The 42681-nt window shown below is 48.5% G+C and carries 40 protein-coding genes and 3 pseudogenes; 18 read left to right on the top strand and 25 right to left on the bottom strand.

All coding sequences use genetic code 11. The annotated features are described in order from the left end of the window. Nucleotides 1–135: 135 nt before the first annotated feature. Nucleotides 136–228, bottom strand: coding sequence for a DUF596 domain-containing protein (locus H0248_RS10495; protein ID WP_240346056.1), 93 nt, complete (start codon nt 226–228; stop codon nt 136–138). A gap of 171 nt (nt 229–399) precedes the next feature. Here H0248_RS10495 and H0248_RS10490 point away from each other — a divergent pair, with 171 nt between their 5' ends. After that, entirely contained in the window at nt 400–867 is a 468-nt protein-coding gene (locus H0248_RS10490) for a hypothetical protein (protein WP_257981548.1), read from the top strand. A 70-nt stretch (nt 868–937) separates the two neighbouring features. On the opposite strand, the gene H0248_RS10485 is transcribed toward H0248_RS10490, so the two are convergent. Next, nucleotides 938–1378: a type II toxin-antitoxin system VapC family toxin gene (locus tag H0248_RS10485; protein WP_180785883.1), complete on the bottom strand. Its 441-nt coding sequence runs from the start codon at nt 1376–1378 to the stop codon at nt 938–940. Next, nucleotides 1378–1617: a type II toxin-antitoxin system Phd/YefM family antitoxin gene (locus H0248_RS10480; protein WP_102117042.1), complete on the bottom strand. Its 240-nt coding sequence runs from the start codon at nt 1615–1617 to the stop codon at nt 1378–1380. Before H0248_RS10480 ends, H0248_RS10485 begins: the two co-directional genes overlap by 1 nt. A gap of 746 nt (nt 1618–2363) precedes the next feature. Between H0248_RS10480 and dcm the strand changes: the two genes are divergently transcribed. From dcm to H0248_RS10450, 5 genes are all read left to right on the top strand, one after another. Continuing rightward, nucleotides 2364–3668 (top strand): DNA (cytosine-5-)-methyltransferase, encoded by a 1305-nt coding sequence (gene dcm / locus H0248_RS10475; protein WP_180785882.1) that lies wholly within the window; start codon nt 2364–2366, stop codon nt 3666–3668. Nucleotides 3669–3674: 6 nt separating this feature from the next. Continuing rightward, the gene (locus H0248_RS10470; RefSeq protein ID WP_180785881.1) at nt 3675–5456 is read left to right on the top strand and encodes an McrB family protein; all 1782 of its coding nucleotides are present in this window, start codon (nt 3675–3677) and stop codon (nt 5454–5456) included. Nucleotides 5457–5474: 18 nt separating this feature from the next. Continuing rightward, nucleotides 5475–7964, top strand: a complete 2490-nt coding sequence (locus tag H0248_RS10465) for a restriction endonuclease-like protein (protein WP_180785880.1) — start codon at nt 5475–5477, stop codon at nt 7962–7964. 455 nt (nt 7965–8419) lie between these two features. Then, nucleotides 8420–9439 (top strand): YecA family protein, encoded by a 1020-nt coding sequence (locus H0248_RS10455; protein WP_180785879.1) that lies wholly within the window; start codon nt 8420–8422, stop codon nt 9437–9439. Then, entirely contained in the window at nt 9436–10443 is a 1008-nt protein-coding gene (locus tag H0248_RS10450) for a hypothetical protein (protein ID WP_180785878.1), read from the top strand. The genes H0248_RS10455 and H0248_RS10450 overlap by 4 nt, the downstream gene beginning before the upstream one ends. 369 nt (nt 10444–10812) lie before the next feature. Here H0248_RS10450 and dinD read toward each other — a convergent pair. Further along, a pseudogene (gene dinD / locus H0248_RS10445) lies at nt 10813–11633 on the bottom strand (DNA damage-inducible protein D). Nucleotides 11634–11857: 224 nt separating this feature from the next. Between dinD and H0248_RS10440 the strand changes: the two are divergent. Continuing rightward, nucleotides 11858–12055, top strand: a complete 198-nt coding sequence (locus tag H0248_RS10440; RefSeq protein ID WP_308415661.1) for a helix-turn-helix transcriptional regulator — start codon at nt 11858–11860, stop codon at nt 12053–12055. Between the two features lie 37 nt (nt 12056–12092). Here the strand turns inward: H0248_RS10440 and H0248_RS10435 are convergent, their stop codons facing one another. From H0248_RS10435 to H0248_RS22145, 3 genes are all read right to left on the bottom strand, one after another. Next, nucleotides 12093–13007 carry a nucleotidyl transferase AbiEii/AbiGii toxin family protein gene (locus H0248_RS10435; RefSeq protein ID WP_180785877.1) on the bottom strand — a complete coding sequence of 305 codons (915 nt, stop codon included), beginning with the start codon at nt 13005–13007 and terminating at the stop codon, nt 12093–12095. 4 nt (nt 13008–13011) lie between these two features. Next, a complete protein-coding gene (locus tag H0248_RS10430) occupies nt 13012–13785 on the bottom strand; it encodes a type IV toxin-antitoxin system AbiEi family antitoxin (protein WP_180785876.1) in 774 nt (257 codons plus the stop codon). 111 nt (nt 13786–13896) lie between these two features. After that, nucleotides 13897–14121 carry a hypothetical protein gene (locus tag H0248_RS22145; RefSeq protein ID WP_240346054.1) on the bottom strand — a complete coding sequence of 75 codons (225 nt, stop codon included), beginning with the start codon at nt 14119–14121 and terminating at the stop codon, nt 13897–13899. 490 nt (nt 14122–14611) lie between these two features. Here H0248_RS22145 and H0248_RS10420 point away from each other — a divergent pair, with 490 nt between their 5' ends. The 3 genes and pseudogenes from H0248_RS10420 to H0248_RS10410 all read left to right on the top strand — a co-directional run. Further along, on the top strand, nt 14612–14902 hold the full coding sequence (locus tag H0248_RS10420; RefSeq protein ID WP_180785889.1) for a helix-turn-helix domain-containing protein: 291 nt from the start codon (nt 14612–14614) through the stop codon (nt 14900–14902). Further along, nucleotides 14892–16247: a type II toxin-antitoxin system HipA family toxin gene (locus tag H0248_RS10415; protein ID WP_180785875.1), complete on the top strand. Its 1356-nt coding sequence runs from the start codon at nt 14892–14894 to the stop codon at nt 16245–16247. Before H0248_RS10420 ends, H0248_RS10415 begins: the two co-directional genes overlap by 11 nt. A 52-nt stretch (nt 16248–16299) precedes the next feature. After that, nucleotides 16300–16554 (top strand): annotated as a pseudogene (locus tag H0248_RS10410) (IS1-like element transposase); the annotation flags it as partial. A 255-nt stretch (nt 16555–16809) separates the two neighbouring features. Here H0248_RS10410 and H0248_RS10405 read toward each other — a convergent pair. The 10 genes from H0248_RS10405 to ycjG all read right to left on the bottom strand — a co-directional run bounded on the left by H0248_RS10405 (nt 16810) and on the right by ycjG (nt 28190). Next, nucleotides 16810–17673: a YicC/YloC family endoribonuclease gene (locus tag H0248_RS10405; protein ID WP_010300687.1), complete on the bottom strand. Its 864-nt coding sequence runs from the start codon at nt 17671–17673 to the stop codon at nt 16810–16812. Between the two features lie 98 nt (nt 17674–17771). Next, a complete protein-coding gene (locus H0248_RS10400; protein WP_180785874.1) occupies nt 17772–18680 on the bottom strand; it encodes a LysR family transcriptional regulator in 909 nt (302 codons plus the stop codon). Nucleotides 18681–18892: 212 nt separating this feature from the next. Beyond that, on the bottom strand, nt 18893–19840 hold the full coding sequence (locus tag H0248_RS10395; protein ID WP_180785873.1) for an isoaspartyl peptidase/L-asparaginase family protein: 948 nt from the start codon (nt 19838–19840) through the stop codon (nt 18893–18895). 59 nt (nt 19841–19899) lie between these two features. Then, nucleotides 19900–20721 (bottom strand): M55 family metallopeptidase, encoded by an 822-nt coding sequence (locus H0248_RS10390; protein ID WP_180785888.1) that lies wholly within the window; start codon nt 20719–20721, stop codon nt 19900–19902. 2 nt (nt 20722–20723) lie between these two features. Continuing rightward, nucleotides 20724–21824 carry a DmpA family aminopeptidase gene (locus H0248_RS10385; protein ID WP_374705268.1) on the bottom strand — a complete coding sequence of 367 codons (1101 nt, stop codon included), beginning with the start codon at nt 21822–21824 and terminating at the stop codon, nt 20724–20726. 8 nt (nt 21825–21832) lie between these two features. Next, on the bottom strand, nt 21833–22732 hold the full coding sequence (locus tag H0248_RS10380; RefSeq protein ID WP_180785872.1) for an ABC transporter permease subunit: 900 nt from the start codon (nt 22730–22732) through the stop codon (nt 21833–21835). An 8-nt stretch (nt 22733–22740) separates the two neighbouring features. Continuing rightward, nucleotides 22741–23661, bottom strand: a complete 921-nt coding sequence (locus H0248_RS10375; RefSeq protein ID WP_014913740.1) for an ABC transporter permease — start codon at nt 23659–23661, stop codon at nt 22741–22743. A gap of 18 nt (nt 23662–23679) precedes the next feature. Continuing rightward, a complete protein-coding gene (locus H0248_RS10370) occupies nt 23680–25221 on the bottom strand; it encodes a glutathione ABC transporter substrate-binding protein (protein ID WP_180785871.1) in 1542 nt (513 codons plus the stop codon). A gap of 88 nt (nt 25222–25309) precedes the next feature. Beyond that, nucleotides 25310–27181 carry an ABC transporter ATP-binding protein gene (locus tag H0248_RS10365; RefSeq protein WP_029368282.1) on the bottom strand — a complete coding sequence of 624 codons (1872 nt, stop codon included), beginning with the start codon at nt 27179–27181 and terminating at the stop codon, nt 25310–25312. Between the two features lie 43 nt (nt 27182–27224). After that, nucleotides 27225–28190: an L-Ala-D/L-Glu epimerase gene (gene ycjG, locus H0248_RS10360; protein WP_180785886.1), complete on the bottom strand. Its 966-nt coding sequence runs from the start codon at nt 28188–28190 to the stop codon at nt 27225–27227. A gap of 204 nt (nt 28191–28394) precedes the next feature. Between ycjG and rph the strand changes: the two genes are divergently transcribed. Both rph and pyrE read left to right on the top strand, forming a co-directional pair. Beyond that, complete coding sequence (gene rph / locus H0248_RS10355) at nt 28395–29111, top strand: ribonuclease PH (RefSeq protein WP_014913743.1); 717 nt, start codon at nt 28395–28397, stop codon at nt 29109–29111. A gap of 104 nt (nt 29112–29215) precedes the next feature. Then, nucleotides 29216–29857 (top strand): orotate phosphoribosyltransferase, encoded by a 642-nt coding sequence (gene pyrE / locus H0248_RS10350; RefSeq protein WP_039364082.1) that lies wholly within the window; start codon nt 29216–29218, stop codon nt 29855–29857. A gap of 226 nt (nt 29858–30083) precedes the next feature. On the opposite strand, the gene slmA is transcribed toward pyrE, so the two are convergent. The 3 genes from slmA to coaBC form a co-directional block, all read right to left on the bottom strand. Further along, nucleotides 30084–30680, bottom strand: coding sequence for a nucleoid occlusion factor SlmA (slmA, locus tag H0248_RS10345; RefSeq protein WP_005967978.1), 597 nt, complete (start codon nt 30678–30680; stop codon nt 30084–30086). A gap of 124 nt (nt 30681–30804) precedes the next feature. Then, nucleotides 30805–31263, bottom strand: a complete 459-nt coding sequence (gene dut, locus H0248_RS10340) for a dUTP diphosphatase (protein WP_010285710.1) — start codon at nt 31261–31263, stop codon at nt 30805–30807. Then, nucleotides 31241–32518, bottom strand: coding sequence for a bifunctional phosphopantothenoylcysteine decarboxylase/phosphopantothenate--cysteine ligase CoaBC (gene coaBC / locus H0248_RS10335; RefSeq protein WP_374705267.1), 1278 nt, complete (start codon nt 32516–32518; stop codon nt 31241–31243). Before coaBC ends, dut begins: the two co-directional genes overlap by 23 nt. A 153-nt stretch (nt 32519–32671) precedes the next feature. Here coaBC and radC point away from each other — a divergent pair, with 153 nt between their 5' ends. The 6 genes from radC to H0248_RS10305 all read left to right on the top strand — a co-directional run bounded on the left by radC (nt 32672) and on the right by H0248_RS10305 (nt 37384). Then, nucleotides 32672–33337 carry a RadC family protein gene (gene radC, locus H0248_RS10330; RefSeq protein ID WP_180785870.1) on the top strand — a complete coding sequence of 222 codons (666 nt, stop codon included), beginning with the start codon at nt 32672–32674 and terminating at the stop codon, nt 33335–33337. A 237-nt stretch (nt 33338–33574) separates the two neighbouring features. Then, nucleotides 33575–33811, top strand: coding sequence for a 50S ribosomal protein L28 (gene rpmB, locus H0248_RS10325; protein ID WP_005967968.1), 237 nt, complete (start codon nt 33575–33577; stop codon nt 33809–33811). 11 nt (nt 33812–33822) lie between these two features. Beyond that, nucleotides 33823–33990 (top strand): 50S ribosomal protein L33, encoded by a 168-nt coding sequence (gene rpmG / locus H0248_RS10320; RefSeq protein WP_002208990.1) that lies wholly within the window; start codon nt 33823–33825, stop codon nt 33988–33990. Nucleotides 33991–34127: 137 nt separating this feature from the next. Next, nucleotides 34128–35501, top strand: a complete 1374-nt coding sequence (locus H0248_RS10315) for a DUF6880 family protein (RefSeq protein ID WP_180785869.1) — start codon at nt 34128–34130, stop codon at nt 35499–35501. A gap of 27 nt (nt 35502–35528) precedes the next feature. Next, a complete protein-coding gene (gene mutM / locus H0248_RS10310) occupies nt 35529–36338 on the top strand; it encodes a bifunctional DNA-formamidopyrimidine glycosylase/DNA-(apurinic or apyrimidinic site) lyase (RefSeq protein ID WP_180785868.1) in 810 nt (269 codons plus the stop codon). 56 nt (nt 36339–36394) lie between these two features. Next, nucleotides 36395–37384, top strand: a complete 990-nt coding sequence (locus H0248_RS10305; protein ID WP_180785867.1) for a glycosyltransferase — start codon at nt 36395–36397, stop codon at nt 37382–37384. 5 nt (nt 37385–37389) lie between these two features. Here H0248_RS10305 and coaD read toward each other — a convergent pair whose 3' ends face one another. The 5 genes and pseudogenes from coaD to H0248_RS10280 all read right to left on the bottom strand — a co-directional run bounded on the left by coaD (nt 37390) and on the right by H0248_RS10280 (nt 42475). Continuing rightward, nucleotides 37390–37878: a pantetheine-phosphate adenylyltransferase gene (coaD, locus tag H0248_RS10300; RefSeq protein ID WP_180785884.1), complete on the bottom strand. Its 489-nt coding sequence runs from the start codon at nt 37876–37878 to the stop codon at nt 37390–37392. Nucleotides 37879–37917: 39 nt separating this feature from the next. Next, nucleotides 37918–39195, bottom strand: coding sequence for a lipid IV(A) 3-deoxy-D-manno-octulosonic acid transferase (gene waaA, locus H0248_RS10295; RefSeq protein WP_180785866.1), 1278 nt, complete (start codon nt 39193–39195; stop codon nt 37918–37920). A 297-nt stretch (nt 39196–39492) separates the two neighbouring features. Further along, a complete protein-coding gene (locus tag H0248_RS10290; RefSeq protein ID WP_110163106.1) occupies nt 39493–40419 on the bottom strand; it encodes a WavQ in 927 nt (308 codons plus the stop codon). A 53-nt stretch (nt 40420–40472) separates the two neighbouring features. Further along, a pseudogene (locus H0248_RS10285) lies at nt 40473–41392 on the bottom strand (transposase). A 99-nt stretch (nt 41393–41491) separates the two neighbouring features. Beyond that, nucleotides 41492–42475 carry a hypothetical protein gene (locus H0248_RS10280; RefSeq protein ID WP_110163105.1) on the bottom strand — a complete coding sequence of 328 codons (984 nt, stop codon included), beginning with the start codon at nt 42473–42475 and terminating at the stop codon, nt 41492–41494. Between the last annotated feature and the right edge of the window lie 206 nt (nt 42476–42681).

The following is a 42681-nucleotide window of genomic DNA, read 5'->3' as shown; positions in this document are numbered from 1 at the left end:
GACAACTACCTTGACACTTACCGTTTATCTCACGCTGGCGTTTTTGACACCCTGGCACCGTATTATTCCGCCATCTTATGGGCGGTATGGAAATCTACGGTATCAACGGTTTTGTGATTGGCCCGCTGATTCCTTTTACGTCCAACTCTCTTGCCTCTCGGGCGTAATCCACACGACGCCTGCGGGCGCTTTGGCGAAGAACCACAGGCCAAATTCGTCTTTCAGCAAGCGTCAGGGGCTCAGACTTCATCGCGTGGGATCATGCGCCTTTGCCTCGTTTATCATTAGTGTTTAAGGTGAGGTAATGCTTTAAGGTGAGGTAATACAGGATAAATTTTCGAATAAAAAACGACGTAAAATAATCAGGATGTTCTGATTTTATAAAGGTAAGAGATGGTTATGTTCGGGAAAATGCTTCTGATTGGAATGGGCGCGGTATTACTTAGCGGATGCTCGGTCGCAACCTATAGTCATAAACTGGATGATTATCAGGGTGCTGAGCGCGTGGGTATGACGTTCGATAACCGCAACCTTGACTATGTTCGCGTTTATCCGACGACCGACAGATGTATTAATATTGATGCACCAGAAAATGGCTATACCAATAATGCGTTTGGGTTCCAAACTAAACTCAATAATAAAGAACTCGGCTTTCCCGCTATTCCAGAAACGCCAACGATGATTCGTGAATTTTGGGTCAGCGCGCAGCACAATATTGCAGTCAGAATGATTGCTGCCAATGGTGGATTTAGTACCGTCACGTTTAAACCTGTGGTCGGGAATTACTATTATGTTACTGGTAAATTTGTTGATGCTTATTCGCCACGTCGCATCGTGGCGTATTTATCGAAGGTGGTAACCGCCTGACAGCCGGTCAGGACAAGAAGGATGAAGGGGAGGACGAGGTAACGCATGTCGGTTGTTTTTCCTTGGAATGCTAACAACATTTGATCACGCTGATATAGCCTGAGCAATACTTAATAATATTGCCATCGTTTGTTATCAGTGCCAGACCTTCTATTTTCGCTTGAGAGACTAATATTCGGTCAAACGGGTCTTGGTGCATTTCGGGTAATCTTGTGAGGTTATAGGCGTGAGTTGCCTGCATAGGAAGCTCAAGATAACCCGCTGATAATAAACCTTTCGTTATAGCCTTAGCATCAATACTAAAGCTGGGCTTGTTTAGTGCCGTTTTGATTGCTATCTCTTGTATGCTGACGGAAGAGAAGTAAAAACGGTTATTGTCATCGGAAAGAATGGCGATTGTGTCGCTGCTAAGGTTTTCCGGCTCACCTGCTAACCAAATCAACGCGTGCGTATCTAACAAGTAGCTAGTAGAGCGCTGCTTTGGGGCATCGTCCTTGTTGATTGTCATCATTATTTCCCATTAAACATGTCGATAATTTCTTCTTTATTCAAATCATTAAAATTCTCTGGTGCTGAAACTTGGCCCTTCATGAAACCAATGCGTGGCGTTTTTTCGGTAAGGGTAAGAGGAACGATCTTCGCTACGGGTTTACCGTTGCGGGCGATGACATAGGATTCTCCCGTTTCAGATACATGGTTGATAATTTTAGAGAAATTGGTCTTTGCCTCGTAGAGATTGATTTTTTGCACAGGTCCTCCGAAGAGTTGGTCAAATTCTTAAAAAAAGTTGGTCTACATGAATGAGTCTACTGGTCATTTAAGAGTTGGTCAATCTGTGACCGATTAAAGCGTGGATAGATTTTTTGTGTCGATTTCATCGACCGAGAAAAGAGGACTGTATTCCCATTTTTGGCAATATTATGGGAATATAGTCCCTATTTGATTGTTTTTTGCTCATCAATAGAGGCTGGAAGTTATCATCTGCCTTTGAGGTGATCGATTTTTTCCGCTTAAGCCGCGAGGACGCAACCCGTATCTATGACGAGGTACTTGGCGCCGTAAAAGGCTGGCAAGCGGCCGCAAACCGATTGGGCATTAGCCGCAATGAGCAACTTGCCAAACAAGAGGCGTTTAATGTGTAGGGCTGGCCGATTTTATTGGCGTGTATTTATAAGGACAGAATAGCGGTAAGTGTCTCTATATTTAGGCGGAATAAGGACAAAAACGCCAGTCAATAAGGACAGTTTGTAGGAAAGTTGTCCTTATTGGGCTCTGATAGGGACAATTTAGGCTAGGTTGGTGCTGGCTACTTAGCTCTTGGTGGCATAAAGCCGCAGTATAAAGCAGACAACTCGACAACACTAAGCTTCATCTATATTCCATTAAAAACAATAATTTGTATTTATTTTAACAATTATTTTCAGTCATGCGGTTGACGTCTTATCATTTGCTGATAACATGTGACGTGTTTATTTATCCAGTATAGAGGCTTTTTCGTGACAATTCCTGAGGTGAGTGCCAGCAGTTGTACTATTGGTATTAAAGGTCAAAGTAAAAGCGTTACAACTCAAGTAGATGTTTGGTTTGACTCCTTGAAGTCAATTGCATCGGTTTTGTCTGATGATAATCAAAAGTTATTAAAGATTATTGCGGATAAAAAACCTGAAACAATTACAGAACTATCTGAATTGACAGGTCGTGCTATAAGTAATTTGTCACGGACTATTAAAACTCTAGAGAAACATGGGCTTGTTGAATTAGAAAATTTTGGTAAAAGCGTCAGACCAAAAATAAAGTACAATGAATTTCATATTCTTTGTGACTTAAATTCAGAAAGAAGAGAGAACGTTTTGCTAAATACTAATTTTAGTCTTGTATCAATGTTTACAGGTGTGGGTGGACTAGATATGGGATTCAAAGGAGGCTTTCATTATAAAGATGAATTTTTTGATAGTCAGCCGTTTTCAACATTAGCTGCATATGAAAAAGATGAGAAGTGTGTAGAGACAATAAAAAGAAATCTCGATATTCCAATACAGCAACTTGAGCTTTCCGAAGATCTTGCTGAAACATTTCCTAGTGCAGATGTTTTAATTGGTGGTTTCCCTTGTCAAGATTTTAGCTCATGTGGCCCTAAAAAAGGGCTGGATTCTGATAGGGGGCAGTTATATAAAGTTTTAGTACGATACATGCAATTTCATAAACCGAAAGTAGTTTGTGCAGAGAATGTACCTAACTTGGCTCGTATGCAAAATGGGTCTGTACTAGAAACTATCGTCAACGATTTTGAGGCGCAAGGCTATAAAGTCCAAGTTTGGGATCTTTTTGCTCCAGACTATGGCGTACCTCAAAGTAGAAGAAGACTATTTTTTATATGTACGCGAAATGATTTAATCGGCGAACCTGTTAAACCTGCGCCTAAATTTATCGGGAATCACCGAGGAACAAAGTGGGCAATAGGTGATCTTGAGAAAATTACAGATGAAGCTTTTCCAAATCAAAGCCAGTATTTTAAAGCCTCAAAAGCTAAGAAGGGAAATGGGCAAGGCGATGAACACTGCAAAGCAAATGAGCCTTCATACACAATAAGAGCAAATGCTAAATCGCGCGTTCAGTTTCACTATGAATTGGAGAGGAGGCTAACTATTAGAGAATGTGCTCGCTTACAAACGTTCCCTGATTCATTTGTTTTTCCTCATTCTGCAACTTCAAATGTGATGCAGATAGGTAATGCTGTACCTCCTATGCTCTCATATGTTGTAGCATCCTCAATTAGAGATTTCCTAAGAGAACAAGGTTAATAAAGTATGAAAAACAATAGGGATGAAGTTTTTTCTTATATTTTCTCTAAAGCAGATGAAGTAGGTTACATGGGGCTTGATTCGGCTAGTTCTGGGAAATTTCAGGATGAGTTAGAGAATGATGAGGAATTAATTCGTATCGCAGGGAAAAAATTATCTAGAAATTATATAAAAGATACTGTTCTTAATAATTATAGTAAAAAACATAGGTATATTTCTGAAGAAGATGTTCTTAGTGTTTTTATTGAATCTGAAGATATTCAAGTCTTAGGTGCGAAGAAAGATTTAGAAAATGGTATTTTTTCAATTTTATATGATGGTAGTTATTTTGAATCTACAAGCTCGAGTATTAATGAGTGGCAGACTGTTTTAAAAAGATTTGGAAAGAAAGTTAATTCCCATGCTCGGTTTTCTTTTTTAACTTGTGGTGGTGTAGAAAAAAATAGTGATGAATTAAATTCGGTCATAGATATATTGAATTCTTATGGAGTTAGTGCTTTTATTGTAAAGCCTAGTCAGGCCCCAGTGTCGATTAAGCCATATATTAAAAAAAAGGTTTTAAGTCCTTCCAGTTTAACTGAATTTACATTAAGCAAACCCTTCCTCCTCCTAGCCGGTATTTCCGGCACAGGAAAATCACGTTTTGTTCGTGAACAAGCAGAAGCGACGGGAAGCCGTCAAGAAACCTATTGTTTAGTTTCCGTCCGTCCGGATTGGCATGAACCCAGCGATTTATTAGGTTATACCACTCGCTTGAATAACAATGCCGAGTACGTCATCACCGATGTGTTGCAATTTATTGTTAAAGCGTGGAAAACCATTGCAGAGACCGGTGTGCCAATCGCAGGGAACAAAACGTCAGGGAACCGTAATGATTTGCAGGCAATACCGCCGTATTGGTTATGCTTGGATGAAATGAATCTTGCCCCTGTCGAGCAGTATTTCGCTGACTATTTATCCATACTGGAAACCCGCGAATGGGAATGGGCAGATGATGCGTTTACCTACCAGTGCGACCCGTTATTAAAAGCCTCCGTGATTCAGTCACTTTCTGATGATAAACGGAATGAATTGTGCAAAAAATTGAAGTTAGACCCGACTTCTGCGTTATGGCTTGAATTTTCTGAGAATGGAATCGGCATTCCCTTTAACTTACTGGTGGCCGGTACGGTGAATATGGATGAGACCACGCACGGCTTTTCCCGTAAGGTGATTGACCGCGCACTGAGTTTCGATTTTGGTGATTTCTTCCCTAACGATTTTAATGAATATTTTTCACCAACAGTCGCCTCTAAAAAACTGACCTACCCGATTTATTCAAGTGCTGTGAAGAATAAAGAACGCTTGCCTGTAATTGATGCAGATGGCAAAGCGAGTATTCAATTTCTACATGCGCTGAATACCGTTTTGGACAACACGCCCTTTAAATTGGCCTATCGTGCCTTAAATGAATTGCTGCTGAGTGTGATCAGTCATCAACCTGAAGACGAAATGCAGTTACAAGCGGTTTGGGATGATTTTTTAATGTGCAAGTTATTACCGCGTATTGAAGGTGATAGCGATAAATTAGCTCAGCATGATATTGATGAATCGCTGCTCATAAAATTATCCGGTATTTTAAAGGAAAATCTGTCCGCTATTTGGAATCAACCAAACGCAAGACAGGATTTTTACCGTGAAAAGCAACAAGATGGTGAGACAATAATGATTGCTTGCCGCAGTCGCGCTAAAATTGATTGGATGCAAAATAAGCTTGCTCAATCCGGCTTTACCAGTTTCTGGCCATAACCCATAAGGCGGTACGAAATGCCCGAATTACTGCGAGTACAAACTGAGCATTTTGAACTGTCGATTTGGTGTAATGATATCGCTAAACGGCAACAGGTTTACCGTAACACACTGGCTAAACGCGTTCAGCACGCTGATGCTCTTCATCCCTCGGTTGAGAATAGTGTGGGCTCGGCGGTGCGTTTTTCCCCTGCGATGGATTTGCAGGAAGTGGCAGTTCTGGATGAAACGCTGATCTCTGAAACGTTGGGTAATTCCCCTCGTGTGCAGAGTGAGTCGATCACTCTGCGGGAACCTTTGTTTTTTGAAAATGCGCAATATCAGTTTGAGTGGGTGTTTTTTAATGAGGTGGAGCAAGCCGCTTTAACCCACCGCGTAAGGCTGGTGAATGAAGGTTTTCGCTTTGCGGCAAAGAAACGCGATATTCCCGCGCGCTTAACGGGCACCGTCAATACTGGTAATGATGTCGGCTGGATGCGCCTGCCGCTCAGCTATCGCCGTGCAGGTCAGGACTATCGGTTTACTCTCGCTTTTGAAGTGTTGCCGACCAAAATGGATTTACACCGTGATTTGCCGGAGATGTATCGTGTACTCGACAAAAATTATCCGCTGTGGCGTTTTAGCCTGGCGGAGAAAACGGAGCAAGACGCAGAGCAAAGCAAACAACGTGGTGATTTTCCGTTACTCTGGTTGGCTAATTTCACGGCACTGAGGCAACGTTTAGAACAAAGTTTAAAAATAATCAGTCAGGCGCCTCATCGCCGCCTACAGCCCAATGTTTCATTTGTGCGTGCGGATCGTTTAAAAGGCCGCTTACCTTATCGCTTAGCCGAAAACGTCATTAACGATCTGAAAAATGGTCGGTCTGATAAACGCTATCGCGTTGAAAAAAAGCACTTGAGTGTCGATACGCCAGAGAATCGTTTTATCAAGATGGTGGTCACTCAATGCAAAAATCGATTAGCCGAGTTTGAACGCAAACTGCGGAAAAATAATCAAGCACCTGAAAATCAACGCCTTTCAGATTCGTTTCTCACTGAAATTGGCAGTTGGCAAAAACCATTGATCAAAATGCTGAACCACAGTTTTTTACGTGACGTTAGCGAATTTAATGGTTTGGCTAAATCATCGCTCGTACTGCAACAAAAAACGGGCTACAGCGCGGTATATCGTATTTGGCAGGAGCTTAAATGCTACTTGGATGTTTTTGCTAATCAAACCAGTATTTCGATGAAATCTGTTGCTGATATTTATGAAGTGTGGTGTTTTCTGGCATTGCGCAACATTTTAGTCGACGATCTTGGATTTAAGGATATCACCCCGAATCGCCAAGCCTTGGTATTAAAAAATGACTTTGAATATCAGTTAAAAAATGGATTTGCGGGCGCGTTTGTTTTTGAACGCGAGGATGGTTTAGTGGCGAGATTGGCTCACGAACCTCATTTTAGCCCAAACAGCGAAGATATTCGTTCTTACTTCGTCTCTCATCGTCCTGATATTGTCTTGAAGGTTGAATTCCCTACGCCGAGCGATAAGCGCTGTATTTGGCTATTCGATGCCAAGTACCGTATTCAAACCAAAGCGAGCCAAGTGGATGGTAGCGATGCAGATAAATACGATATTGATAAAATCGATTTGGTGCCGGACGATGCCATTAACCAAATGCACCGTTACCGTGATGCGTTGATCCGTATTACGCAAGACACATCATCCGTAGCAGGCCAGAAAAGTCGCCCCGTGTTTGGAGCCTTTGCCCTCTATCCCGGCTTTTTTAACCAAAACGTGGAAGACAACCCTTACCTTGATGCCATTTCTGAGGTGGGGATTGGCGCGTTTGCACTTCTGCCCAACAACGATGGTCAGGCTGGGTGCCGCTGGATTGTGGATTTTCTAAAGCACCAGCTTGGTGTTGCGGGAAATTATTACAGCACGCAACAATTACAAGAACGTTTATATCTGCAAGAAGCCGCACGGATCCCTTATTACGGAATGGGGCAAACGCTTTACCCCGATTTAGTGATGACGGCCGCTTTGGGTGGTAAGGTGGGGCGAACCAGCACGTATTTTGATAATTTTGAAAACGGCACATCCGCGTGGTACCACACCAGAGTGGAGACATTCAATGCGGCGATGAAAAAGTCAAAAAACCACGTAGTCGCAGAAATACGCTACCTTGCTATCGCCTCAACGAGTGACCTTGATCCCCACTGGAAATCGATTAAGAAAATATGGCCAGTTAAAAGCCAGAAAATCGTGAAAAGGAATGAACTAGACGTTGAGCAAACGGGAAAGTTAAGTGTCGATACTTATGACTGTATTTTGTTTGAATTAGGTAAACCCCTGATGTTAAAAACACCGATTGAAAACGTGCCTCACCGGCCCATTCGCAATTCGATGAAGCTAACAACATTGAATGCCCTGGAGGCGGCGCGACAATTTAATTCGGTGAAAGAAGTCTATAAGGAAGCCTTGGCGGTCTCGTATGTAGGAAAGGGTGAAGGGCAATAATGCAACGAAAACGCCCTGAGCACAGGGCGTTGTGGCCGCAGATGAATTTTACATTACTTGATGATACTGATGTGAGCCGAGCCTATGCTGCTTACTTACGTGAGTTACGCCAACAAGCAAGCTGTCACGGGCTGCACTGGCAGAGCGAAGCTGCGTGCCTGCGGCCACGATTAAGAAGTTTGAGCTGACTGGGCAAATTTCCTTCCGCCAATTACTGTTGCTTTGGCAGAAGACACTTGACTCGCTAGACAGGCTATATCAGCTCACACAACCTAACAAGGCGCGTGCTGCTATACCGACTAGCATTGATGAGGTGCTAAAAGATGAGTTTTAAACCCATTCAGAAATGCAGTGTAGCTCGCACGTCGGGTGAACAGGTCGCAGTGGGGGTGTTGGCTCAGAATTGGCAAGGCGTTTTTTTTCAATATTTTCTACCACAATAAGAGAAACCCATAATGAAGCTCGGTCGTAACGATCCTTGCCACTGTGGCAGTGGTAAAAAATTTAAAAATTGTTGTATGAACAGCGTATCTCAGCAGCATTCCCAACTCCTTGATGATGTTCAAGCCATGCTGGCAATGAACCCAAATTTGAGCCTTGATGAACTCAATGCTGCTTTACAACACAAAGTGCTGGATCGTAATAATCAACCTCATCCCGATTTTTGTGGGGTGACGCCAAGGCAAATGGCCAATTGGCTTTATGCGCCTTTTGATGAGTTACAGTGGGTCACAATCAACACGCCAGACTGCCTTTCTGCCAGCCCTGTGATGCGCTATTTAGCCCTGATTCTTGATGAAGCCATGGCGCAAGATGGCTCATTCAAAGCCACGAGCAAAGGCAACTTACCGACTAAGTTGGTTAAACAGGCCAGTGGGTTATTGCCTGAGTTTGCCGTTGCTCAATTTGAATATGACAAGAGCATCAGTGAGTTTGCGGGCAGTAACGAAGATAAGTTTAATGCTTTGCACTACACCCGAGTACTGGCCGAGATCAGTGGCATTATTTATCAACGCAGCGGCCGCTACCATGTAAAAAAATCAGCGCAAAAGCAGTATCAAACTCTAGGCGTACAGGCATTTTTTAAACCTATGTTAGAAACTGCCATCAACAAATATCACTGGGGCTATTTGGACCGTTTTGAGTTTGATGTCGATTTGCGTACCTTTTGGTTGTTTATGCTGTGGCGCATACAACGTCATCACAGTGTGGATCAGCTGGTTAAAGAGGTGATGACGGCTTTCCCTGATTTGCTGCTGGCATTCCCTACGGACGGTTACTTCTCACCGAAAAGAAGTTTAAACATGCTAATCGAATCAAGGTTTATTGAACGCTTCTTACAGTTTTGGGGGTTTGTGACGGTTGATCCAAAACGTTATATAAGCGCAGAGCCTGTTGCCAGAATGGTTCAGGTTCAGCCTTTATTAAAACAAACTTTTCAATTCACCATTGATTCAGAAAAAAAGTCATCGTGAGCGAATATCAATACTATCGATTTGAGCGTCTGGATGGGTATTTAGACGCGAAGGTGCGACAAAAACTCAGAGCTATTTCAAGCCGTGCCGACATTTCCGCAACGTCTTTTCAGGTGTATTACACCTACAGTGACTTAAAGGCGGAACCTTCTGAGCTGATGTTAAAATACTTCGATATCGGTTTTTATTACGCCGACTGGGGCTCAATCGATGCCTACATTAAGCTACCTGCTGGGACGATACCGAGTGCTATGCTTGAGTTTGCAACACTTGAACTTTCTATTCATCAAACCGATGAGTGGCAATTGCTTGTTTTCTCTATCGAGGAATATTACGAGTATTTTGATGATGAAAGTGCAGACGATTTTTTCCAACATTTAGCCGCCTTACGCAGTGAGTTAATGCAAGGTGATTGGCGTTTGTTCTACTTCATATGGCTCAAAACGTTTGGCTTTAATGATGAACTTGAGGGAATACCGTTAATTCAGTTCGATTTTACGTCTCTCAGTGAGGGGCTACTGGCTTTTACTGCACTTTATGATATTCCCTTAGCTTCTATTAAAGCGCTTGCCATGGTCCTGAGCGCTCAACCAAGTCACCAAGCCTTAGCGATGACGCGAAAAGAGTCTGTTAATAAAGATGAAACTTATCAGTATTGGTTAACTCCCGATGTGATTACCCCTTATATTCAAGAAGTACGAAGTCAATTACAGCAAGAGCAAGCCGAAGAATTAGCAAAGAAATTGGCAATCGAAAGAGCGGAAAAAGAAAAAGTGTTGGCCGATATTTATAGCCAGCGTGAGCACTGCTGGCTGCAAGCGCAAGAGCAAGCTAATCGAATCTGCGCTAGTGGCTACGATGCAGCTTCACGTTATCTGCATCAGTTGTTCGAAGCCTATCAGTTTAAAGGCGATGTCGCGGCATTTGAGCATCGTTTTAAGCGATTTACCGTGGCCAATAATAATCGTAAAGCACTGCTAAACCGGCTGAGCGATCTGCTTTAGGGACGCCTCGCCCTCTGTCAGCTACTGTCTTGACCAATTATTTTCATCGTTACCTATAAGGTAATAATGTGTAGATCTGTTTCTTGTTTAAGTTGAACACCAGGTCTACATTAAGTTACTTATTTTGTGACGTAGTGTAGACCTATGACTAAATCTGATGAGCTACTAAACGTATTTTCCAAAGCGGTGAACGCTGGCGGTGGCATTCACAGTGCAACAGAGCTGGCTTTTATGCAGAGTGTGCCATGTGACTCAGCCTTTAGAAAGTTCCTAGCCGATTGCGTAAAGAGGGGGTTGCTAAGACGAGTGGTGAAAGGCTTCTATGAAAGTGTTATTACACCACCTGTGTACACGGTAAAATCACGTGCTCTATTTTTTATCCAGTTTTTTTGCAGCAGACTCTAGCTGTTTGATGCTTTTTTCTGGCGCAGGTAGATTCTCTGGCATAGTCCCGCCCAGTTCCTCGATTGTCTTACTTTCCTTCCTACTTCAAAGTGAGTTTCATTGGCTTTTTGCTTCGATTTAACATTATCCCTGCGGAGCTTCTCTTCAGCCTGGGTTGCTCGGAATAGGTTGGCTGCTAATTCAGTGGACCCCATGTGGTCGAGTATCTTTTGGCTTTTTTTGAGGCCTTTCCGTTGATGTATGGCCTTTTGGTCTAATCCGCCGTACAGCCCTTGATACCCATGATTTTGAAATATTGCAAAATCCAGAGTGGTTTCAACACCAGCTTGCTGTGCTGCCTCGACCAATTGTTTATTGTGTTCTTTCAGCTCGTTCCTGAGAAAAAGTCGTTTTTCATCTTCGCGGAGTCGCTTGAATGTCTCATCGTCAGCTAGCTCCTGCCGCCTTGTCTGTATTGCAAAGTATGTTTGCCCTGCTGCTATGACGGGTTTACTAGGATCTCCATTCTGTACAACTAGGTAGCATGCATACCGGGACAAATGAACGTCTTCCAGTTCTCGTTGAGCACCTGATCCCAGCACAACCATTTTGGTGGTCTCAACGAAATGGTCTGAAACCTCTTGGTTACTAGCTTCACATGCTTGAGCTGCACGCGATAGAACGTTTTGAAAATTTCTCCAGTCCCGATAGTCAAGCAATGGCGCCAACTCTCTTGCTGACCAATATTCCTGACCTTCGCTGCTATATTGCTGTAAATCCTCAAAAGGCTGGTGGTGCTCGTTCATCGCTCACTCCATATATCTTGCGCCGGTAGGTTTCGCTTTAGTCGCTGGATCTGCTGAATGTTTGCTTCAATATCCCACATTCTGATTATTGTATGATAGACCTGTCCCGCAATAAGGAGCCACACCAGCCATGAGAATGACCAGCCACAAAAAAGGCATATTCAGCTACTTTGAGCCTCACAATTAACTAAACGTAAACGTATCTCCTGCTCCATCTTCTCCAAGTGCTCAGTCAATTAGGTCAGTACGAGCGACTGGGCAGAGAGCCTGATTGTAAGATGATCACTGGCGTCAGTCGTACTCAGTGGTGGATGATGGAACGGCAAGGCTTAGTCCCCAAACGAGTCAGGCTGAGCGCCCATTGTGTGGCTTGGCGGCTTTCAGATCTGCTGTGGTGGGTTGAGCAGAGAAAAGTCGCTTGAGTAAAGTTAGAGCCCTGTCCCGTTTAGGGCGGGGCTTTTATATCGTCAATATTTGTTGAAGCCGATGGTAAGCTTCGGAATGTTTTTCTGGGTTCATTTTGGCTAGGTTTTGCAGTTTCCAACGAACAGCCGGTAATTGGTCGATACCGGAAAGCTCCAGAAGAGACCAGTCGGGGGCGCGATTTTTGAAAGACAGTAAAAATGATCGCTCTTGAGGCGTCAAAGACGAGTTTATTAGCCTCACCAGATGTTCGCGAGTTGCTTCGAGTTCCGCTTGGGGAATGTCTTGATCGGCCATATTCCGAAACTCCCCTTCATAAACACCTGAAATGTCCTTGAAGTTTGGTCTAAGTAGTTCGGCAATAGGGCGTGGGTGACTAATAATATAAACCAATAAGGCTTTACGAAGTTCATCGGTGAGTCCCTCGTTATCAAGTAGTTGCTTGACGTCGAAAAGATCTCTCGGGTGTTGACGATCCAGTGCTGCACAGATTTTTCCCGCGTACAAATCGGCAAAACTCACCACAGCCATTTCGGCAAAGCCAAACTCATCTTCAACTGCTTCACTTACCTGCATGACTTTGGGGTCGTAAACCGTGCCGCGTAGTACGGGGGAGAGTTCAATTTTGATTTGAACGTTATCTCGCTCCACCAATAAACGCAGAGCATCTGATTTATCCTGGAAGGCGCGAACAACACGAGTATTGTCGATATTAGTAGTGATCGTGGAGGCCAGGGTTTCTAGGTTGCTCTTGATGGTCTGCAGAGCTTCATTCCGTTCCATCATGGGCAGAAAAACTAAGTCGATATCAACCGAAAGTCGAGGAAAGTCACGAACAAACAAATTGATAGCTGTTCCACCTTTGAGAGCGAAACAGTTGTGCTGCGCAACAAAAGGAATAATCCTGAGTAGTAGCTGCACTTGTCGGTAGTAGTGGCTTTGTCTATTCATGTTTTCACATATCCTTAGGCACTGTTATTTGCCAGGCTGGCTCTAGTTTGCCGCCTTTAGCGATCAGTCGTTTACCAGTGCCCAGGGCATACTGTTCTGGTGTGAGGTGCTTAAGCCAGGCGTGTTGATGTCTTCCTGCCAGCCAGAGAAAGAGGCGCTTTGCTTTGATACTGCTACATGCTTTCAGCAAGGTATTCAGCTTACGAGGCGATAGGTTGTGTAATCCTTGCATAAGTTGGTCAGCATGTTCAAAGCTGATGGTATTGGGCACTATAGCTAAAAGCTCCAAAATGGCTTTCTCTGGACAGGAATAATGTAATGAAGGCAATGATGCGTGCCAGCTATCTTGCCTCAGGTACTGGTTGTCTTGCATTAGCGTCTCTGGCCATAGGCGACGAGTGCCATACCACTTAAATTGTGCTGGCGCATCGATTCTAGCCAGCCATCTAGGCAGCATCTCAGCAGAATAGAGGTGAACCTTGGGTTTGTTTCCTTTGGACAGGTAATGGCCAAGTCCTTCTAGCTCTAACGCTGTCAGACCTCCAACATGGACAGGGACATCGGCCATGCGTTGCAACGAGGCAACGATTCCTTTCCAGGATAGCCTCGCTTCTTGCCTAGTGTAAACACCGGCTGCGACAGGGATCAGCGTTTGGCTCCGTACTGCATTGTCTAGAAAATGCAGGTTGAGTCCTTGCGTCTCCAGCCATGATTTGGTGGCGATCATATCCAACGGCAGCAGTTTCTGTAGTTGCTGTCTGGCTTCAGTGTTCAGCATGACTGATCCCATTCTGGTTTATAAAAAATAAAATACACGTTTATTATTGACGTGATTTTCAGACTTTTCAAACTTATTTGGGTTTTTGGTTTGTAATTTTGTCATTTCACGTCAATTATTGCCGTGAAAATTGTAATTTAAAACCATGTCAAGATTGACAATCTTATTTGCCTCATCGCCATTAACAATTGGAGCCAGCCACTCACCAAGCATGTTGTGAGCCGCTTTGCGCTCCTCAAAATAAGCATCTTTGTTATAGATACCATCAGTTCGGTTACCTGGAATTTGGTTAAGGCATCGTTGGGCTATATTGTCAGGAATATTCATCTTACCCATTTCTCAACCTCAAAAAATTGGGGAGTATTTTCTCGCTAAATAAACTATAGCGAGAAAATACTCCCCAATCTATTACCCATAACTACCCAAACTTAGTGGGTTTGCCATGGATGTTATGAGCATCAATTTTTAATAATTTATTGATTTATAATGGTTTGGTGTCCATGCGTGACCGCTGATGAAAGTTACTCAATTGGATCTGCTCGTAGAGTAGCGGTGTAGACCTTAATAAACTCAATGGTTTATCGAAAAGAAACCGTTCAAAAATGCCTGTTTGCCCACCACTTGCCTCTGGCTTTTACTAAATCTTAGTGGTTAGCAATAGAAAAACAGTGCCGCTTTACGCTGCTGTTAGGGTTAAAACATAGCAGTTTAGAAAGGATTTATCGAGTGATTTTTCAGCACCTTACCCACAATTGGACATTATAGTATCTACTTTTGGTTTTATCTGGCTATAATGGATATAACTGTATCCATTTGGTCTTTGCGGATGAATTTTACCTTACTTGATGATACCGATGTAAGCCAAGCCTATGCGGCTTATTTACGAGAGTTACGTCAACGAGCAAAGCTGTCACGAGCGTCGCTTGCTGAGCGAAGCTGTGTACCTGCGGCCACCATTAAGAAATTTGAGCTAACTGGGCAAATTTCATTTCGCCAATTGCTGTTGCTCTGGCAGACCCTAGACTCGTTGGATAGACTTTATCAGCTCACGCAACCTCACAAAGAGCGCGCCACTATGCCTTCTAGTATTGATGAGGTGCTAAAAGATGAGTTTTAAACCCATTCAAAAACTATCCGTTACTCGTACGCTAAGCTCAGGTGAACAAATATCTGTTGGAGTCTTGGCACAGAATCGGCAAGGCGTTTTTTTTCAGTATGCTGACGACTATTTGCAGCAGTTTGGCAATTTATCACCGTTTACCTTACAAGCGAATGCGCAAGTTCAAGCCGCTCCTAAAGCGCCGCACCAAGGTGTACATGGCGTATTTGGAGATTGTTTGCCCGATGGCTGGGGCATGCTGTTGCAAGATCGTATTTTCCGGCAAAAGGGCATCCTGCCTAATCAATTAACGGCGATGGATAGACTGGCCTTTGTCGGTGATAAAGGCATGGGAGCATTGTCTTTTTCTCCGGTGTCTGAGTTTTCAGCCACGACGAACGCGGACATTGATTTAGCTACTTTAGGCTTAGAAGCGCAAACGCTGTTCGATTCTTCGATGTCAGATTATATGGATGATAATCACGATGAGTTAGATGGGCATACGCAACAGGTGTTGGCCGCATTAGTCGCCGGAGGTAGTTCGGGTGGGGCAAGGCCTAAAGCGCAGATTTATATGCCTGCTGGAGAAGCTCGGCATTGTCGAACCTTTGCTCAGCCTAAAGATGAGGCTTGGCTGATTAAATTTACCTCAAAAAATCTCCCGCTCGGCCATGAAGAAGGTTTGTGTGAGGCGGTTTATTTGCAAATGGCTGAGCAAGCTAAGTGTCAACCACCAGTCTGGCAACTTATTGAAGCACCATCTTCAAGCGCTGCATCTGCCTGGTTAGCGCTTAAGCGTTTTGATTATGTCACTGAACAGGCCGACTCAGGCAGTCAACTCAGTTCAGGTCGATTGCATATGCACAGCGCTTGCGGGCTGCTGGATGCAGACTTTCGAACGCCAAGTTTGGATTATATTGACTTGGTTAAAGCCAGCCGTCAGTTGTGTAAATCTCCAGCGGCTGGACAACTGCAATTTCGCCGCGCCATTTTTAACTTGCTGTCGTCTAATCAAGACGACCACAGTAAAAATTGGGCGTTTTTGCAAGCGGATGACGGTCAATGGAATCCTGCACCTTTTTACGATGTTACCTACAGCCCACATCCATTCAACGAACACGCCACTGCGTTCGGAGGTTATGGCAAAGCGCCACCGCTTAAGGTGATGCAAAAATTTGCTACCAGTGCTGGCTTTGCGAATTGGAATGATGCAAGGCAAGTCATTGAAGAAGTCGCAGAAGCCATCAGTCAATTTACTTATCTTGCCAAGCAACAAGGGATCAGTAAAACAACAGTGTCTGCGATTGCTAAGACATTGGATCAGCGCAAACAGGAAAATGCGGTCACGTATTCAACTCGGTGATCGTCAGGTAGAACGTTCATCTGTTTTCCGAAATATTTAGAAGAAGAGCCTGATGGCAACGGTTGAGGTAAAATGCCCATTTTGTGAGCAAACAGATCCGGTTAAAAAACATGGACTGGGAAGCATCGGTCATCAGCGCTTCCGCTGTCAGACCTGTTGTCGAAGTTTTCAGCTTGAGTATGAATATCGTGCCTGTCAGCAGGGTATGAAAGAGAAAATTGTTGACCTTGCCATGAACAATGCCGGTATTCGCGATACCGCACGGGCGCTGCATATCAGTATTAATGCCGTTGTACGCACCTTAAAAAACTCGATAATCGGCACATTCATCGAGCGTGAACATTATCTGCAATGACCTGATCTACATATTGAATACGTGACCATCAGGGGAGTGTACTTAAACGAATGTACTTAAGACTAAATAAGTACACCTTTAAGCACACTTCAAGTACGCGCTCTAGTGATACGATATGAGACTATATAAAACAGAAAAGGCCAGTATTTACAATGGCCTTTTTATCCTGACGAGACTTAATGAGACAACGCGAGATGGCGTGAAACGTTATTCGATGTTTTGGATTTGTTCCCGCATTTGCTCGATCAGCACTTTCAGTTCAATGGCTGACGCGGTGACGTCGGCGTTGATGGATTTCGATGCCAGCGTGTTCGATTCGCGGTTGAATTCCTGCATCATGAAGTCGAGGCGGCGGCCGACGGCTTCTTCTTTTTTCAGGATCTTGTAGGTTTCTTTGACGTGAGCGTCGAGGCGGTCGAGTTCTTCCGCGACATCGACGCGCTGCGCCATCAGCACCAGTTCCTGTTCCAGACGGTTATTTTCCAGCTGTACCTGCGCATCTTCCAGCTTGCTTTGCAGGCGTTCACGCTGCCAGAGCAGGATGTTCGGCATTTGAGCGCGGACTTTGACGACTTCGGCGCTGACGCCAGCCAGACGCTGTTCGATCATCCCTTTCAGCGCATCACCTTCGCTTTCGCGGGCGGCGATGAAATCATCCAACGCGCCTTCTAGCGCGGTCAGCAGTTCGGCGCTGATGGCGTCCAGATCCTGCTCTTCCGCCGACATCACGCCGGGCCAGCGCAGGATATCAACCGGATTGATTTCCCCTTCGTCGCTCTGCATCTTGACCCAGTTGGCGGCATTAACCAGCTGTTTCGCCAATTTTTCGTTCAGGATCAGCGCACTTTGCGCGCTCGGATCGAGCTCAAAACGCAGGTTGCATTCGATTTTTCCACGGGTTAAGCGGGCGCGGATGCGCTCACGGGCGACAGGTTCGAGGCTGCGGAATTGTTCCGGTAAACGAAGATAGGTTTCCAGATAGCGCTGGTTAACGGAACGCAGTTCCCAGGCTGCGCTTCCCCAGTTGCCCTTGATCTCTCGGCGGGCGTAAGCGGTCATGCTGCGAATCATTGGTGCATACCTGTAGAGCAAATGATGAGACGGATTATAGCGTTGAGTCCCGTGCAGGGGATAGGAAAAACCGCCTACATGGTGCCACCTGTCGAGAATCAGGCGGCGTAAAGTAAGGCTTCGTTCTGTCTGGCAATGTCGCGACAGCGATTTTTCATCATCTGTTTTAACTGCAGTGTCGCCTGTGACTGTGGGTTGTCACGGCGGCTGATCAGCGTGACTTCAAAAGGCAGCGGCTGATCGATAGGGACGATCTTGAGCCGGTCAGCATAGCGACAGGCGGTAAAGAGATCGACGATGCCCGTTCCGCCGCCCGCCAGCACCATGTCGGCAATCACCGAGTAGGTTTTGATGTAGAGCGACGCCGCTGGCTGTAGCGCTTTGTCGCGCAGCGCACGGTGTAGCACCTGACCGAGCGGATCCTTATGCTGCATCATCAGCAGATTGTTGTTGCACAGCCATTCCAGCGAGACAGGGCCGTTTATCGGGCTGTCTTTCGGCAATAGGGCAACCATTGTGGACTGGAACAGCGGTTCTGCCAGCAGCTCGGACGGCACCTGCTGGCCAAAGATCAGCGCGAAATCGAGCTGGTTTTGCAGGATGTTCTGGCACAGCGTGCTGAAGTGTTCGGTAACCAGTTCGACGTTAACCGAGGCGGCCTGCTTATGAAATTCCACCAGCGTTGGCGCCACGATCATTTGTCCGAACGCATGTGCTGCACCCAGCCTTACGGAGTGGGCCTTGCTGGTTTTGATTTGTTCGGTGAGTGAACTGATGCTTTGCAGATGGCTGAAAAGTTCCTGCACTTTCGGTATCAGGCGCAGCCCTTCTTCGGTGGCGATCATTCCCTGTGTGCGACGTTCAAACAGGGAAAAACCGAGCTGCTGCTCTGCGTGATTCAATACCCGGCTGACGTTCGGCTGTGAGACGTTGAGTAAGCGGGCAGCGCCGCTGATGGTACCTGCCTGAACAATGGCCTGGAAAATTTCAATATGGCGTAGTCGCATGAGTGCAGGCTCCGGCTGACGCTTTCTGGTGAGCATCGTATGAGTAATAATCAAAATGCCTGCAATTATTACGCCAGTTTCTAATTTCGTTCCTGCCCGCCCAGCGGCGTTTCTTAATAATAGCCTTGCCCAATTATGGTGCGCAATGTTCCATAATTGGGCGTCATGGTCGAAAATGGTGCAATTCGGCCTGAATAGGTAGGGCGACAGATTTAGCGATAAATATCGGCGACGGGGGCTTCTCCCACATAGCCATAGCCGCGGTACATGCCTTCGCTATTAAACGGCAGGGCAATGTTGCCCGCTTTGTCGACGGCAATTAGCCCACCGCTGCCGTCCATCCGCACCAGTTTCTCCATCACGACGCGATCGCTGGCCTGCTGTAGCGTGAGTCCGGCGTATTCCATCAGCGCCGAAACATCATAAGCGGCGACGGCACGCATAAAGACTTCACCCGTACCGGTGCAGGAAACGGCGACCGTCTGGTTATTGGCGTAGCAGCCTGCGCCGATGATGGGGCTGTCACCTACGCGTCCGGCCTGTTTGTTGGTCATGCCGCCCGTCGAGGTTGCTGCCGCGAGGTTGCCCGCGCTGTCCAGTGCGACCGCGCCGACGGTGCCGAATTTACGGTCAGGATCGATAGGGTCGTTCTGGCCATCATGATCGAGGATGACGCGGCCTGAACCTGCCTGCGCGTTATGCAACTGCTGGCGGCGTTCGTCGGTGGAGAAAAACGCCGGATCAACCATCTCCAGACCGTGCTGCTGTGCAAATGCCTCTGCGCCGTCGGCAGTAAACATCACATGTTGACTGGCTTCGAGTACGGTACGCGCGGCCAGAATCGGGTTACGGATATGGCTGACGCAGCTCACCGCACCGGCATCCAGCGAGCGTCCGTCCATAATGCTGGCATCCAGTTCGTGGGTTTCCGCGTGGGTGAAAACCGAACCATGTCCGGCATTGAATAACGGACACTCTTCCAACAGGCGAACGGCTTCCGTTACGGCATCCAGCGCGCTGCCGTTTTCAGCCAGAATGCGCTGTCCGCTGGCGACAATCTCGGACAATGCGGCCAGGTAGCGTTGCTCTTTTTCAGCACTCATAGCTGAGCGGGTCAGCGCACCTGCGCCACCGTGGATCACAATCACGGGCTTTGTCATGCGATAAATTCTCTTTTCAATCGGTTTACGCCCCGGAATAAGGGGCGGATAAACTGGAATCAGTTTTGCGTTGTCGCCAGATAGGAGAAGGCACCTAGCAGGCTGGTGATTTCCCGCATGCTTTGCGCCGTATAACCTACGGTTATGGCATCCAAACGTTCCACATTCGGCAGCAGACAGAATAGATCGGCCAGTATCGGTTTTGCCACCATCAGTTCAAGGCGGTAGGGTGCCTGAATCCGCGAATTCAGCGTCCGGTGCGCTTTTTCCACCGCCGCTTTTGCCGCGTCACGAATCACCTGACGCGCCTGTTCAGTGCTGAGGGATTCGGCTGCGTGCTGCGAAATCGCGCGCTTGACGCAGGTGTAGTCGGTGGCGGGGTAGTAGCGGGCGATCCAGCGCTGGAGCGTGTCGTCACCGCTGACCAACCAGAGTGGTGTCTTCTGTTCTACGCCGGCGGCAGCGTAGATGTCGCTCTCGCCCATGATTTCACCGTTGATGCGCACGCGGTAGAACGCACGACCGTTGATGGTATGCGACAGCACGCCAAACTCGCCCGCCGCGCTGTGGTAGCCGATGAACATCAGGCCGTCGAACTGCTGTTGCTCCAGCCCTTCTACCATCGAATAGCCGCGCGGTTTGCCCTGTACCAGTCGGGCGCGGGCGTCGATGTTCTCCGCGCGCAGATTGACCATTGCCGCATGGCTGTCGGCGACCACCACCTCTGTTGCGCCACCCGCGAACGCACCGTCAATCGCGGCGTTCACTTCCTGCTCCATCAGGCCGCGTGCCAGTTGATATTCCGCGGTGCCAGGGCTGCACTGTTCCGGGCGCATCACGCCTGCGATCCCTTCGATATCAGCAGAGATAAACACTTTCATCATCAGTTTCCTACGGGAGAATTTGCGTATGGATAAAGAGTCGCAGCCAGCCTGTCCAACGCCTGTGGCAGCGTCGGACGATGATGGCCGCGAAAACCAGTCACGGCGTCTGCCTGAAGCATGGCGTCGAGTACAGCGTGTTCGGTGGCGTCGGCGGCGGCGCTTAACAGCGATTCAAGCTGCGCATCCTCCGGCGGTTGCGGCTGCGGGCAGGTGGAGAATGCGACGGCGATATCGCCGGAACCGTGTCCCCAATAGCTGCCGAGCCGGCCTAATCCTGCACCGGCACGCTTGGCGATACGCTTGAGCTGGCGGGCATCAAGCGGGGCATCCGTCGCCATGATAATGATGATCGATCCGGCGTCCTGCTGCGGTGCGAGCTCGGGCAGGATAGGCGCGATAGCGTCGCCCATCTGCACGCCGTCCAGCGTCAGTGAGGAAAGCGTGCCGAAGTTTGCCAGCACCAACACGCCGAGCGTGGCATTCAATTCAGGAATCAGGCGCGATGCGGTGCCGATGCCGCCTTTCAGGCTAAAGCAGCTCATCCCGCGTCCAGCGCCGACGCTGCCGCGTGCGAAACTGTCTGCGGCACTGTCCAGCGCCTGTCGCGCCATGTGTTCCGTCACCGCCAGCGCCTGAATGTCGTTCAGCCAGCCGTCGTTGCACTCCAGCGCCAGCGGGTTCACCGTCGGCAACGTGCGACCCAGTTCAGGATTGCGGGCAATGGCGTCGCGTACCAGCGTAGTAAACAACGTGCCAGTTGCCAGCGTATTGCTGAGCAGGATGGGCGTTTGCAGCAGCCCCAACTCCTTGATCTGTACCAGTCCGACGGGTTTAGCGAAGCCGTTCAGCACCGCCGCGCCGCAGGGCAGAGGCTGGGTGAACAGGTTCTCGCTGGGCGGCACAATCGCCGTGACGCCGGTTTGCACTTCGCCTGCCGCCAATGTGCAGTGGCCGACGCGCACGCCTGCCACATCGCTAATGCTGTTATGCGGTCCGCTAGCCGAGCGCGGCGTACCCAACTGCCGCATCGTTTTCCAGCGTTGTAGCAACAGCGCCTGCTGCTGTTGGTGATAATCGTTCATCGGGTGATCGCCGCGCATCGCCTTCCTCAGCTTTTTAGTTTGGGATCGAGCGTATCACGCAGCGCATCCCCAAGCAGGTTAAACGCCAGCACGGTGAAGAAGATCGCCAGACCTGGGAACACGCTAACGTGCCAGGCACCTGCCATCATCAGGCTACGGCTCATTGCCAGAATATTGCCCCATTCCGGTACGTCCGGCTCTGGGCCAAGGCCGATGAAGCTCAGGCCTGCCGCGGTCAGGATGCTGGTACCGATACGCATGGTGAAATAGACGATCACGTTAGGCAGCGTGCCGGGCAGGATGTGGCGCATCAGCACGATGCGATCCGGCGCACCGGCACAGCGTACCGCTTCCACATAGGCCGCCTGTTTCAGCGACAGCGTAGAGGCACGCACGATGCGGGCGAAGACCGGTACGCTGAAGACCGCGACGGCGATAATCACGTTATTCAGGCCGGGGCCGAGGATCGCGACGACCGCAATTGCCAGCAGCATGCCAGGAAAGGCGAACAGCACGTCGGAACCGCGCATGATCAGCGTATCGACCCAGCGGCCGTAGTAGCCTGCCAGCAGGCCGAGCACGATGCCGACCAACATGCCGAGAGTAACGGAGAAAATGCCGATATATAGCGAGATGCGTGCGCCGTAGATGATACGGCTCATCACATCGCGCCCGAGATCGTCGGTGCCCATCCAGTGCGCCGCTGAAGGCGGTGAAGCCAGCGCCATCCAGTCGGGCTCCATTGGGTTCCACGGTGCCAGCCAGGGCGCGAAAATGGCGACCAGTACCAATAGCAGGACGAAGCCGCTGGAGACCAGCGCCATCGGGTTACGGATAAAGACCTGAACGAAGTCGCGCCACGGCGAACGTATCGTCTCTTCATCAAGCGTGGCAACGGCCATGACGGGTTCGGGAGGAAGGTTCATCGTGTCTCCTAACGTAGGCGAATCGCCGGATTGACCACCGCGTACAGCAGGTCGACCAACAGGTTAATGACAATAAATTCAAACACGAACAGCATCACCAGCGCCTGAATAACCGGCTGATCCTGCGTCTTGATTGATTCAATCAGCAGCCAGCCCAGACCCGGCCAGCTAAACACGCTTTCGACCACAATGGAGCCACCGAGCAGGAAGCCGAATTGCAGCCCCAGCATGGTGATGACTGGGATCAGCGCGTTACGCATCACGTGCTTCCAGGTGACCAGCCGATTGCGCAGCCCCTTGGAGCGAGCGGTGCGGACGTAGTCTTCCTGCGCGACTTCCAGAAACGCGGAGCGGGTAAAGCGTGCCATGACGGCCGCTACCGATGCCCCGAGCGTCAGTGCGGGCAGAATGATGTCGCTGGGTTGATTAAAGCCGCTGACGGAAAAGACGCCGAACGGCATGGCGACAAACTGAATCAGCAACAGGCCGAGCCAGAACGGCGGCATGGAAATTCCGCCGACCGCGAAGCTCATCAGCGTCCAGTCCTGCCATTTGCCACGCTTGAGCGCGGACACCACGCCGATCAGCAGGCCGAGCAGCACCGACCAGACAAAGCCCGCCAGCGCCAGCCACATGGTGGGCATAAAACTCTTGCTGATGACGTCGATAACCGGCTGCTGGGTGCGGTATGTCACACCCAGATCGCCGCTGAACAGGCCGCCGAGCCAGTGGACATACTGCTGCGGCAGCGGGTCGTTCAATCCTAACTGCTGACGAGCGGCTTCCACCGCCTCAATGGTCGCGTCAGCACCGGCGTAAATACGTGCCGGGTCACCCGGCAGCAGTTTTATAAAACCGAACACTAACAGGGAGACCACCAGCAGAACCGGGATCATTTCCAGCAAACGTCGGACGATATAAGCAAACATGGCGTTCTCCCTGACCGATTACTTAAATTCAGCCTGATCGAAGATCAGTGAGCCATCAGCCAGCATGTAGACGCCGTCGAGGTTCTTGGTTTTGCCGACAACGTTGTCCGGCGAGCCCAGGAAGACCACTGGTGCATCTTGCCAAATCTGACGCTGTGCATCCGCATAAGCCGCAGCACGTTTGTCGTTATCGGCCGTCGCCAGCCCAGCGGTAATCGCTTTATCCGTTACCGGATTGCTGTAGTAGGAAACGTTATACGCAACCGGCACCCAGGACTCTGTCGCGAACAGCGGACGCAGTGCCCAGTCAGCATCACCGGTAGACGGAGACCAGCCGTTGTAGAACAGGTCAAATTCGGCGTCTTTCGGATCTTTAACACCAAACAGCTTGGCGTTACGCATCCCGGAATCCATCGGGGTAACGGTGACCTTGATGCCGACCTGCTCTAACTGCTGTTTGAAGAACTGCGCGCTACGGATGTAGTCGGTACGGTTCGTCGTCCACAGCTTCAGGCTCAGGCCGTTGGCGTAGCCCGCTTCTTTCAGCAGCGCCTTGGCTTTTTCTGGGTTATAGGTGTAGTTCGGCGAGGTTTGGCGTGCGAAGAACTGCACGTCTGGTGCCATCGCAGAAGAGGCAGGAACGCCCATGCCTGCAAAGCCAACTTTCAGCCAGATGTCGCGGTTGATGGCGTAGTTCAGCGCCTGACGCACGCGGATATCGTTCAGCGGTGGACGCAGGTTGTTCATCGCCAGCCAGAATTGATAAATACTCGGGTCGCGCTGAATCGCCAGCTTGCTGTCGTTTTGTACGGTGCCGATCAGATCGGAAGGCAGCGGATACACGGCATCGACCTGACCGGATTTCAGTGACGCCACACGGGTGGAATCTTCCGGCGTTGGGTAGAAGGTCACGCTGTCGACTTTTGGCCAGCCTTTCTGCCAGTAGTTGTCGAATTTCACCAGCTTCACGTCTTTACCCTGCTGCCATTCGGTGAATTTGAACGGGCCAGTACCGACGGGATGCACGCGCAGCTGTGCTTCGTCTGGGTATTTCTTCAGCGCTTCCGGGCTGTGCATGACGGCAGACGGGTGCGCCAGCGTATTCACAAAGGCACCGAAGGATTTGTTCAGCTCGATTTTGACCTGCGTCGGCGACAGCACGGTGACGCTTTGCACCATGTTAAACAGGCTGTTGCGCTTTAAGCCTTTGCTCTGATCGGCCAGACGGTCGAGGTTAGCTTTAACGGCGTCGGCGTTAAACGGCGCGCCGTCCTGGAAGGTGATGCCTTCGCGCAGCGTAATGACGAACTCGGTGGCGGTGTCGTTACTGGTGTAGCCCGTCGCCAGACGCGGCACCAGCTTCATTTTATTATCGAACTGGAACAGACGCTCGAAGATGCCGCTCTGAATGGAGTAGCTCAGCGTGTCCGAGGTATCGTGCGGGTCGAGTCCGGTGATATCGGCATAGATGGAAATGCGAAGGTCTTGCGCCTGGGCGACAGCCGCCAGACACAGTGAGAGCCCGAGGGCAACGGCAGAGCGGCGAACAAATGGCTTCATGGTTTCTCTCCTGGTCAGCTATGAACGTGTGTTGTGTTTTGTTAATACTTTGTTTTTTATGACTGTTTTATTGTCATGGCATCGTGTTTCAGGCGGCCGATTCGTTGTCGGCGACCCAGTGCTGCGGCGCGACCTCTCGGTAGCGCGTTTTGGCGACGGCCTCGCCTGCTTTACGCAAGGGTGAGGGGATTTCGCTGTCGTCAAACTGGCGTGCGCCGCGGCGGGTTGGATCGGCAATCGGTACCGAAGCCAACAGGCGGCGGGTATACGGATGCTGTGGATCGTTAAACACCGACTGGCGCGGGCCGATCTCCACAATCTGGCCGAGGTACATCACCGCGACGCGGTTCGCGATGCGCTCGACAACGGCCATATCGTGCGAGATGAAAATCCACGACACGCCGGTTTTCTTCTGGAGATCCATCATCAGGTTGACGACCTGCGCCTGAATCGACACATCGAGCGCCGAAACGGCTTCGTCAGCAATGATGACCTGTGGCTGTAGCGCCATCGCGCGGGCAATCGCGATACGCTGACGCTGTCCGCCGGAAAACTCGTGCGGATAACGACGTGCATGCTCTGGCAGCAGGCCGACACTTTTTAACAGCGCCTGCACCTGCGGTGTCGCTTCTTCCAGCGATTTCACCAGCCCGTGCAGCAGCAGCGGTTCGGCGATGGTAAAGCCGACCGTCAGGCGCGGGTTGAGCGAGGCGTACGGGTCTTGAAACACCATCTGCATTTCCCGGCGCAGCGGCTGGAAATCCCGCTCTTTCATCTGGGAAATCTCGTTGCCCTGAAAATGAATGCTTTCGGCTTGGCTCTGTACCAGACGCAGCAGGGCGCGTCCGGTGGTGGATTTGCCACAGCCGCTTTCCCCGACGATAGCCAGCGTTTCGCCCGGCCAGACGTTGAAATCAATCTGCTCTACCGCATGAACGTGGTGAGTGATGGTGGATAAAATCCCGCTGCGCATCGGGTAATACACGCTCAGCCCGCGAATATCCAACAGCGGCTCGGCGTCATAACGGGCGGTAACCTGTTCACTGTTTTCCGGATCGGCAGCTTGCCCCAGTAAAGGAAAGCGTTTTGGCCAGAGGCTATCGCGCATGTCGCCCAGCTTCGGTACAGCGGCTAGCAGCGACTGGGTATAAGGATGTTGCGGTGCGGCAAAAATCTGTTCGACGGTGCCTTGCTCTACAATCTCGCCACGGTACATCACCACCACGCGGTCGGCGATTTCCGCGACTACACCCATATCATGAGTGATAAACAGTACAGACATGTCGCTCTGCTGTTGCAGGTCACGCAGGATTTGCAGAATGCGAGCCTGCACGGTGACGTCCAGCGCGGTGGTCGGTTCATCGGCAATCAACAACTGCGGATCGCAGGCCAGCGCCTGTGCAATCATCACACGCTGGCGCATTCCGCCGGACAGCGAGTGCGGGTAGCTTTTCATCACGCGATCGACGTCTGCGATGCGCACTTTGTGCAGTAGCTCACGGGCTTTTTTGTCCGCACTCGCGGCATCGCAAATTTTGTGGTCAAGCAGCGCTTCGGTGAGCTGATCGCCGACTTTCAGTACCGGATTAAGCGAAGTCATCGGCTCCTGAAAAATCATGGCGAGATCGCGGCCGCGCAGCTTACGACGCGCTTCCGCTTTCATGCTCAGCAGGTCATGCTGCTTGCCGTCGCGTGCGGTGAAACGGAGCGCACCACGTTCGATGTTGGCAGAGTCCGCCAGCAGCCCCATCACGGCGAGTGAGGTTACGGACTTGCCTGAACCACTTTCGCCGACCACGGCGACCACTTCCCCTTTATTCACGGTAAAGGAAATGCCTTTTAGCGCCTGATGCGTGCCGGAACGGCCGCTAAAGCTGACGCTCAGATCGTCGATTTCCAGTACAGGCCTGGGGGCGTTACCGGGTGCTGTGGCGGCACCCGCGTGCATGATATCCGTCATGGTCACTCCGGTTGATGATTTAGGGTTACTGAGGTTAATGGCGTCATAGCCAAATTCGGCCAAGGTTGTAGGTCAGATAAGGCGAACTGTCGGCGGCCAGCCAGATAGGGCCGTCGAGATCGACGTGCTCGGCATCGACGGCGACGGGCAGGGCGGCTTCCATCGCCATTGACGAGCCCAGCGTGCAGCCGACCATAATGCGCAGGCCGTGAAAGTGGGCTTCGCGCACCATCGCCAGCGCTTCGGTTAGCCCGCCACATTTGTCCAGCTTGATGTTGATCATGTCGTAACGACGGCGCAGCCCGACGATGTCTCCGCTGTGGCGGCAGCTTTCGTCCGCGCAGATCGGAATCGGGTGAGAAAACCGCTGTAAATCCTCGTCCTTACCGACGGGAAGCGGTTGCTCAATCATGGCGACCTGATAAGGCAGCAGAGCGGTAGACAGGCTATGTAAATCCAACCCGCTCCAGCTCGCTCTCGCATCGATAATCAATCTGGCGTTGGGCGCGGCGGCACGAATGGCGGCGACCTTCTCCAGAATCAGCTCGCGATCCAGTTTGATTTTCAGCAGCAGAGTGCCGTGGGAAACGGCATTGGAGGCGGCGGCGGCCATTCTCTCCACGCTGTCGAGCGCCAACGTTTGCGCACAGACCACAGATGTGGGGGGATGAATGCCAACGCGCTGCCACAGCGTCTGTTTTTCCAAGGCGGTGTTGAGCCGCCACAGCGCGCAGTCCAGCGCATTTCTGGCCGCACCCGGTGATAAATCTTTCTGGAGCTGTTCGATGGTCAGGCCGTGTTCTATTGCTTCACGGACCGCAGAGAGCTGGCGACATACGCTGTCGGCGGACTCGCCATAATGGGCGACTGGCGTACATTCGCCTTGTCCAATAAATCCTTTTTCTTCCAACGCGACGCGGATAACGGTAACTGCACGACGCGTCCCGTTTTCAGCCGCCATAGGACGGGCTAGTGGCAGATTGACCGTTTCAATTTGCATATGCCGCATCATGATTTTCTCTCATCAACGCTCAGGGGATGAATGGACTATTTCATGATGCATCATCACTGACGAATACTTGTTCATCAGTAGGGTATAACCTCAGGTTATACCCTAAGTTCAAGGTATGGCTTTCTGATGCCGCTTTCCCGCAACGTGAGTGATTTCGTGTATAATGCGCGGCAGTTTTCATTGACCCACCGGAGATGAGCCATGCGCCCAACAGGCCGAAGTGCACAGCAAGTACGCCCCCTTACATTCACCCGTCATTACACGAAACACGCTGAAGGTTCCGTTTTAGTCGAATTTGGCGATACCAAAGTGTTATGCAATGCCACGGTAGAAGAGGGTGTTCCGCGCTTTCTGAAAGGCCAGGGACAAGGATGGGTCACCGCCGAATACGGCATGTTGCCGCGTGCGACGCACAGCCGTAACTCGCGTGAAGCCGCCAAAGGTAAGCAGGGTGGTCGGACACTGGAGATTCAGCGCCTGATTGCGCGTTCCCTGCGTGCGGCAATCGACCTGAAAGTGCTCGGCGAATACACCATTACGCTCGACTGTGATGTCTTGCAGGCGGACGGCGGCACGCGTACGGCGTCCATCACCGGTGCCTGCGTGGCGTTGGCCGATGCGCTGAACCAGATGGTTGCCAAGGGTAAGCTGAAAAAGAACCCGATGAAAGGCATGATCGCCGCGGTGTCCGTCGGCATCGTGAACGGCGAAGCGCTGTGCGATCTGGAATACGTGGAAGATTCCGCTGCGGAAACCGACATGAATGTGGTCATGACCGAAGACGGTCGCATGATTGAAGTGCAAGGGACGGCCGAAGGCGAGCCGTTCAGCCACGAAGAATTGCTCACCCTGCTGGCGCTAGCCCGAGGGGGAATTGATACCATCGTTCAGGCGCAGAAAGCGGCCTTAATCGATTGATTTGTTAAAGCGATAAGCGACCAGATGGTCGCTTTTTTTATGTCTGATCAATTTTTAATTCTGATCGATAACGTGATTAACCCGTAAGACGAGGAGATGCCGTAATGAAAGCCTACCAGCGCCAGTTTATTGAGTTTGCACTCAGCAAGCAGGTATTGAAGTTTGGCGAGTTTACCCTGAAATCTGGGCGTATCAGTCCCTATTTCTTTAACGCCGGGCTGTTTAATACCGGGCGTGACCTGGCCTTACTGGGGCGTTTTTATGCGGAGGCCTTGGTTGATTCTGGCGTGGCGTTCGATCTGCTGTTCGGGCCAGCTTACAAAGGCATTCCGATTGCGACTACCGCTGCTGTCGCGCTGGCAGAACATCACGATCGTGACCTGCCGTACTGTTTCAACCGCAAAGAAGCCAAAGACCATGGCGAGGGCGGCAGTCTGGTCGGCAGCCCATTACAGGGCCGCGTGATGCTGGTGGATGACGTGATTACGGCCGGGACGGCGATTCGCGAATCGATGGAGATCATCGGTGCACACGGGGCGACGCTGGCGGGGGTGATGATTGCGCTGGATCGTCAGGAACGCGGCCGCGCCGACCTGTCCGCGATTCAGGAAGTGGAACGCGACTATCAGTGCAAGGTGATTTCGATTATTACGCTAACGGATTTGATTGCTTATCTAGCGGAAAAACCAGAAATGGCAGCGCATCTGGATGCGGTGAAAGCCTATCGTGAGCAGTACGGGATTTAACGTGTGAGTCAGGAACCCGAGGTTGCTGACAAAGCCTGTAGAGCGGGAGTAACGGATAGATCGTAAAGACGCTACAAGTACGTCCCTGTAAGCTCGGATTGCGCCATCCCTGGCGCAAACGCTTTACTCTTCTATTCCGTTACCCCGTTTCCGTTTGGCAAATAGGTTTGTCAACGGTCGGACCCGGCAGGAATATCTGGCGGGTTTTAATCTCGAAGAGCGGCGTTTAGTTCAGCTGTGCAGCCAGCAGCGGCCAACGGGTGTCGAATTCCTGCGTCGGACGATAGCGGAATTCAGAGCGAATGAAGCGCGACAACATCCCTTCGCAAAATGCTAATAGTTGGCTGGCTAGCAGCGTTTCATCATGCTGGAAACCTTTGCCATCGCGTAGCTTGTGCTCGCGCAACACCTGACGCAGTTGCGATTCAATACGCTCAAATAGCTGGTTAATCCGCCCTTGCAAGCGATCCTGTTCAAACATCAGCGCATGGCCGGTCATGATGCGAGTCAGACCCGGATTTCGTTCCGCAAACCCTAAAATAAGCAGCAAAATCAGACGAAGACGATTAAACGTTTCTTTTTCGTCTTGCAGAATCAGGTTAATGCGGGTGGTCAGGCTATCCTCAATAAATTCAATCAGGCTATCAAACATCCGCGTTTTACTGGGGAAATGCCGGTAGAGCGCCGCTTCGGACACGCCGACGTTCGCAGCCAGTTTTGCCGTGGTGATACGTTGGCTACCGTCGCTGGATTCCAGCATCTGCGCCAGCGCCTGCAAAATTTCCTCGCGGCGATTCCTTTTCGTATTTTCTTTTTCTGCCATGTCTGAAAAGACCCTTGCTAAATATTTGACTGACAAGCACCCGTTAGCACCACAGTTGCCATTCCCGTTTGAGTCGGCGCTGTGGCTTATAGGAATTTTTACACTATGGGGTGGCTGGATCGCGTTAGCTACGGCCAGAGTGGCCGAAGCCGCCTTCTCCACGTTCGCTGCCGACGAAATCTTCGACCAGATTAAATTCGGCCTGAACGACGGGCACAAAAACCATCTGTGCGATGCGCTCGCCTGGTTCAACCGTGAACGTTTGTTGACCACGGTTCCAGACGGAAACCATCAGTTGTCCCTGGTAGTCCGAATCAATCAGCCCCACCAGATTCCCCAGCACCACGCCGTGCTTGTGGCCCAGTCCGGAGCGGGGCAGGATAACTGCCGCCAGCCCCGTATCGGCAATGTGAATCGCCAGCCCGGTTGGAATAAGCGTGGTTTCCCCTGCTTTGAGTTCAATCGCCTGATCCAGACAGGCACGCAGATCGAGTCCAGCAGAACCCGGTGTGGCATAGGTCGGTAACGGAAATTGCTGCCCAACGCGCGGGTCAACAATCTTAACGTCGATTTTTTTCATCATAACGGCTGATAATCTCATCGATTAATTTTTGGCCAAGCAGACGCTTGTCGCACTGCGGCAACAGCGTGTCACCACCTTGCCAAAAGAGGTGTAACGCATTGGTTTCACTGTTAAAACCATGCCCGGAAAGAGAGACGTTGTTCGCGCAAATCAGATCCAACTTTTTACGCGCCAGTTTTTGTCGGGCGTATTCTTCCACATTCTGGGTTTCGGCAGCAAACCCGACAACATAAGGACGATTTTTCGTCATGGCGGCGACACCGGCGATAATATCCGGATTTTTGACCAGGGTGAGAGTCATTTCATCGCCCTGCTGATTCTGTTTTTTAATCTTCTCATCGGCGATATGTTTGGCGCGGTAGTCGGCAACCGCCGCGCAGCCGATAACAATGTGCTGCTGGGCCGCGTGTGCCATCACCGCGTTTTCCATCTCTAGCGCGCTAACGACATCGATACGTGTGACGCCCTGCGGTGTGACGAGCGACACTGGGCCGCTTACCAGTGTGACATTCGCACCACGGGCAGCCGCGGCCTGTGCGATAGCAAAGCCCATTTTCCCAGAGCTGTGGTTGGTGACAAAGCGAACGGGATCCAGCGCTTCTCTCGTCGGCCCAGCGGTGACCAGAATGTTCAGATGTTGCAGATCGTTGATGGCAGAAAAATGACGCTGCGCCAGCCCGACAATCTCCATTGGGTCGATCATGCGGCCTGGTCCAACGTCGCCACACGCCTGACTGCCGCTATCCGGCCCCCAGATCGGTAAACCACGCGCGGCCAGCGTGCGCAGGTTGTCCTGCGTGGGCTCTGCGCGATACATCTGCTGATTCATCGCAGGGACAACGGCGATGGGAGCGGATGTCGCCAAACAGATCGTGGTGAGCAGGTCATTCGCCATGCCAGCAGCGACGCGTGCGATCAGATCGGCAGTCGCTGGGGCGAGAATGACTAAATCAGCCCATTTTCCCAACTCGATGTGACCCATTGAGGCTTCCGCCGCGGGGTCAAGCAGGTCGTCTGATACTGGGTAGCCGGAGACGGCTTGCAGCGTCAGTGGCGTGATGAACGCTTTAGCTGCAGAGGTCATGACAACGCGTACATCGGCTCCGCCATCACGCAGGCGTCGCACCAGTTCCGGGCACTTATACGCGGCGATGCCGCCGCTGATACCCAGCACGATTCGTTTGCCGGAGAGTGCATTCAGGCTGGAAAATTCCGTCATCATCATGGTCCGATTGAAAGTCAGAAGATGCGCCATTTTACCATAACCTTGCAGTCAGATAGGAATCTTAAGATGGTTACCGTGGCTTCCCTAAGAAGATTGCGAAGCGCTTCGCAGCCTTTTATCGCTGGTGTCGTCCGGTTTTTACGGGCGTGACATGATGCCGTCGAGCGGTATAGGGAGAAGGTGATGGGCTGGGAAAAGGGATTGGCACCGCGTGAAAAGCTGGTGCGCTTAGGGGCGGAATCGCTGACAGATGCCGAATTGCTGGCGATTTTTTTACGCACTGGGTTGCCAGGCGTGCATGTGATGCAGTTGGCAGAGGGCTTGTTGGTGCAGTTTGGGTCGTTATATCAGTTGATGACGGCTGACCAGTCCGCGTTTCATCATGCCAGAGGGGTAGGAATATCAAAATATACGCAAATCAAGGCGATCGCAGAGCTGTCGCGGCGGCTGTTTTTCTCTCGCTTGGCGAAAGAAGATGCCATGCTAAACCCAGAAGCAACGCGACAATATCTGCAACTGCTATTGTCTCGACGTGAACGCGAGGTCTTTTTAGTCCTGTTTTTAGACAATCAGCACCACGTTATTCGCCATCAGGAGATGTTTGTTGGTACGATTAACAGCGTGGAAGTCCACCCGCGTGAGATCGTGCGTGAAGCGCTAAAAGCCAATGCTGCCGCGTTAATACTGGCGCATAATCATCCATCCGGAAAAGCGGAGCCGAGTCAGGCTGACCGTGCGATAACCGAACAGATTGTTAAAGCCTGTCTGTTAATGGAGATCCGTGTGCTCGATCATTTGGTCATTGGGCATGGCGAATACGTTTCTTTTGCTGAACGCGGCTGGATTTAACAGATATTTCCGCGATCCAATGGGATCTTTAGCTGTTCGGGACTTGAGCACTTACGCTTCAGAGCGTATACTACGCCACCTTTGAGAATCTTGGGTGTGGCGTTAAGAGCCTATCTCAGCAGGTTTATCCTGATGACAGAGTCTTTTCAGTGAAGTTGCTGAGATGGGCTCTAAAGCCTGACGAGGCGGCCAAACCCTATACGAAGCTCGAGCTGATTTGATTTTTGGAGAATAGACATGTCCCGAGTCTGCCAAGTTACTGGCAAGCGTCCGGTGGCCGGGAACAACCGTTCCCACGCACTGAATGCGACCAAACGCCGTTTTCTGCCGAACCTGCATTCACACCGTTTTTGGGTTGAAGGCGAGAAGCGCTTTGTAACACTGCGTGTATCTGCTAAAGGTATGCGTGTTATTGATAAGAAGGGTATTGAGACGGTTCTGGCCGATCTGCGTGCCCGTGGTGAAAAGTATTAAGGAACTGAATCATGGCTAAGGGTGTTCGCGAGAAGATCAAGCTGGTTTCTTCTGCTGGTACTGGTCACTTCTATACCACTACGAAGAACAAGCGTACTAAGCCGGAAAAATTGGAACTGAAGAAATTCGATCCAGTTGTCCGTCAGCACGTTCTCTACAAAGAAGCTAAAATTAAGTAATTTCTGCTTCTTGATGAAAACCCGGCCTTGGTCGGGTTTTTTTTCGAGCTTATTTTCTAATTCTTCCCCTTGTATCCCTTTTTGCATTATGCCAATTTTCTGGGCTCTGGCTTCTACAACCATCCGGTAATGAAAATATGGATTCGACATTACACCAGCTTTTGTTAGCGACACCACAGACGCAGCTCTTACTTTTGATCGAAGCGATTTATGGTTTAGATCCAAAGGTAGACCAGCGTATTGAAACGCTGTTGTATCGGCAGGATACGGTGAAGCAGGGAAAATCGCTGAAAGAACGTATTGCATCTATTGCTCGTGGTAAACGATTTATTGATTATTATCAGAGTCATGGCTTTGCTATGGAGCTTGAGGCACTGGTGGGTGATATCGGTTATCTGATCGACGACGCACCGGAAAAAGCATTTGCACTGATTGACGCACTGATGTCCACCCATGTTCGTGTTTATGAGCGCGTGGATGATTCCGATGGGGCTATTGGCGAGGCGTATGTGGCGGCGCTTTCGGTATGGGTTAAGGCCGCAAGCCAGTGGCGAGCACAAGGTGGAAAGACGTGGAATTGGCCTGATGAGGTAAAAAAACGGCATGATGAGAACGATTATGCCGCATGGGATGATTTGATTGCACAAAGTGGCACGTTACTTACCGAGCCAGAGTTGCGGCAACTGGCGCAGGACTTTGAACGTGAATATGCTGCTGCCTTGGCCTCTGCACCGCACAAGGAATATAACTTTCGTGCTGCGCATGCCACTCTCGGTATTTCTGGGGTGGCGCAAGCTCTGCAAGATGTTGCCCTATTTGAGCGATCTATCCTCTTGGGTTCCCCAAAGCCGAATGAATTGCAAAAGCTCCACATTGTGGAGTTCTGTCTGTCGATCAATGACGCACAGTCGGCACTGAAATGGTTATCAAAGCCTTTTGAGGGGCATGCCGAAGAAAAGCGCAGGGCATTGCTGGATAAAGCCTATGTTCAACTTGGCGATCAAGACGCACTCTTGACGTTACGGCGTGAAGCTTATCAGCAACGTCCTGATTATACTCGGCTACAAGCACTGCTTGCCGTCTTGCAAGATGAGACGGAACGAGAAACGTTACAGAATCAGGCGGCTACCCATGCGTTGGCGATGGGAGATGTTCCGTCCAGAATTGATACACTGTTGGCACTGAATGATTATGGGCAAGCATCAGCACAACTGCTTGCTCATTGGGAGTCACTCAATGTCTTCTTCGGTGTATTGTTGGGTTGGGCAAATCAATTTCATGATGCGGAATGCCCTTTAGCTGAAGTGATTTGTTATCGTCTGCTACTCAACGATATTTTATCTGCTGGCCGGAGTAAGGCCTACGATCATGCTGCAAATTATTATCGCGAATTGGATGCTCTAGACTCACAAGTTGCGGATTACGCGCCGTTATTGGCGTGGACGGATTATCAGGCACAGCTTAAGCAGCAACATGGCCGGAAATATTCATTCTGGCAGCGTTTGCAATAATGTGTGTCCTTTCTAAGGAGATAAGATATGCCTGAATTACCTGAGGTTGAAACCAGTCGTCGGGGGATTTCACCGTATCTCGTCGATCACACCATCCTTTATGCGGAAGTGAGGAACACGCGTTTGCGCTGGCCGGTATCGGCTGAGATTCTTTCGCTGAGCGATGAGCCGGTGCTCAGTGTGCGTCGGCGGGCAAAATATCTGCTAATTGAACTCACGCGTGGCTGGCTTATTGTGCATCTTGGCATGTCTGGCAGCCTGCGGGTGTTACCGGAATATAGCGAGCCGGAGAAGCACGACCATGTTGATTTGGTGATGGACAGCGGTAAGGTGCTGCGTTACACCGATCCCCGGCGTTTTGGTGCCTGGCTGTGGACGGATAATCCTGAAACTTGTTCTGTATTGGCGCACTTGGGCCCTGAGCCGTTAGAGGCGGAATTCTCTGCCGATTATCTTTATCAGGCATCACGTGGTAAAAAGACGGCAATCAAACAATGGATTATGGATAACAAAGTCGTCGTTGGCGTAGGCAATATTTACGCGAGCGAATCGCTGTTTGCTGCGGGTATCCATCCTGACAGAGCTGCTGGATCGCTAAATGAAAATGACGCAACCGTATTGGTGGGCGTGATTAAACAGGTGCTACAGCTTTCGATTGAGCAGGGGGGCACAACACTGCGTGACTTTTTGCAATCAGACGGTAAACCCGGGTATTTCGCGCAGGAGCTGCGAGTCTATGGCCGCAACGGTGAACCTTGTCGGACATGCGGAACATTGATCGAAACCGCGAAGCATGGACAGCGCAGCACATTTTTCTGTCGCCGCTGTCAGAAGTAATCCTATTTTTCTTTTTCAGTGTTATAGCCTAAATATAAAAATTTTCAGAGGGCATTATGAGTCGTGTGGATATCAGCGTCATTGTTCCGATATATAACTGCGAAGAGTTTATTCAGCCTCTTTTTTCATCGTTGCTTGCTCAGGATAATGTCTCTTTTGAAATTATTGCAGTCAATGATGGTTCCACCGATGGCAGCCTTGTGCAATTGAATGAGATAGGCAAATCGGCTACGAATTTGATTGTTGTAAGCCAGGAAAATAAAGGATTGTCGGAAGCGAGAAATACAGGGATTCGGCACGCGAATGGAGAGTGGATTGCATTTGTTGATGGTGATGACTGGTTGGAAAAAGATACGCTATCAGCGTGGCTCGAAAAAGCTAAGGAACAACGCCTCGATCTTTTGATAGGTAATGGCTTCAAGTTTAATGAAAATCCGGAGCAAGAAGTAAAAAAACCTATTCAGACGCAGCAGCCATGGGGTGAGGTAATCAGCGGCGATGAATGGATTATTCGGGGTGTAAAACATAATGAATGGTGCCACTTTGCCTGGTTGCAGCTCATACGTCGCAATATTATCTCATTGAACAATTTAAGTTTTATTCCAGATATGATGCATGAAGACATTCTATGGACGGCGAATTTAGCGCTGGTAACCAAGCGAGTCGGTTTCTGTGAAAAGATGAGTTATGGTTATCGCGTTGGTAATACGCATTCAATCACAAAGTCATCATCAATTGAGAAAATAGCCCGCAGAGCAAACAGCTATATTGATATCATGCAGGGGCTGATTTCTCTCGCAGCTCAGAACAAAGATAACGTTGCTTTAAATAAAGCGTTAATTCGTCATGCCAATCGAGAGAGTCGCCATTTATTTGGGCTTTTGCGTAAAAAGATATCATTGCCTGATGTTCGGCAGCAGATAGCTGAAAAATTTATCGTGACGGGCATTGGCGGAAATTTATTCAAGGGAATGACGTCATTTAATGATTTTTGGTATGCCCTGCGTTTTTATTTTACGGTTTATCTATATTCAAAGAAAAAATAATTCCTCTACATCTTCTTTGATAGCTTGTCCTGTAAGGCACTAACGATAGTATCGGGTAAGAAATGCGATACGTCACCGCCGTGACGAGCCACTTCTTTGACCAGAGAAGATGAAATAAACGACCACTCTTCTGATGGCATCAGGAACACGCTTTCGAGAGTAGGCATCAGGTGGTGATTCATTTTTGCGAGCTGGAGTTCATATTCGAAATCGGCAACGGCTCGCAAACCCCGCACAAGAATATTGGCTTCTTGCTGTTGTGCGAAGTGCACCATAAGATCGCTGAAACCGACTACGTCGACGTTGGATAAATGCTGCGTCGCACCCTTTGCCAGCGCCACGCGTTCATCCAGAGTGAAAAGTGTATGTTTGCTCGGGCTGGCAGCGATGGCCAGCACCACATGGTCGAACAGTCGTGATGCACGCGTCAACAGATCCAAATGACCATTGGTTAGTGGATCAAACGTTCCAGGATAAATCGCTTTAGTTGTCATCACATCAGCCCTTCATTTACTGTCTCGGTAGCGGCTGCTTTACTGTGTCCGCTGGGGTAAATAAGGTTCCAGTAGCGTAAGCAGCATCTGTAGTGCACCCTGATTTTGGTGTAACACTTCCACGGCGTGTCGACCATAGTAGAGGCGATAGTCTTCGTCAGCGAGCAGTTTTCCCACTTCTCTTCCAAGTGACTCTGCATCGGTCACGGTAATCAAACCGTCAGCTTGATCGAGTTTGTTGCAGATGTCTTTAAAATTGAACGTGTGTGGCCCCATCAATACTGGGATAGCATGCGCTGCCGCTTCTAGCGGATTATGCCCGCCTCGTTCAACTAAGCTTCCACCGACAAACGCTAAATCGGCAATGCCGTACAACAGCATCAGCTCGCCCATGGTATCCCCGATAACCACCTGCGTGTTTGCAGGAGGCTGTTCACCACTGCTGCGCAGCGTGTAGGTGAATCCCAAATTTTCTGCTAACGCCTGCGTGGTGGAGAAACGTTCTGGGTGGCGAGGTACAAGAATCAATAATAAATCAGGGTAGGTGGCAAGCAACTGTCGGTGAGCGGCCAGAACGATCGCTTCTTCACCTTCGTGCGTACTGGTGGCTATCCATACCGGACGGTGTGGCGCCCATTGTCGACGCAATGTAATGGCTCGTGCTGCCAGTTCTGGCGTCACGGAAATATCAAATTTAAGGCTGCCAGTCACTTTCAGGCTGGAGCGCCTCAGACCAAGATCGATAAATCGATTACCATCTTCCTGATTCTGTGCAGCGACGAGGGTAATGCGCTGCAAGATATGGCGCATCAGTTTGCCGATCTTTTTGTAACCCGCCGCAGAGCGTTCGGACAGTCGGGCATTGGCAATAACCAACGGAATGTCGCGTTTATGCAGTTCCGCGATCAGATTTGGCCACAGCTCGGTTTCCATAATAATGACGATTTTTGGACGAACCTGGTCAAAAAAACGCTTCAGGGCACAGGGTAAATCATAAGGCAGATAAACGTGATAGACCGTGTCGCCAAACGCTGAACGCACGCGCTCCGAACCGGTTGGCGTCATGGTGGTGACTGTGATCGGCAGATTGGGGTAACGATGGCGCAGCGCTCTCACTAAAGGAATGGCGGCCAGCGTTTCCCCCACCGACACCGAATGCAGCATGATACCGTCTGGTTTAACCTTCTCTGCACAAAAGCCGTAACGTTCACCCCAGCGCCGACGATAGGCAGGAGCCTTACGGCCACGAAGCCACAGGCGAAGCCAAATCAACGGCTGGATGAGGTACAGGATGATGGTGTAGAGAGTTTGTAACATAAGGTCTACTGTTATTGGTTATCGCTGGGATGATTTTATCGGGTTCGTGAGGATAAGGCTATGATAATGGTTTACGTCAATTTTTTACGCTCGTGACTTTTTCCCATTATCTCAGATATGGAATGAATTTGCTGTTCGCAACAAAAACAGAATTGTTATCACTTTGTGAGCTTACTTCCAGGTTTTTTTGCTATTGCCATAGTTTCACTTATGCCATAGTTTCACTTACGAAGGTATCGATAAAAATGTGATGTCTATCCAAAAAAAATGGGGGATATGGAATAGAGTTTTCTTTTTTTATTTTTTCCGTTTTAGGTTGAAATATTGAATAATTTCTTCCAGGCAAATCTCAACGTTTCGTTGAGATTTTTTGTGCTCGTTAATAATGTGTTCTAAAACCTTATGTTTGGTCTTGAATGCCCATTCTCTTTGTTCGTCACTCAAGCCATAGGCAATGCCGTATCGATCTTCAATGTTGGGATACCAATCATCAATGCTTGTTTCTTCATCTGGTATAACAATTGATTCGCAGCCAGACAATACCGCGAATATAGAATAAGCCGTATAATCGTCATAACAAAAGAATTTTCTCGATCTTATGAATATATCGGCAATCTCTTCATGCTCTAGCCCATCTAAAGATATGGATTGTTCACTGTGTATGTGCTTTTTGTGCGTTCCTTTTCTTATCATATGACATGATGGGATGTCTCTGTTGTGAGTTTTGCTGTGATCGTTTTTTTTGTTGTAAATATCAATAGGGTAATAGATTACTTTCATTTCATTTGATGAGGTTTTTGAACAGGGATAATAAAAATCATTAATAGCCGAGTTAAACTTAAAATATAACTCACCAGATGAATAACTAACCTCGTTTGTGTGGAATCCAGGCTGGTGTAGAAACCAGCGCACCACATTTTTTATTCCTAATGGATTGCCGTTGATTATTTCAGGATATATTATGACACTGTCCTTGGGATAATTATATTTATCCCAAATAGGAGTATTCCAGTTAATGTTTGTTTTGTAATTATTTTTATTTTTAAAGCGAAAATGTTTTTTCATGAAATATCTAAAAAAAGATCTTTTATGCTTGTGTGATGATGTCTTGATGAGATATGACTCACATCCACCTATCTCATTCAATATATGACATAATCTATGAAGTACTACTGTACCACCATTATTCATATCATAGCTTGGAGCATAAATAAAAATCATCATTTTTTATACCAATAAAATTAAAGGAATCTATTAGATTATATACCCAATAAACCTCAAGACGCAGGTTTGACCTCCTGAAAACGATCGTTAATTCTGGACGCCAGTGAGTCCGCTATTTCTGGTAGCGTGTTTGAGAAAAAATTGAATATCGCATCCCGAAATTCGCGCGTTTTTTCAAAATAGCGATTATTCCATGTATACTCGTTCATCACTTTCCACAACCGTTTATTGCGTTCAGGTTCGGGCTGTATGGTGGTAAATAGTGAAGTTCTATATTCACTATGCACGCCCTGTCTTTAATCAACTGCGTTCAGTGATAACCCGCTCCGTCCAGAATGACATGAATTCTTTGTCGGTAATCGGGATAATGTTTGTGTATCTCAATGAAAAAGCGGGCAATGTTGTAGTCATTAATCGTTTTGTAATCATGAATGATCGTGCTGCCAATATCGTTCAGATTCAGCGCACCCAAAATATTCAGCCAAGTTCGGCTTCCCGCCGTTTTCTTTAAATCTTCATAAGATTCAATGAACTGCTTCTGCCTTTCCTCGTCGAATTTATGCAGTATGCCTGCCAGTTTTTTGTAGGTAAAACCTTGGCGATGCAGCCACTTGTTCATACCGAGAATACTGAACTGGATAGCGCAATGCTGTTCGGCATACGTCACTATTTCGTGGGTATGATGGAATAAATGTTCATATAACAGGCTGATTAAAATGTATTTTTTTAGAAATCAAGGCGATTTGCAGGCCCGCCATTTTCAGGCTTGAGTTTATGTGTATTGACTTAATCGTTGATGTGCTGGTTTACCGTCGTTTCGTGCATGCGCAATCATGGCCGAGGTACAGCCTTCGGAGGCAAGAAGGACAGCTTTGATGCGCTCACGAACATGGCCATTAAGAGTTGTGTCATGAAGGTGTTCAAGTTCAGCTTTCTGTTCGTCGGTAATAAATATTTTTACAACGGAGAACATGGTCTCTATGCTGGGTAAAATCAAGCATCTTCAGTGATTACGAGTATAATAATTATTAATTTAATTCAGAAAATATATTGTAATTGTGTTTTGAGATTATTATTTATAATTTTTTAAGATGGTTTCTAACATAGTATCTGAACTATATTTTTTTAATAATTCATTTTCAACTGGAGGTGATTCGTTTAGCAAAAAGCTCGGGATACGTAAAGGATCATCTTCATCTAATATAAAAATTCTATTTGGATGATAAAAATCAGATTTTTTTATGGCCTTATTGGTTGTAATAAGCTTTTTATTAAAAATCAAACACTCAATTGATCGTAGGGTTATACCTTCTTGAGATATATTATTAATTTCTAATATTATATCTGATTTCTGCAATGTCTCTATATTTTCACAATAAGTTAGGGGAATGTTTTTACAAAACTCAGGGTAGTTTTTTGCCTTTTTTTCTTTGTCAATAAGATGAAAATTTGTATCAAAATAATTTTTTTGCATTAACGTATAAACATTCTCTATTACCTTTTGTCTATGTGAGTTATACATGCCAATAAAATAACAGCTTTTACTACTACTACTAATTTTGTTTTTTAATGATATTTTTATCATTTCATTGTATTGATATGGTAAAAATTGAGGTAAATATATAAGGTCATACTTCTTACAATCATTTATATCAAAACTATAAATATGACTAAAGTGTGGCTTAACCCGTGCTATATAATCTTCATTTTCTCTTAACCATTTTTTATTGATTTTCATTTCATGGTTTAATTTTTCTATTGTATCTCTTAAGATTAATATCTTATTACACTCTATAGTTTTAACCATGTCAATGATACCTAACACACTGAAACCATTGCAAATAAATAAATCTTCATTTTTTATTTTTTTTAATTTTATCCCTGCATGAATTTTTGAAAGCCAATAATTGCTTATGTTATTCTTTAAAAGATATTTGTTAATTTTATTATAGTGTCGTGTTAATTTGTGTAATCCGATAATTTCAAATTTATCTTTTAAAGAATCAATCATTAAATTTTCATAACTTGCATTCCATTCTACGAAATATATTTTCATATACTATTCTCTATTGTATAATATGACGTTATCATAAATATAGTCTGTAGTGTGAATTTTATTTGCATAAATGCAAACGTGATTTAGTGTTGTATTTTTATTTCGTTAGTCATATGGGTTTGAATTTTTTATATTTTTTTAGATCCTATCCTATCTCAGGTAGTTTCTGGCTGTTTTTTCCGAGCGTGTCGCGATACGACGATTTT

Source organism: Pectobacterium brasiliense (assembly GCF_013449685.1).
Classification (GTDB): Bacteria; Pseudomonadota; Gammaproteobacteria; order Enterobacterales; family Enterobacteriaceae; genus Pectobacterium; species Pectobacterium brasiliense_A.
The sequence above is the reverse complement of the archived record's forward strand: the minus strand, read 5'-3'. Positions and strand labels throughout refer to the sequence as shown.

Excerpts from the sequence above, each read along its gene's own strand:
- H0248_RS10490 (WP_257981548.1), top strand. The coding sequence starts at position 400 with ATGTTCGGGAAAATGCTTCTGATTGGAATGGGCGCGGTATTACTTAGC.
- H0248_RS10485 (WP_180785883.1), bottom strand. The coding sequence starts at position 1,378 with ATGATGACAATCAACAAGGACGATGCCCCAAAGCAGCGCTCTACTAGC.
- H0248_RS10470 (WP_180785881.1), top strand. The coding sequence starts at position 3,675 with ATGAAAAACAATAGGGATGAAGTTTTTTCTTATATTTTCTCTAAAGCA.
- H0248_RS10465 (WP_180785880.1), top strand. The coding sequence starts at position 5,475 with ATGCCCGAATTACTGCGAGTACAAACTGAGCATTTTGAACTGTCGATT.
- H0248_RS10455 (WP_180785879.1), top strand. The coding sequence starts at position 8,420 with ATGAAGCTCGGTCGTAACGATCCTTGCCACTGTGGCAGTGGTAAAAAA.
- H0248_RS10435 (WP_180785877.1), bottom strand. The coding sequence starts at position 13,007 with ATGAATAGACAAAGCCACTACTACCGACAAGTGCAGCTACTACTCAGG.
- H0248_RS10430 (WP_180785876.1), bottom strand. The coding sequence starts at position 13,785 with ATGCTGAACACTGAAGCCAGACAGCAACTACAGAAACTGCTGCCGTTG.
- H0248_RS22145 (WP_240346054.1), bottom strand. The coding sequence starts at position 14,121 with ATGGGTAAGATGAATATTCCTGACAATATAGCCCAACGATGCCTTAAC.
- H0248_RS10420 (WP_180785889.1), top strand. The coding sequence starts at position 14,612 with ATGAATTTTACCTTACTTGATGATACCGATGTAAGCCAAGCCTATGCG.
- H0248_RS10415 (WP_180785875.1), top strand. The coding sequence starts at position 14,892 with ATGAGTTTTAAACCCATTCAAAAACTATCCGTTACTCGTACGCTAAGC.
- H0248_RS10405 (WP_010300687.1), bottom strand. The coding sequence starts at position 17,673 with ATGATTCGCAGCATGACCGCTTACGCCCGCCGAGAGATCAAGGGCAAC.
- H0248_RS10400 (WP_180785874.1), bottom strand. The coding sequence starts at position 18,680 with ATGCGACTACGCCATATTGAAATTTTCCAGGCCATTGTTCAGGCAGGT.
- H0248_RS10395 (WP_180785873.1), bottom strand. The coding sequence starts at position 19,840 with ATGACAAAGCCCGTGATTGTGATCCACGGTGGCGCAGGTGCGCTGACC.
- H0248_RS10390 (WP_180785888.1), bottom strand. The coding sequence starts at position 20,721 with ATGAAAGTGTTTATCTCTGCTGATATCGAAGGGATCGCAGGCGTGATG.
- H0248_RS10385 (WP_374705268.1), bottom strand. The coding sequence starts at position 21,824 with ATGCGCGGCGATCACCCGATGAACGATTATCACCAACAGCAGCAGGCG.
- H0248_RS10380 (WP_180785872.1), bottom strand. The coding sequence starts at position 22,732 with ATGAACCTTCCTCCCGAACCCGTCATGGCCGTTGCCACGCTTGATGAA.
- H0248_RS10375 (WP_014913740.1), bottom strand. The coding sequence starts at position 23,661 with ATGTTTGCTTATATCGTCCGACGTTTGCTGGAAATGATCCCGGTTCTG.
- H0248_RS10370 (WP_180785871.1), bottom strand. The coding sequence starts at position 25,221 with ATGAAGCCATTTGTTCGCCGCTCTGCCGTTGCCCTCGGGCTCTCACTG.
- H0248_RS10365 (WP_029368282.1), bottom strand. The coding sequence starts at position 27,181 with ATGACGGATATCATGCACGCGGGTGCCGCCACAGCACCCGGTAACGCC.
- ycjG (WP_180785886.1), bottom strand. The coding sequence starts at position 28,190 with ATGCGGCATATGCAAATTGAAACGGTCAATCTGCCACTAGCCCGTCCT.
- rph (WP_014913743.1), top strand. The coding sequence starts at position 28,395 with ATGCGCCCAACAGGCCGAAGTGCACAGCAAGTACGCCCCCTTACATTC.
- pyrE (WP_039364082.1), top strand. The coding sequence starts at position 29,216 with ATGAAAGCCTACCAGCGCCAGTTTATTGAGTTTGCACTCAGCAAGCAG.
- slmA (WP_005967978.1), bottom strand. The coding sequence starts at position 30,680 with ATGGCAGAAAAAGAAAATACGAAAAGGAATCGCCGCGAGGAAATTTTG.
- dut (WP_010285710.1), bottom strand. The coding sequence starts at position 31,263 with ATGATGAAAAAAATCGACGTTAAGATTGTTGACCCGCGCGTTGGGCAG.
- coaBC (WP_374705267.1), bottom strand. The coding sequence starts at position 32,518 with ATGGCGCATCTTCTGACTTTCAATCGGACCATGATGATGACGGAATTT.
- radC (WP_180785870.1), top strand. The coding sequence starts at position 32,672 with ATGGGCTGGGAAAAGGGATTGGCACCGCGTGAAAAGCTGGTGCGCTTA.
- rpmB (WP_005967968.1), top strand. The coding sequence starts at position 33,575 with ATGTCCCGAGTCTGCCAAGTTACTGGCAAGCGTCCGGTGGCCGGGAAC.
- rpmG (WP_002208990.1), top strand. The coding sequence starts at position 33,823 with ATGGCTAAGGGTGTTCGCGAGAAGATCAAGCTGGTTTCTTCTGCTGGT.
- H0248_RS10315 (WP_180785869.1), top strand. The coding sequence starts at position 34,128 with ATGGATTCGACATTACACCAGCTTTTGTTAGCGACACCACAGACGCAG.
- mutM (WP_180785868.1), top strand. The coding sequence starts at position 35,529 with ATGCCTGAATTACCTGAGGTTGAAACCAGTCGTCGGGGGATTTCACCG.
- H0248_RS10305 (WP_180785867.1), top strand. The coding sequence starts at position 36,395 with ATGAGTCGTGTGGATATCAGCGTCATTGTTCCGATATATAACTGCGAA.
- coaD (WP_180785884.1), bottom strand. The coding sequence starts at position 37,878 with ATGACAACTAAAGCGATTTATCCTGGAACGTTTGATCCACTAACCAAT.
- waaA (WP_180785866.1), bottom strand. The coding sequence starts at position 39,195 with ATGTTACAAACTCTCTACACCATCATCCTGTACCTCATCCAGCCGTTG.
- H0248_RS10290 (WP_110163106.1), bottom strand. The coding sequence starts at position 40,419 with ATGATGATTTTTATTTATGCTCCAAGCTATGATATGAATAATGGTGGT.
- H0248_RS10280 (WP_110163105.1), bottom strand. The coding sequence starts at position 42,475 with ATGAAAATATATTTCGTAGAATGGAATGCAAGTTATGAAAATTTAATG.